This window comes from Streptomyces sp. NPDC000229, from assembly GCF_040300825.1.
GTDB lineage: Bacteria > Actinomycetota > Actinomycetes > Streptomycetales > Streptomycetaceae > Streptomyces.
In genome coordinates this window covers 1-52,729 of the sequence record NZ_JBEPEL010000050.1, presented here as the reverse complement: position 1 = coordinate 52,729, position 52,729 = coordinate 1, and the positions used below count along the sequence as shown (strand labels likewise).

50 protein-coding genes, 1 tRNA gene and 1 riboswitch are annotated in these 52,729 nt (G+C 72.0%); of the genes, 12 read left to right on the top strand and 39 right to left on the bottom strand.

Annotated features, from left to right (window positions below):
* The 5 genes from ABT360_RS22990 to ABT360_RS22970 all read right to left on the bottom strand — a co-directional run.
* Positions 1-1,463: ThuA domain-containing protein (locus ABT360_RS22990; protein ID WP_351819519.1), on the bottom strand; the 1,463-nt coding region annotated here is incomplete at its 3' end.
* A 21-nt stretch (positions 1,464-1,484) separates the two neighbouring features.
* A complete protein-coding gene (locus ABT360_RS22985; protein ID WP_444852310.1) occupies positions 1,485-4,331 on the bottom strand; it encodes a PQQ-dependent sugar dehydrogenase in 2,847 nt (948 codons plus the stop codon).
* 272 nt (positions 4,332-4,603) lie between these two features.
* Entirely contained in the window at positions 4,604-5,521 is a 918-nt protein-coding gene (locus tag ABT360_RS22980) for a S1 family peptidase (RefSeq protein WP_351819516.1), read from the bottom strand.
* Between the two features lie 730 nt (positions 5,522-6,251).
* Positions 6,252-6,698, bottom strand: coding sequence for a VOC family protein (locus ABT360_RS22975; protein WP_351819513.1), 447 nt, complete (start codon positions 6,696-6,698; stop codon positions 6,252-6,254).
* 52 nt (positions 6,699-6,750) lie between these two features.
* Entirely contained in the window at positions 6,751-7,143 is a 393-nt protein-coding gene (locus ABT360_RS22970; RefSeq protein ID WP_351819531.1) for a helix-turn-helix transcriptional regulator, read from the bottom strand.
* Between the two features lie 161 nt (positions 7,144-7,304).
* Between ABT360_RS22970 and ABT360_RS22965 the strand changes: the two genes are divergently transcribed.
* Positions 7,305-7,508, top strand: a complete 204-nt coding sequence (locus tag ABT360_RS22965) for a hypothetical protein (protein ID WP_351819511.1) — start codon at positions 7,305-7,307, stop codon at positions 7,506-7,508.
* Positions 7,509-7,653: 145 nt separating this feature from the next.
* Here ABT360_RS22965 and ABT360_RS22960 read toward each other — a convergent pair whose 3' ends face one another.
* The 4 genes from ABT360_RS22960 to ABT360_RS22945 form a co-directional block, all read right to left on the bottom strand.
* Positions 7,654-8,532: a class II glutamine amidotransferase gene (locus ABT360_RS22960; RefSeq protein WP_351819508.1), complete on the bottom strand. Its 879-nt coding sequence runs from the start codon at positions 8,530-8,532 to the stop codon at positions 7,654-7,656.
* A gap of 32 nt (positions 8,533-8,564) precedes the next feature.
* Positions 8,565-10,004 carry a glutamate decarboxylase gene (locus ABT360_RS22955; protein ID WP_351819505.1) on the bottom strand — a complete coding sequence of 480 codons (1,440 nt, stop codon included), beginning with the start codon at positions 10,002-10,004 and terminating at the stop codon, positions 8,565-8,567.
* Between the two features lie 323 nt (positions 10,005-10,327).
* A complete protein-coding gene (locus tag ABT360_RS22950) occupies positions 10,328-12,523 on the bottom strand; it encodes a heavy metal translocating P-type ATPase (RefSeq protein ID WP_351819503.1) in 2,196 nt (731 codons plus the stop codon).
* Between the two features lie 6 nt (positions 12,524-12,529).
* Complete coding sequence (locus ABT360_RS22945; protein ID WP_351819500.1) at positions 12,530-12,841, bottom strand: DUF1490 family protein; 312 nt, start codon at positions 12,839-12,841, stop codon at positions 12,530-12,532.
* A 301-nt stretch (positions 12,842-13,142) separates the two neighbouring features.
* Between ABT360_RS22945 and ABT360_RS22940 the strand changes: the two genes are divergently transcribed.
* Positions 13,143-13,682: a hypothetical protein gene (locus ABT360_RS22940; RefSeq protein ID WP_351819497.1), complete on the top strand. Its 540-nt coding sequence runs from the start codon at positions 13,143-13,145 to the stop codon at positions 13,680-13,682.
* Positions 13,683-13,689: 7 nt separating this feature from the next.
* On the opposite strand, the gene ABT360_RS22935 is transcribed toward ABT360_RS22940, so the two are convergent.
* From ABT360_RS22935 to ABT360_RS22895, 9 genes are all read right to left on the bottom strand, one after another.
* Positions 13,690-14,097 (bottom strand): PP2C family protein-serine/threonine phosphatase, encoded by a 408-nt coding sequence (locus tag ABT360_RS22935; RefSeq protein ID WP_444852312.1) that lies wholly within the window; start codon positions 14,095-14,097, stop codon positions 13,690-13,692.
* Between the two features lie 246 nt (positions 14,098-14,343).
* Positions 14,344-14,721: a hypothetical protein gene (locus ABT360_RS22930; RefSeq protein WP_351819494.1), complete on the bottom strand. Its 378-nt coding sequence runs from the start codon at positions 14,719-14,721 to the stop codon at positions 14,344-14,346.
* Between the two features lie 66 nt (positions 14,722-14,787).
* Complete coding sequence (gene crcB / locus ABT360_RS22925) at positions 14,788-15,162, bottom strand: fluoride efflux transporter CrcB (RefSeq protein ID WP_351819491.1); 375 nt, start codon at positions 15,160-15,162, stop codon at positions 14,788-14,790.
* On the bottom strand, positions 15,159-15,512 hold the full coding sequence (locus ABT360_RS22920; RefSeq protein WP_351819488.1) for a DUF190 domain-containing protein: 354 nt from the start codon (positions 15,510-15,512) through the stop codon (positions 15,159-15,161). The genes crcB and ABT360_RS22920 overlap by 4 nt, the downstream gene beginning before the upstream one ends.
* Positions 15,509-15,919 (bottom strand): fluoride efflux transporter FluC, encoded by a 411-nt coding sequence (locus tag ABT360_RS22915; protein WP_351819485.1) that lies wholly within the window; start codon positions 15,917-15,919, stop codon positions 15,509-15,511. The genes ABT360_RS22920 and ABT360_RS22915 overlap by 4 nt, the downstream gene beginning before the upstream one ends.
* Positions 15,920-15,983: 64 nt before the next feature.
* The gene (locus ABT360_RS22910) at positions 15,984-16,199 is read right to left on the bottom strand and encodes a hypothetical protein (protein ID WP_351819482.1); all 216 of its coding nucleotides are present in this window, start codon (positions 16,197-16,199) and stop codon (positions 15,984-15,986) included.
* A 138-nt stretch (positions 16,200-16,337) separates the two neighbouring features.
* Positions 16,338-17,630: a vanadium-dependent haloperoxidase gene (locus ABT360_RS22905; protein WP_351819479.1), complete on the bottom strand. Its 1,293-nt coding sequence runs from the start codon at positions 17,628-17,630 to the stop codon at positions 16,338-16,340.
* 127 nt (positions 17,631-17,757) lie between these two features.
* On the bottom strand, positions 17,758-19,074 hold the full coding sequence (locus ABT360_RS22900) for a phytase (protein WP_351819476.1): 1,317 nt from the start codon (positions 19,072-19,074) through the stop codon (positions 17,758-17,760).
* A 123-nt stretch (positions 19,075-19,197) separates the two neighbouring features.
* Positions 19,198-20,070, bottom strand: coding sequence for an MBL fold metallo-hydrolase (locus tag ABT360_RS22895; protein ID WP_351819473.1), 873 nt, complete (start codon positions 20,068-20,070; stop codon positions 19,198-19,200).
* Positions 20,071-20,323: 253 nt separating this feature from the next.
* Between ABT360_RS22895 and ABT360_RS22890 the strand changes: the two genes are divergently transcribed.
* Complete coding sequence (locus tag ABT360_RS22890; RefSeq protein ID WP_351819471.1) at positions 20,324-22,420, top strand: SpoIIE family protein phosphatase; 2,097 nt, start codon at positions 20,324-20,326, stop codon at positions 22,418-22,420.
* 92 nt (positions 22,421-22,512) lie between these two features.
* Positions 22,513-22,632 (top strand) — tRNA-OTHER (locus ABT360_RS22885).
* Between the two features lie 11 nt (positions 22,633-22,643).
* On the opposite strand, the gene ABT360_RS22880 is transcribed toward ABT360_RS22885, so the two are convergent.
* Positions 22,644-23,000: a hypothetical protein gene (locus tag ABT360_RS22880; protein ID WP_351819468.1), complete on the bottom strand. Its 357-nt coding sequence runs from the start codon at positions 22,998-23,000 to the stop codon at positions 22,644-22,646.
* A 243-nt stretch (positions 23,001-23,243) separates the two neighbouring features.
* Here ABT360_RS22880 and ABT360_RS22875 point away from each other — a divergent pair, with 243 nt between their 5' ends.
* The 3 genes from ABT360_RS22875 (at position 23,244) to ABT360_RS22865 (ending at position 25,708) form a co-directional block, all read left to right on the top strand.
* Entirely contained in the window at positions 23,244-23,975 is a 732-nt protein-coding gene (locus tag ABT360_RS22875) for a class I SAM-dependent methyltransferase (protein ID WP_351819525.1), read from the top strand.
* Positions 23,976-24,137: 162 nt separating this feature from the next.
* The gene (locus ABT360_RS22870; protein WP_351819465.1) at positions 24,138-25,391 is read left to right on the top strand and encodes an MFS transporter; all 1,254 of its coding nucleotides are present in this window, start codon (positions 24,138-24,140) and stop codon (positions 25,389-25,391) included.
* 26 nt (positions 25,392-25,417) lie between these two features.
* On the top strand, positions 25,418-25,708 hold the full coding sequence (locus ABT360_RS22865; RefSeq protein WP_351819462.1) for a hypothetical protein: 291 nt from the start codon (positions 25,418-25,420) through the stop codon (positions 25,706-25,708).
* Between the two features lie 25 nt (positions 25,709-25,733).
* Here ABT360_RS22865 and ABT360_RS22860 read toward each other — a convergent pair whose 3' ends face one another.
* Positions 25,734-26,354, bottom strand: coding sequence for an L-threonylcarbamoyladenylate synthase (locus tag ABT360_RS22860; RefSeq protein ID WP_351819459.1), 621 nt, complete (start codon positions 26,352-26,354; stop codon positions 25,734-25,736).
* A gap of 432 nt (positions 26,355-26,786) precedes the next feature.
* Here ABT360_RS22860 and ABT360_RS22855 point away from each other — a divergent pair, with 432 nt between their 5' ends.
* Entirely contained in the window at positions 26,787-27,311 is a 525-nt protein-coding gene (locus ABT360_RS22855; RefSeq protein WP_351819456.1) for a GNAT family N-acetyltransferase, read from the top strand.
* A gap of 7 nt (positions 27,312-27,318) precedes the next feature.
* Here ABT360_RS22855 and ABT360_RS22850 read toward each other — a convergent pair whose 3' ends face one another.
* Positions 27,319-28,107 (bottom strand): SGNH/GDSL hydrolase family protein, encoded by a 789-nt coding sequence (locus ABT360_RS22850; RefSeq protein WP_351819452.1) that lies wholly within the window; start codon positions 28,105-28,107, stop codon positions 27,319-27,321.
* The gene (locus ABT360_RS22845) at positions 28,094-28,666 is read right to left on the bottom strand and encodes a PadR family transcriptional regulator (RefSeq protein WP_351819449.1); all 573 of its coding nucleotides are present in this window, start codon (positions 28,664-28,666) and stop codon (positions 28,094-28,096) included. The genes ABT360_RS22850 and ABT360_RS22845 overlap by 14 nt, the downstream gene beginning before the upstream one ends.
* Positions 28,667-28,763: 97 nt before the next feature.
* On the opposite strand from ABT360_RS22845, the gene ABT360_RS22840 reads away from it, so the two are divergent.
* Entirely contained in the window at positions 28,764-29,192 is a 429-nt protein-coding gene (locus ABT360_RS22840) for a nuclear transport factor 2 family protein (protein ID WP_351819522.1), read from the top strand.
* A gap of 565 nt (positions 29,193-29,757) precedes the next feature.
* On the opposite strand, the gene ABT360_RS22835 is transcribed toward ABT360_RS22840, so the two are convergent.
* From ABT360_RS22835 to ABT360_RS22815, 5 genes are all read right to left on the bottom strand, one after another.
* Entirely contained in the window at positions 29,758-30,543 is a 786-nt protein-coding gene (locus ABT360_RS22835; RefSeq protein ID WP_351819447.1) for a hypothetical protein, read from the bottom strand.
* A gap of 191 nt (positions 30,544-30,734) precedes the next feature.
* Positions 30,735-31,535 carry an ABC transporter ATP-binding protein gene (locus ABT360_RS22830; RefSeq protein ID WP_351819445.1) on the bottom strand — a complete coding sequence of 267 codons (801 nt, stop codon included), beginning with the start codon at positions 31,533-31,535 and terminating at the stop codon, positions 30,735-30,737.
* The gene (locus tag ABT360_RS22825; RefSeq protein ID WP_351819442.1) at positions 31,532-32,629 is read right to left on the bottom strand and encodes a FecCD family ABC transporter permease; all 1,098 of its coding nucleotides are present in this window, start codon (positions 32,627-32,629) and stop codon (positions 31,532-31,534) included. Before ABT360_RS22825 ends, ABT360_RS22830 begins: the two co-directional genes overlap by 4 nt.
* Entirely contained in the window at positions 32,626-33,705 is a 1,080-nt protein-coding gene (locus tag ABT360_RS22820; protein WP_444852309.1) for an ABC transporter substrate-binding protein, read from the bottom strand. The genes ABT360_RS22825 and ABT360_RS22820 overlap by 4 nt, the downstream gene beginning before the upstream one ends.
* 30 nt (positions 33,706-33,735) lie before the next feature.
* Positions 33,736-33,918, bottom strand: a riboswitch (cobalamin riboswitch).
* On the bottom strand, positions 33,909-34,880 hold the full coding sequence (locus tag ABT360_RS22815) for a GlxA family transcriptional regulator (RefSeq protein WP_444852311.1): 972 nt from the start codon (positions 34,878-34,880) through the stop codon (positions 33,909-33,911). It overlaps the preceding riboswitch by 10 nt.
* A gap of 157 nt (positions 34,881-35,037) precedes the next feature.
* Here ABT360_RS22815 and ABT360_RS22810 point away from each other — a divergent pair, with 157 nt between their 5' ends.
* A complete protein-coding gene (locus ABT360_RS22810; protein ID WP_351819433.1) occupies positions 35,038-35,550 on the top strand; it encodes a hypothetical protein in 513 nt (170 codons plus the stop codon).
* Between the two features lie 72 nt (positions 35,551-35,622).
* Here the strand turns inward: ABT360_RS22810 and ABT360_RS22805 are convergent, their stop codons facing one another.
* From ABT360_RS22805 to ABT360_RS22770, 8 genes are all read right to left on the bottom strand, one after another.
* A complete protein-coding gene (locus ABT360_RS22805) occupies positions 35,623-37,026 on the bottom strand; it encodes an amidohydrolase family protein (RefSeq protein ID WP_351819430.1) in 1,404 nt (467 codons plus the stop codon).
* Between the two features lie 156 nt (positions 37,027-37,182).
* Positions 37,183-37,872 (bottom strand): hypothetical protein, encoded by a 690-nt coding sequence (locus tag ABT360_RS22800; RefSeq protein WP_351819427.1) that lies wholly within the window; start codon positions 37,870-37,872, stop codon positions 37,183-37,185.
* Between the two features lie 356 nt (positions 37,873-38,228).
* Positions 38,229-39,602 carry a diacylglycerol/lipid kinase family protein gene (locus ABT360_RS22795; protein WP_351819424.1) on the bottom strand — a complete coding sequence of 458 codons (1,374 nt, stop codon included), beginning with the start codon at positions 39,600-39,602 and terminating at the stop codon, positions 38,229-38,231.
* 71 nt (positions 39,603-39,673) lie between these two features.
* Positions 39,674-40,978, bottom strand: coding sequence for a hypothetical protein (locus ABT360_RS22790; RefSeq protein ID WP_351819421.1), 1,305 nt, complete (start codon positions 40,976-40,978; stop codon positions 39,674-39,676).
* Positions 40,975-43,059 (bottom strand): transglycosylase domain-containing protein, encoded by a 2,085-nt coding sequence (locus tag ABT360_RS22785; RefSeq protein ID WP_444852308.1) that lies wholly within the window; start codon positions 43,057-43,059, stop codon positions 40,975-40,977. The genes ABT360_RS22790 and ABT360_RS22785 overlap by 4 nt, the downstream gene beginning before the upstream one ends.
* A gap of 265 nt (positions 43,060-43,324) precedes the next feature.
* Entirely contained in the window at positions 43,325-44,590 is a 1,266-nt protein-coding gene (locus tag ABT360_RS22780; RefSeq protein ID WP_351819416.1) for a DUF2993 domain-containing protein, read from the bottom strand.
* Positions 44,591-44,912: 322 nt separating this feature from the next.
* The gene (locus ABT360_RS22775; protein WP_351819413.1) at positions 44,913-45,899 is read right to left on the bottom strand and encodes an NAD-dependent epimerase/dehydratase family protein; all 987 of its coding nucleotides are present in this window, start codon (positions 45,897-45,899) and stop codon (positions 44,913-44,915) included.
* A 41-nt stretch (positions 45,900-45,940) separates the two neighbouring features.
* Complete coding sequence (locus ABT360_RS22770) at positions 45,941-46,429, bottom strand: GNAT family N-acetyltransferase (RefSeq protein WP_351819411.1); 489 nt, start codon at positions 46,427-46,429, stop codon at positions 45,941-45,943.
* A 145-nt stretch (positions 46,430-46,574) separates the two neighbouring features.
* On the opposite strand from ABT360_RS22770, the gene ABT360_RS22765 reads away from it, so the two are divergent.
* Positions 46,575-47,270 (top strand): SDR family NAD(P)-dependent oxidoreductase, encoded by a 696-nt coding sequence (locus ABT360_RS22765; RefSeq protein WP_351819409.1) that lies wholly within the window; start codon positions 46,575-46,577, stop codon positions 47,268-47,270.
* Positions 47,271-47,279: 9 nt separating this feature from the next.
* On the opposite strand, the gene ABT360_RS22760 is transcribed toward ABT360_RS22765, so the two are convergent.
* The 3 genes from ABT360_RS22760 to ABT360_RS22750 form a co-directional block, all read right to left on the bottom strand.
* Entirely contained in the window at positions 47,280-47,540 is a 261-nt protein-coding gene (locus ABT360_RS22760; protein ID WP_444852307.1) for a hypothetical protein, read from the bottom strand.
* Between the two features lie 45 nt (positions 47,541-47,585).
* Positions 47,586-47,939 carry a hypothetical protein gene (locus ABT360_RS22755; RefSeq protein WP_351819407.1) on the bottom strand — a complete coding sequence of 118 codons (354 nt, stop codon included), beginning with the start codon at positions 47,937-47,939 and terminating at the stop codon, positions 47,586-47,588.
* A gap of 959 nt (positions 47,940-48,898) precedes the next feature.
* Entirely contained in the window at positions 48,899-49,735 is an 837-nt protein-coding gene (locus ABT360_RS22750) for a hypothetical protein (protein WP_351819404.1), read from the bottom strand.
* A gap of 557 nt (positions 49,736-50,292) precedes the next feature.
* Here ABT360_RS22750 and ABT360_RS22745 point away from each other — a divergent pair.
* Positions 50,293-51,828 carry an FAD-dependent monooxygenase gene (locus tag ABT360_RS22745; RefSeq protein WP_351819401.1) on the top strand — a complete coding sequence of 512 codons (1,536 nt, stop codon included), beginning with the start codon at positions 50,293-50,295 and terminating at the stop codon, positions 51,826-51,828.
* On the opposite strand, the gene ABT360_RS22740 is transcribed toward ABT360_RS22745, so the two are convergent.
* Complete coding sequence (locus ABT360_RS22740) at positions 51,813-52,499, bottom strand: ScbR family autoregulator-binding transcription factor (RefSeq protein ID WP_351819398.1); 687 nt, start codon at positions 52,497-52,499, stop codon at positions 51,813-51,815. The two genes, ABT360_RS22745 and ABT360_RS22740, sit on opposite strands and share 16 nt — an antisense overlap.
* Positions 52,500-52,729: the final 230 nt, after the last annotated feature.

Here is a 52,729-nt window from a genome sequence, read left to right as displayed (position 1 = left end):
TTGCAGGTCCACAGCTGGATCGGGGTGCCGTCGGTGCTCGCGCCGCCCGCGACGTCCGCGCACCTGCCGTTCACGCCCTTCACCGCACCCGTCCGGGGGCCCGGCTGCGGGGTGCCCCCGGACGTCTTGACGCGGACGTTGCGGAACGACACCTGATCGCCGTCACCATGGTTCTGGAGGCCGATGTGCCCCTGCGCGAGACTCCGGGCCGGGTCGGTGTTGGTGAAGTCGTTGATCTTGCGTCCGTTGAGGAAGACCTCCAGACGCTCACCCGTGACCCGGATCTCGTACGTGTTCCACTCGCCGGGCGGGTTGAGCGCGGCGTCACGGGCGGCGACGTCCGCCGACTGGAAGCCGTACACCGCGCCCGTCGTCCGGTCCGCGCTGTCGGTCGCGTCGATCTGGATCTCGTACCCGTTGTTCACCGCGGACCAGGGATCGTCGGAGGCCGGGAAGCCCACGAAGACCCCCGAATTGTCGTCCCCGTCCATCCGCCAGTCCAGCTTCAGCGAGTAGTCGCCGGTGAACTCCCGGGCGGAATACCACAGCATTCCCAGACCGCCCTGGGACGTGAGCGTGCCGTCGCTCAGGGTGAACGCCCCCGGCCCAGCCTGCTTCCAGCCGGCCGTGCCGGAACCGTCGAACAAGGGTACGTACCCCGTCTCCGGACGGCAGTCGGCCTCGGTCATCCCGGCCGCCCAGCGGATGCCGCCGAGCAGATGCCGCCGGAAGGCGGCCTCCGTGTACGACTCGTCCGTGTGGCCGCCACCCGTGTAGAAGGCACGGCCGCCCCGGTAGTCCTTGCACCAGGAGATCGGGTGGTCGCCGGACATGTTCCCGCCGGAGTAGCTGGACTCGTCGAGCGACGCGAGGACGTGTGCGGTGGTACGCGGGTTGGAGCGGTAGTTGTACCACTCGTCGAACCGCTGCCAGGTGGTGCCCAGGTGCGCCGTGGCGTCATGGGCGCGGTCCTCGACCTTCACCGTCGCCGTCTGGTTGTGCGGGTGGGAGTGGAACAGCGCACCGGCGAGGCCGGCGTAGAAGGGCCAGTCGTACTCCGTGTCGGCGGCCGCGTGGACGCCGACGTAACCGCCACCGCCCTGGATGTACTGCTCGAACGCGGTCTGCTGCGCCGCGTTCAGCACGTCCCCGGTGGTGGAGAGGAAGACGACGGCCTTGTACTGCGCCAGGTTCCCGGAGGTGAAGGCCTGGGCGTCCTCCGTCGCGTCGACGGTGAAGTTGTTGCCGCCGCCGAGTGCGCGCAGCGCCGCCAGCCCGTCGTCGATGGACGAGTGGCGGAAGCCCGCCGTCTTGGAGAAGGCGAGGATCTTGTACGCCGGGTCCGCGGCAGCCCGCGTACCGAGAGTCGGTCCCTGCTCGTTGAGGGCCGCCCCCGGGGCGGCGGACACGCACAGCAGCGCGCCCGCGAGCCAGCAACCGGCTCTGGTGAGAGTGGAACGCATAGCGGTTACGCCTCCTTCCTGCTACGGCAGGGTCCATTTCTGGTTGGGTCCGGTGTGGCAGGTCCACAGGTGCAGTCGGGTGCCGTCGTTCCAGGTGGAGCCTTCGGCGTCGAGGCATTTGCCGGACTGCGGGTTGTGCACGGTGCCGTCGGTCCGGGGCGTCCACTGCTGGGCTCCGGTGCCGTTGCAGGTCCACAGTTGGATCTTCGTGCCGTTGGCGGTGCCGCCGCCGCTGACGTCCAGGCATTTGCCCAGGGCCCTGAGGGTGCTGTCGCCGGGGAGGGTCCATTGCTGGGCCGTGGTGCTGTTGCAGGTCCACAGCTGGATCGGGGTGCCGTCGGTGCTCGCGCCGCCCGCGACGTCCGCGCACCTGCCGTTCACGCCCTTCACCGCACCCGTCCGCGGACCCGCGCTCCCCGTGCCGAAGTGGAAGTCGTCCACGTCGAACAGCGCGCCCGGGCCGCCCTTGAAGACGAGGTACAGCGTCGTCGTCCCGGCGGGCCGGTTCGAGAGCGTGGTGGAGACGTCCTGGAAGGTCTCCCAGCCGCCCGTCACCGGCACCGTCGCCGTGCCGAGCAGGGTGCCGGTTGGTGAGCCGGCCCGTACCTCCAGGGTGCCGCCGATACCGCCGGAGGCGACTCGGGCCGTGAACCGGGTGGCGTCGTCCAGCGCGTACGGCGTGAAGGAGATCCAGTCGCCGTTGTCGATGTGCCCGACCGTCCTGCCGCCGTGGGCGGGGGCGTGGGAGACGACCTGGACGCCCGATGAGCCGCCGTAGTGCTCGGCCTGCCGGTGGCTGGGCTGGCTGATGTTCTGGTCGTGCGTGGTCAGCGGCGGCTGGCCGTTCGCGCCCTTGTCGGTGTACTCCGCGTCCCAGACGCCGAAGATGTTCGCGTTCGGGTCGTGCTCGCCGTCCGCGATGGTCTGCACCGTGCCGGAGCAGCCGGTGGCGGAGGTCTGCGGATGGCCGTGGCTGTCGTGCCCGATGATGAAGGTGACCTTCACCTTCGCGCAGTCGACGGTCCCGTCCTCCGGATCGGTGACGGTGACCTTGAACGGCACGGCCGCGCCCGGGTCGATGATCCGGCCGTCGACGGGCAGTTCCAGCTTCACCGTCGGTGCCGTGTTGCCGACGGTCACCTGGACGGAGGCGGTGGCGCTGAGGCCGGTCGTGTCCGAGACGGTGACGGTGGCGGTGTACTGGCCGTTGGCCGTGTACGTGTGGGACGGGTTCGCCGCGGTGGAGGTCGCTCCGTCGCCGAACTTCCACGCGTACGTCAGCGGGTCGCCGTCCGGGTCGGAGCTGCCCGCCGAGGAGAACGCCACGGTCAGCGGCGCCTGTCCCGAGGTGCGGTCGGCCTTGGCCTGGGCCACCGGGGAGCGGCCCGCGGTGACGTGCTCGATGCGGTACAGGGCCGAGTTGGCGTCCCCGTTGAAGTAGCCGGTGCCGTAGTCCAGTACGTACAGGGCTCCGTCCGGGCCGAAGGCCATGTCCATCACCTGGGTGCCGGTCCAGGGGAAGGGGTTGATGGACTGGACGGTGCCGTCGGCGCCCTGCGCGATGCGCTTGATCCACTTGCGGCCGAACTCGCCGGCGAAAAAGTTCCCGTCGTAGCTCTGCGGGAACTTGACGGTCGACGTGGAGGCGGCGTCGTAGCGGTAGACCGGTCCGCCCATGGGGGACTCCGACCCGCTGCCGAACTCCGGTACGGAACCGCCGTCGTACGGGATCCAGGCGGGCTGTGCCGGCGGCAGGTCGGTCAGGCCGGTGTTGCGCGGTGAGGCGTTCTTCGGGGCCGCGCAGTCGAACTTCGCGCCGGTCGCGCCGCCGGCGAAGTCATGGTCGACGTACGCGTCGTTCCTGCCCGTGCAGTACGGCCAGCCGAAATTGCCGGCCTTCGTTATGCGGTTGAACTCGACCTGGCCGGCCGGGCCCCGGGTCGGGCTCGCGGTGCCGGCGTCGGGGCCGTAGTCCCCGACGTACACGGTGCCCGTGGGCTTGTCGACGCTCATCCGGAACGGGTTGCGGAAGCCCATGGCATAGATCTCGGGACGGGTCTTCGCGGTGCCGGGCGCGAAGAGATTGCCGGAGGGGATGGAGTACGAGCCGTCCGCGCCGACCTTGATCCGCAGTATCTTGCCGCGCAGGTCGTTGGTGTTGCCCGACGAACGCTGGGCGTCGTAAGCCGGGTTGCGGGACGGGCGCTCGTCGATCGGCGTGTAGCCGTCGGAGGCGAAGGGGTTGGAGTCGTCGCCGGTCGAGAGGTACAGATTGCCCTGGGCGTCGAAGTCGATGTCGCCGCCCACATGGCAGCAGATCCCGCGCGAGGCCGGTACGTCGAGGATCTTCTTCTCGGTGGCGGGGTCGAGGGTGCCGTCGGCGCGGAGGACGAAGCGCGACAGGCGGTTCACCCCGTCGAAGGGGGCGAAGTCGGCGGCCGTACCGTCACCGGGGGCGTCACCGCCCGGGGTGGAGAGCTTGGGCGCGTAGTACAGGTAGATGTGGCGGTTGGCGGTGAAGCCGGGGTCCACGCCGACGCCTTGCAGCCCTTCCTCGTCATGGGAATAGACGTCGAGCTTGCCCGACACCTTGGTCGTGCCGGCGGCGTCGGTGAGCCGCAGGGTGCCGTCGCGCGAGGTGTGCAGGACGGAGCGGTCGGGGAGTACCGCCATGGTCATCGGCTCGCCGGTCTCCGCCACGCCCTTGGCGAGGGTGACCTGTTGGAACTCCTCCGCCGCGGGGGCGGGGGCGGGGGCGGCGGCAGCGGTGGTGGCGATGGCGGTGGCGGGCGTCAGGAAGCCGGCGGCGAGTACCGCGGTGAGGAGGAAGGCCGGCCCCCGGCGGGGTCGTATCGGTCTTGTGCGCACAGGAGTCTCCCTGGGGGTGGGGGAAGCCCAGCGGCCCGGGGTGTGGGGCCGCAGGGGGAACACAAGGGGGAGCACAGGCGCGCGCCGTCGCGCCGAAGGTCGCCGGTCACGGCTCATGACCGGTTCGTTTCAAGGAAGTTAGCGGGCTTGGTCCGGCCGCGTAACCCCTTTCGCGGCGGCATTCGCAACTTCTTCCTGGGGCAGGACAAAGGACCGGCGGCCCGCCTGGAGAGACGGACCGCCGGTGGAACCCGTGTGGTGGAGCGTGGGCGTCAGAACACGCTCACGCCGTACGCGCTCAGCGCCTCGGTGACGGGCTGGAAGAACGTGGTGCCCCCGCTGGAGCAGTTGCCGCTGCCGCCGGAGGTCAGACCGAGCGCGGTGCTCCCCGAGAACAGCGCGCCGCCGCTGTCGCCGGGCTCGGCGCAGACGTTGGTCTGGATCATGCCGTAGACGACGTCGCCGTTGCCGTAGTTGACGGTTGCGTTGAGTCCGGTGACCGTGCCGCCGCGCAGCCCGGTGGTGCTTCCGCTGCGCTGCACGGACTGGCCGACGTACGCGTTGCCCGCGGCCGTGATGTCGCGGTAGCTGCCGTTGTACAGGTACACCCGGCCGTCCGCCGCCGAGGCGTTGGAGTGGCGGATGATGCCGTAGTCGTTGTTCGGGAAGCTGGAGCCGGTACGGGTGCCGAGCACCGCGGTGTTGGACGAGTTGGTGTACCAGGTGCTGCCGATGTTGGTGCAGTGACCGGCCGTCAGGGCGTAGTACGTGCTGCCGCTGCGGACGTTGAACCCGAGCGAGCAGCGTCCGCCGCCTGCGTAGATGGCCTGACCGCCCGCGATGAGCTTGTTGAACGTGCCCGGGGTGCGCTTGATCTCGAGGGCGCCGGCGCGGCTGCCCGCGGCCTCCTTGATCGTGGCGAGTTCGGCGGCCGAGACGGTCGAGTCGGCCGTGACGACGAGCTTGCCGGTCTTGGCGTCCGTGTACCAGGCGGTGCCCGGTACGTCCGCGCTCAGGACGGCGTCGCTCGCCTGGGCCAGCTGGGCGGCGGTGGCACGGCCGCCGTCGAGCGGGGCGGCGCCGGCGCTCGGGGCGGCAAGCGCGGAGGCGGCCAGGAGAGCGGCTGTGACGGCGGTCAGCCGTGCGCCTCTCGCGATGCCGCCGAGGGGGGTGAAGCGCTTGAAGTTCACTGCATCCTCCGGTGGGGGATCCGTGGCCCGCTGGGTGGGCGGGCCCGACAGGGCGCCGGCGAGGCGGTACGTGACGGGTGGGTGACCGTCATGTGCCTGACAAGCGGCGCGCTAGGAATCCTGGGCTCCGGTCGGGTGCGTGGGCAAGATCGCCTTTTGGCCGCGCTCGGCGCGCCCGTATGCCGGGTGGGCCGGGCGGGCCGCCTATGGGGTGGCGCGTGAGGGATGTGGTGCTTCTGGCGGCGCCCGGTCGGCGGGGCGGGAGGGGTGAGCAGCAAAGGCGGGGAACGTTTGCTGATTGGACGTCAGCTCGTCCGGAGGGCCGGGCCCCGTCCGGTGAGCCGGTGGGGGAGAGGGCCGTCGCGGTCGGCTGTCGAATACACCGTTCGATGCTGTTCAGCGTTCAACGGAAGGCGGGGGGCGAGGTGCTGCGGCCGGACCGGCTTCATCCGCTTCGCCGGGCGGCGGCGCGGGCCGACGGATGCCGGCGTTGCAGTGGCGCCCGCAATCAGGACGCCACGGAGTGAGCGAGAGCCCCCGGGTGCGGTGGCGCGACACACTGCCATGCCCCGGGGGCCCGAAGTCGTCCGGTTACTGACTCGGCCACCGCACGCGTCACTTCCTTATGCGTCAATCACTCCCGTTCGCCCAGCGCGCCGTCGTGTCCGAATCCAGCCCCTGGGGCCGGCGTGGTCGCTACGGTCGTCGAGATCGCGGCCGCGCGCCGGCGTCAGCAGGCCCACTCCTTGTCGGGGTCGAGTCCGCCCTCGAGCGGCTGGGTGAAGGAGAACCAGTTCCCCGAGTCGTCGCGGAAGATCGCCTCCGTACCGTAGGGCCGCTCCTGGGGCGGCTGGAGGAACTGCACACCCCGCGCCTTGAGCTTCTCGTAGTCCCCGTGGATGTCATCGGTGGCCAGCACACCCGCACCGAGGACGCCCTTGGACACCAGCTTCCTCATCGCCTCGGCGGACTCCGGATCCATGGCCGGTGCGCTCGGCACCATGAGCGTCAGCTCGACGTCGGGCTGGTCCTTGGCCCCGACGGTCAGCCAGCGCATACCGCCCTCGCCCATCGTCATGTCCGTACGGACCTCCAGCCCCAGCTTCTCGGTGTAGAACTCCTTGGCCCGGTCCTGGTCCAGGACCCAGACGGTGGAAATGGCGAGACCCTTGATCATGTCGTGCTCCTCAGCGGTCGGGCTTGCCCCGCCACCGTAGGCAGCGGACGCCTCAGCCCGCTTCTTCGGAATTGCGGTGCTCGGACGCCGGCAGCGCGTTCGGGAACCCGCCGGCCCACAGCATCGCGTAGCACCCGGGTATGAGCGCGGCCCCGCGGCCGACATGCTTGGCGCGGTACTCGGTGGGGGAGAGGCCGGTCTCCTTCTTGAAGCGGGCCGAGAACGTACCGAGGCTGGTGAAGCCGACCAGCGTGCAGATCTCGGTGACCGAGAGATTCGCGGTGCGGAGCATCTCCTCCGCCCGCTCGATGCGCCGCCTCGACAGGTACTGGCCGGGCGTCTCCCCGTACACCGCCTTGAACGCCCGGACGAAGTGATAGCGCGAATACCCCGCGTGCGCCGCAACCGCGTCCAGGTCGAGCGGCTCGGCCCAGTCGCGGTCCATCGCGTCCTTGGCGAGCCGCAGCTGCTTCAGGTGGCCCAGGTGCGTCGTCACGTTCCCATGCTGGCATGCGGCACCGACAACGCCCGGGGTGTAAAGAGCCGGGCTGCGAGGAAGTCGGGAGACACCAGGGAAGCCGGGTGAAGGAGAGGACGGGAGAGGACATGAAGGACCGCGATCACAACGACCACGAGCCCAAGACCGCCGCCGAAGAGGTCCTGGACGAGTTCGAGGAGGCCGAGCTGCGCCTCGACGACGGGGGCCCGGACGAGCACGACGGGGAAGCGGCGGACACCCTCACGCCCAGCCGGACCGGCCAGGAGTCGGTGCAGAACGACAAGCACCGCCGGGGCGGACGCTCCTCCTGACCGCGCCGGGCACGGCGGGAACGGCCAGCAACGGGGACGGGCCGCCATGGGAACGGGCCGTCGTGGGGACGGCCGCCACGGGGACGGGCCGTCGCGGGGACGGCAGGTCCGGGGTGTGTCCGGCGGCCACGCCGCATGGCATCCGTCAAGGCGGAGGGGAGGCCGTCTGCGACGCCGCGGCCTCGGGGCGCAGATCCGCCAGGTGCAGTGGACGCGCCGGGCGGTCCGGTACCGCGATACGGCTGCTGACGCCGAGGTCAGGGCCCACGTGGAGCAGCTCGCCCGGCTCCATGAGCCGCCAGTGCGGGTTGTCGTCCATGCGCTCGCTGGCGACGACGACCGCCGGGGCGCCGGTCAGGTCGGAGGAGTGGACGCGCATCCGGCCCTCCGCACCGCTGTGGTCGAGGTGCCGGTCGCCGTGGTGGCCGCCGGGCGGGCGGTGCAGGACGTACAGGCGGTGGGTGTCGGGGTAGCGCAGGGCCCACAGCTCGTCGCGGGTGACGAGGATCAGGTTCAGGGCGTAGAGGGGCAGGCGGCCGGCGACCCAGCGGGCGGCGTCCTCGATCCCCGCGGTGACATCGCCGCCATGGGCCCGGATGCGCCGGGTGATCAGCGCGAAGAAGCGCTCCGAGTCGGTGTCCCTCGCCACCAGCGCCCGGTCCTCCGCCAGCTCGGCATCGAGCGCCTCCGGTTCCTCGATCACCCCGTTGTGGGCGAAGAGCCGCCCCTCCTGGAGGAACGGGTGGGTGTTGCGGGCCGCCAGACCACCCGTGGACGCGTAGCGGACATGGGCGAGGAACGTGGCGGAACGGACCCGCCGGGCCTCCTCGGCGAAGGCGCGGTCCCGGTAGGCGGCGATGGGCGCCTTGTCGACCCGGGGGGTGCCGTCGTCCTCGAAGTGACCGAGGCCCGTGCCGTCCGGGTCGCGCCGGCTCTGGTCCCGCAGGCTGTCGGGGGCGTCCAGCAGCCAGAACGTGGCACGCGTACGCCGTGGGGCGCTGCTCATCCCGAACAGCCGGCACATGGGGGCTCCTCTCCGCCGATCCTTGATCGCGCTCAGTGTCTTCCGGGCCGCCTGGGATCCTTGGTCTCGGCACCGTGGGCGAAGCCGCCGGCGTCGTCGGCGTCGCGCTGCGGACCGGGCTGGCGCTCCAGCCGCGCCAGCACCCGGCGCAGGTCGTCCAGGAGCAGGTCGGCCAGGTCGTGTCCGAAGCCGTTGCGTACGACGACGCGCAGCACCGCGAGATCGTCGCGGTTCTTCGGGAAGGTGTAGGCGGGCACCAGCCAGCCACGCTCTCGCAGCGCCGCGGACACGTCGTACACGCTGTACGCCTCGACGCCCTCCCTGATCCGGAAGGCGAACACCGGCGCCTGCCCGCCGTCCGTGACGAGCTCGAACGGCCCCAGTCCGGCGATGCGCCCCGCCAGCCGCATCGCGACGTCCCGGCAGGTCTGCTGCACCCGGCGGTAGCCGTCGAAACCCAGCCGCAAGAAGGTGTAGTACTGCGCGATCACCTGGGCGCCGGGCCGGGAGAAGTTCAGCGCGAAGGTCGGCATGTCCCCGCCCAGGTAGTTGACGTGGAAGACGAGGTCGTCGGGGAGCGCGTCGGCGTCCCTCCACAGCGCCCAGCCCACCCCCGGCATCACCAGCCCGTACTTGTGCCCGGACGTGTTGATGGACGCCACCCGCCGTAGCCGGAAGTCCCACTCCAGGCCGGGATCGATGAACGGCGCGATCATGGCCCCGGACGCGCCGTCCACATGGATCGGCACGTCCAGGCCCGTGCGCGCCTCCAGATCGTCCAGGGCTGCCGCGATGTCCGCGACGGGCTCGTAGCTGCCGTCGAACGTCGAGCCCAGTACGGCGACGACCCCGATCGTGTTCTCGTCGCACAGCTCGACCGCGGTTTCCGGTGTCAGGTGGTACCGGTCACCCTCCATGGGGACGTAGCGGGGCTCGACCTCGAAGTAGTCGGCGAACTTCTCCCAGCAGATCTGCACGTTGATGCCCATCACCAGGTTGGGCCGGTCCGCGGGCTCGCCCGCCGCCCGGCGCCGGTGCTGCCAGCGCCGCTTGAGCGCCAGCCCGGCCAGCATCGCCGCCTCGCTCGACCCGGTGGTGGAACAGCCGACCACCTGGTGGGGGCCCTCGGCGTGCCAGAGGCGGGCCAGCATCTGCACGCACCGCGTCTCCAGCTCGGCGGTCTGCGGGTACTCGTCCTTGTCGATCATGTTCTTGTCGGCGCACTCGGCCATCAGGCGCTGGGCCTGAGGCTCCGCCCACGTACTGACGAACGTCGCCAGGTTCAGCCGGGCGTTGCCGTCCAGCATCAGCTCGTCGTGCACCAGCTGGTAGGCGGTGTCGGGGTCCATCGCCTCGTCCGGCAGGGCATGGCGCGGAACGGTGACGGGCTCACGGCTGAAGAGCGGGTTGAGCTGGAGGTCGCGGCTGCGCCGCACGTCGTGCCGGGAACGGCTCGCTCGGTTCAGGGGCATCGCTCGGCGTCCTTCCGCACGGATCGGCCCGTGCCTTCATGCGCCCTTCCCGCCCTTCGAGGCCCCGCCCCGCCCGCCGCCGCCATTCCCCCCGGAATGGCCCAACACCCGGCCACGCGCCGACACGATGGCCGCCTGCCCCCCACCTGGGAGGCGGCGTGGCCGTACGCGCGGTCCGCAGCGCCGTCGCGCGGTCGGTGACGTGTCGGCCTGAGCAGCACCACCCGGGTGCCCAGCCCTTCGAGCGGTGCAAGAGCATGTCCGCCCGCTCCGGGACCTCCGCCCGGACGCCGACGCGGAGGGGAGGTCCACCACGGGTGAGGTCAGCGGACGCGCTTCTCCGCCAGCGGCGCGACGCCCAGCCGCGGAGGTGCCCCGTCGGGCAGGTGCGGTGTATGGCTCACCAGACGGGCGGAGTTGGCGACGACCGCGATGCTGCTGGTGTTGTGCAGCAGCGCCGCCAGCACCGGGTTGATCGAACCGCCCGCCCCGGCGACGAGCCCGAGGAGGTTGACGCCGATGGACAGCCCGTAGTTCTGGCGCACGACCCGCAGGGTGTGGCGGCTCAGCTCCACGACCGCGACGACCTGACGCAGGTCGTTGCCGGCGAGCGCGATGTCGGCCGTCTCCAGCGCCACGTGCGAGGAGTGGGCGCCCATCACGATCCCCACGTCCGCGAGGGCGAGCGCGGGCGCGTCATTGGTGCCGTCGCCGACCATGGCGACGGTGTGCCCCTCGTCGCGCAGGTCGCGGATGAGCTGGAGCTTCGCCTCCGGCAGCGCGTGCGCGTGAACCTCCGCGATGCCCAGCGCGTCCGCCACCGCCTGCGCCGTCTCCGGAGCGTCACCGGTGAGCAGGGCGATCCGCGACACCCCCAGCTCGGTCAGCTGACGGATCACGGTGTCGGCCCCGCCGCGTACCGCGTCGGACAGGCCCAGCATGCCGATCAGCCGGTCGTCGTGCGCCAGGCAGATCACCGTCTCACCCGCCGCCCGCAGCCTCCCGGTCCACTCCCGGGCCACCTCCGGCAGCGCCAGACCGTGCCGCCGCAGCAGCGCCGGGCTGCCCACCAGCAGCCGGCTGCCGTCCAGTTCGGCCCGCACCCCCATACCGAGGACCACCTCGCACGCCTGGTGGATGGGGATGTGCAGATGCTGCTCCTCGGTACGGCGGACGATCGCCTCCGCCAACGGGTGGCGCGCGTGCAGCTCACCGGAGGCCGCCAGGCTCAGCACCTGGTCGGCGGTGAACGCCTCGTCCAGCGTGACGACGCTGGTCACCAGCGGCCGTCCCAGCGTCAGCGTGCCCGTTTTGTCGAACACCACGGCGGTCACCCGGCCGATCCCCTCCAGGTGGGTGCCGCCCTTGATGAGCGTGCCGTGCCGGGCACCGTTGCCGATGGCGGCGCTGATCGCCGTGGGCGTCGCCAGCCCCACCGCGCACGGGCACGCCACCAGCAGCATGGTCATGGCGCGCCGCGCGTCGCGGGTGAGCGCGAAGGTGACGGCGGCCAGCGCGAAGGAGACCGGCACGAACCGGCGGGTGAACCCCGTGGCGACCGTCTGGATCGGCGCCCGGTCCGCCTGCGCCTCCTCCACCCGGCCGATGATCCGGCCGACGGTGGTGTCACGCCCCACCGAGGTGGCGCGGACGGTCAGCGACCCGTTGGTGATGATGGTGCCCGCGTACACCTCGGCGCCGGGCTGTACGTACACGGGCAGCGCCTCGCCCGTGATGGCGGCCTGGTCGACCAGCGCCTCACCGGAGTCCACCGTCCCGTCCACGGGGATGCGGTGGTGCTCGTACACCGCGACCAGGTCACCCGCCTCGACCTCGTCGAGACCCACCTCCACCTCGACGCCCTCGCGAACCAGCCAGACCCGCTCGTCACCGATGGTCAGCAACTCCTCGATGGCCCGCCGCGTCCTCCGCAGCGTCAACGCCTGCAGGAACTCACCGATGTTGAGCAGCCACAGCACCATCAGCGCCACCACGTTCTCCCGCAGCACCAGCGAGATCACCGTCGCCGCCGTGACCAGCAGATCCGTGCCCGCGTGCCGTTTCCCGCCGAGCGACCGCACGGCGCCCCTGAAGAACGGCAGCCCGGTGAACACGGTCACCACACCGAGCAGGCCCGACGCCCGGGTCGGTCCCCAGGGCGGCCGGCCCAGCAGCCGCCGCGCGCCCACCAGCACCAGCACCGCCCCGCCCACCACCAGTCGGGCGACCTCCCCCGTCGAGGAGTCCGGCACCGAGCGGCTCGCCCTGTCCGGCGCCCCGGGAGGCGGCCTCTCCGACAGGGCGGCCACCAGCCGGTCGACGTCCAGCAGGTCCGGCTCCACCCAGATCAGTACGCAACCGGTGCGCGGGAACACGCGCAGCGCCCGGAAGCCCCGCACATCCGCCAGCCGTTCGTCCACGACCCCCGCACAGCCGGGGCGCCGCTGGAGCCACGGCACGGTCAGCCGTACCCGGCCGGCCGCGGCGGAACGGACGACGACCGATCCCTCGCCGGACATGGCCGGTCAGTGCTCGTGATCGTGGTCGTGGCCCTCGACGCCCACCGCCGACGGCGGCGGCGCCTCCTCGCCCAACTGCTGCCGGGCCTCCGCCAGCAGGTCACCGGCCTTCAACCGCGCCTCCTCGGCGGCGGCTCCCAGCCGGCGCCCCGCCACGATGCCACCCGCCATGCCGTTCACCAGTGCCCTGCGGGCGGCGGGCTTCGCCGTGGGCGCCGCCTTGACGGCCGCTCGGATGACCAGCCCCCCGACGACTCCGGACACGGCATGGTGGGCCAGCCGGCCGACGGCCGCGCCGGCGACTGCTGCGGGATGCATCTGAGGCCTCCTTGCGTTCGTGGACGCGGTACGCGGTACGCGGAGGCGGGACCGGGAGGCGGAACGCGGAAGGGAAAGGAACGTATACGCGCTCGGGGAACGAGGGTGCGAAACCGGTCGACCGCCTCCCCTCCAGTGTGGCACCGCCCTGCCGCACGTGCCCCGGACGAAGCGGCGACCGTAGTGCTCCGTACCTGGTCGGACACCCAACGCAACGGGAACGGCCGGTACGAGCCACCGCATGTAACGGGTTTCGCCGGGACCGGTGCGCCGCCCCCTGGCGTGCCGATACGGTCCGCCCATGGACGACTTCGAGTTGACCAAGGGCATCGACCCGTGCACGCGGCCCGACCAGTTCGTGCAACTCCGGCTGGCGGCCTACGACGCGGCCGCGGACGCCGGCATCTCCTGGGCCCTCAAGGCCCAGCAGCCGCGCCGGGCCGAAATACGGATCGCGCGGGAGCTGCACCAGGACATCCAGGCGGCACGGGCCGCCTGGGGCGCCCCCGACACCCCCGACGACCACTGGCCACAGCTTGTCCGCAGGCTCCACAGCCTGCTCCACATCAGCAACCTCATACCCGCCCTCCTGGAGACCAGCGGCGGACAGGACCTCGACGAGGACCTGGTCCAGGCACTGCGGACGGCCGCCGTGATGTGCGGCGGATTCGACGGGCCGCTCACCGAGCTCGAGGAGTGCCTCCGCGACACCTCCCGCCACCACCGCCACACCGTCGACCTGGATCTCCTGGCGGCGGCGTCCCGGCACGCCCTCACCGCCCTGCTCCTCCTGGACAAAAAACTGTTGTCGAAGATCGCCGCCCGGGGGAGCACTCTGTAGAGCCTCCTCATACCGCCGGTCCCGCCAGGTGCCGCCCGGGACGGTGGCGGATGCGTGCGGCCAGCACCGCCACGTCGTCCTCCGCCCCGTGCGCCTCCAGCCGGGCGAGCACCTGGTCGAGCAGCTCCCTGCGTCCCGGCCCGGGCGGCAGACGCAGCGCGGCCGGCCGTGCCGGCGACACGTCGATGTCCTCGCCGCGCCGCTCCACGAGGCCGTCCGTGCACAACACCAGCGTCTCCGACGGGTCGAGATCGCGGACGCTCAGCTCATAACCCCCCACGCCCGTCCCCAGCGCCGGCCCGGCCGGCACGTGCAGCAGCTCCCCGGTGCCGCCCACGGCGAACACGGCAGGCGGGAGGTGCCCGGCACTGGCGAACGCCGCCTTGCCGCGCGCCGGATCGACCCGGACGAGCAGGCAGGTGGCCGCTCCGCGCAGGTGGTCCGCTCGTCCAGACTGGTCCCGATGGATTCGACGGCCTGCTCCTCCACCCCCAGCCGGGCCACGACAGGGGCGGCGCGGCCACGCGTCAGGTCCGCGGAGTCACTGCCCTCGGTCAACGACAGCACCTCCGTGCCTGGAGCCGGCCCCATCCCAACGGAACGGCGCCGGACCGCGCCCGGGTGACCGCACGCCTCGGTCACCGCTCCCCGGCTTGCCCGGTCACCGCCGCCCGAGCCGCCGCAAGGACCGGCGCAGGAACCGCCGCAGCCGCCGCACCGGCCGGTACGGCCCGCGGCGCGCCGGTCGCTCCCCGGCACCGCCCAGCGGGATCTGCGGCATCAGATAGCGCATACCGCCGCTCTCGAGCACGCAGAAGGGCACCCCGCCCATTTCGCGGGGGTGGCTGACCGTGATGGCGAACGGTCGCGGCGGATCACCGGGCAGTTCCGCCGTCACCGTGCCGCCCTTGCGACGGCCCGGCCCGTACGCGACGACCTTGCCGTCCACGAGCACCTCGAACCCACCCGCGCCACCGACGAACTGGACGGTGACGGAGTGCCCGTCCTGATCGACATGGAAACGGTGACCGAGAGCCATGACGCGCCTCCCGGGCCGGTACGAATCGCCGTAAACCCAGCGTACGTACCGCGACCCCACCGCGTCTCACCCCCAGAGCGCCTCCGCCACCGATACGCCCGCGAAGACCGCGCCCAGGCCGGCGGCCACACTGCCGACCACGTTCAGGGCCGCGTAGAGCACGGCCCCGCCCTCCACCAGGCGCAGCGACTCGTAGGAGAACGTCGAGTAGGTGGTGAGCGCCCCGCACAGTCCCGTGCCCAGCAGCAGCCGCAGCCCCGACGAAGCCGCCCCCGCCGTGACCGCCCCTGTCACCACACCCAGCACCAGGCAGCCCACCACATTGACCGTGAACGTCCCCCAGGGGAAGACCGAGTCGTGCCTGGCCTGCACCGCCCGGTCGGTCAGGTACCGCAGCGGAGCCCCGACCGCCGCGCCCGTGATCACCCACACCCAGTTCACGTCGCCCTCTCCCCGTCGGCGTACCGGACGACCTCGCAGGCGTCGAGCACCACCAGCCCGTCCCCGAGCAGGCCGTCCAAGTGCGGCAGGAAGGCCCGCACGCGCTCCTCGGCGTCCACGATCACGATCGCGACCGGCAGGTCCTCGCTCAGCGACAGCAGCCGTGCGGTGTGGACCAGGGACGACGCCCCGAAGCCCTCGAAGCCGCGGAAGACCGAGGCCCCGGCCAACCCCGCCTCATGCGCCCGGTGGACGATCTCGCTGTACACGGGCCGGTGACGCCAGACGTCGTTCTCCCCCACGAAGATCGTCGCCCGCAGTGCCCGCTCGCCCACCGCCGGTCCGGTCATACCCGCCTCCACGCGATCACGCGGCGCGTCAGCCACGCCGCCGTCCCCACCGCCGCCAGCGCCGCCAGTGGCGTCAGCCCCAGATACACCAGCCCGGTCCCGGCCCGGCCGCCCTCCACCAGCTGCTGGACGTCCACCGCGTACGTCGAGAACGTGGTGAACCCGCCGAGGACTCCGGTACCGAAGAAGGGCCGCACCAGCCGGTGGGCGGCCCAGACCTCGCTGATCACCACCATGAACACACCGATCAGCGCGCAGCCCACGGCGTTGACGCCCAGCGTGGTCCACGGAAAGCCGCTCACGGGGGTCGGCCACAGCAGCGAAGCGCCGTAGCGCGCCGAGGCGCCCATGGCCCCGCCCAGCGCCACGACGGCCACCACCGGCGCCTGGGCGCGCCACGCTGTCATCAACGTCCATTTCCACCGGCCGGGGCGGCCCCCCGGGTCGACCGCGGCCGTCAGAGTAACGCGCCTACCGCCGCAGGCCGTCCAGGGGCTTCAGGTCGGTGTCGTTCAGAGCGCGCCCGGCGCTCTGCGGCCCGGGGCTGCCGGTGTTGCCGTACGCCTGGGTCGAGAAGTTGCCGTTCTGCGTGTGCACCCCGCGGTCGCCCACCGCGGAGGCCATGGGGGCGGAGGCACCGAGAACGGCCGCGGCGACGCCGGCGGTGGCCAGAACCTTCTTGATCATGGGATCGTCCTTGTCGTCGGAGGTCGTCGGAGGTCGTCGAAGAGCGTCGAAGCGACCGGGAGTTCGGTCTGCGTAACGGTCCCGCGCCGACGGACGTATGCCGTATTCACCCGTTTGCCGGGGTGACCGGGCCGGTGGTCAGCGGCGCACCGGCCGGAAGTACCGCTCCAGGGCCCACGCCGACAGCCGCTCGCCGACGGCGTTGCCCACGGTGTCGGCGAACCGGGTGTGGATGCCTCCCCAGACGCGGGCGTTCACCACGTCCCGGTTGTAGTCGCGGGCGTAGCGGTAGTGCCGGGTCGTCCCGGTGCCCCGGGACGGGATGAAGAGGTCGACGCGGGAGGTCCCGAAGAGCCCGGTGAGGGTGCGCATCAGGGCGCCGCCGGACGCCGCGTGCCCACTGAGGTAGTCCGGGTGCGGAGGGGTGTTCAGCAGCGGTTCCCAGCGGGGGTCGGCCCGGGTGGCCGGATTGCCGTCCCGGTCGGCCTCCCGGATGGCGGTGACGGGCCGCCAGGTGCCGTAGTGCAGCTTGGAGTCCCAGGCGGTCACGGCCGCGTCCAGCTGGGTGGTGTTGGCGGCCGCGTACAGCCGGGCCGTGTCCGCGATGTCGAAACGGTGCCGCTCCGCGTGGTCGCCCAGCGCCTTCTGGACGTCCAGGTTCGTGAAGTACACCGCCGTCTCGGTCTGCCAGGGCGTCCGCGCCGATCCCGTCCTGGCGCCGAACGCCCGCACTTCGGCCAGGTCCCTGGTGTACCGGACGGAGGTGAGCCGCGGCGGGGGAGGGGGCCGGAACCGGTCGGGCGAGTCGATGAGCATCGGGCGCAGCCGGCCCAGCCAGGCGCTCGCGAACGGCTGGTGACCCGGCGGCGTGGGCCGCCAGACACCGGGTGCGGGGTACGCGGTGAACGGCACCGACGCGCCACGGCCGTCTCCGGCGCGCAGCGCCAGGACGTGGTCGGCGGCGCGCTCGCCGAAGGCGACGCCCTCCCGCTCGGCCCGGCCGTCCGGTACCCGCGCGAGACTCGCGGCGTAGAGCTTCCGCAGCCGGGACCCGGCCGCCGGGAAGGAGACCCGCAGCAGCCGGTACGCCGCTGCCGCCGCCGCGGCCTCCGAGGACGCCGTACGCGGGCCCCGCGCATGCCAGCGGTACGGTTCGTACCGTCCTTCGATGCCGACCACCGCGTTGTACACGGCCGTGGCGACGAACGCGTGCCAGATCAGTTCCTCCGGGGCGGTCAGCCCGCCGTGCGGGTCGACCGTGTTTGTCACGGCGCCCAGCCACTCGCCGACCACCGCGCCCGACGGCCGGGCGGGGACGTGGTCGCGCGCCGCTCCCGCCGAGGCGTGCGGAACGGCCGCCGCCAGCGCCGCCAGTCCGGTCGCGGCGGCGACCGCCACGGCCGCACGGCGTCCCACTCCCTTGCGTCGCACAGCGAAACTCCTCGCGCAGGTGAACCGTCCCGTACAGGTGTTGACCCCGGGGCGGGCGGCCAACCGCTCCGCCTCCGGGGCCTGCGCTGTCCGGGGCAGTCACGCCACCCGGACGGAGTCAGCCGCGTCAGCCGTCGACGCGCTCCAGGACCTCGCCGAGGTCGACGAACGCGAAGTTCGTGGCGTCACGGCCCCCGTCCACCGGCGTGTCGTGGCCGTCCTGCACGACGAGCAGGCCGCGCGGATACCTCGTACCGAGGGGGGCGTTGAGCGCGGCGGCGCCGTCGCACTCCTCCGACCCGTCGACCGCGCCGTCGGCCGTGGCGGTGACGCGGAACCCGCCCTCGTACTCGCCTGCGTCCTCCAACTCGCGGTCGTACAGGGCGAAGGTGTCGTCGCCCTGGCTGGAGGCCAGCAGGTAGCCGTCACCGTCGGCCTCGGTGAGCAGGGTCAGGCCCTCGACGTCGGCCGCCAGGCGGGTGCCGCCGAAGCCCGGGTCGGCACCGGCGGCGCACTCCTCGCTCTGCTCGTCGTACACCGCAGGTACGCCGTACTCGCGAACGCGGTCGACGAGCTTCGGTGCGGCGCCCGTCAGGTCCGCGCGCATGCGCCAGATGCCGACGTCCTCCTGACCGGCGTACAGCATGCCGTTGGCCGGGTCCACGACCATGCCCTCGATCTGGGGCAGCTCGCCCGGCTCCCCGCACGGCGTCCAGGACGTGCCGTTGGGCAGCCGGAAGGAGGACGGCAGATCCAGGCTGCGGATCTTCCCGTAGGTCACCGTGCCGCGGGGAGTGGGGGTGAGCTCCAGGAGGGCCACGGTGGTGCGGTTGCGGCGGCTGACGAGCGCGTACGAGCGGCCGGTGGCGGCATCGGTCCAGGTGGCGAGCCCGTAGGCGGTGTCCTGGTCGTTGATCTCGGCCTGGTCCGCGGAGAACACCGGCGGGGCGGCGGAGTCGGTGATGTCGACGAGCGGGCCGCCGGGCCGGCCGGGCGCGATGCGGTGGATACGGAGACGGTCGTGGCCGCGGTCGGTCGTCACGGCGACGTCGGCGCGGCCGGACGGCAGCCGCAGGCCGTGGACGAGGTCGACGTTGTTGAAACGGCCGGGGGCGTCGCCCGGCCCGGCGGCCGGGGGAGCGGGGACCGACTGCACCTGGCGGGCGTCGAGGTCGTACACCCGCAGGCCGCCCTCCTTGGCGGTGGCGATGACCAGGCTGCGGTCGGGGTGGGCGGCGTTGCGCCAGATCGCCGGGTCGTCGGCGTCGGCGTTGCCGCCCGCCTCGTCGTCGTACAGCGGGGCGGTCTCGGCGCGGGGCGCGACGCCGGGCAGCGGCCTGGTGCTGCCGGCCGGGTGCGCGCCGGCGGGAACCGTGGCGGTGAGCGCCGCCAGCGCCGTACCCAGGACGAGGGCGGCCGACCGGACGGGACGGTGCCTGAACACGAGAGGAACCCCTTGCTGTCGGGAGCATGGCAAACCGGTGCCGATCCTGGGGCCACTCGGTGACCGGCTCGGCTACGCCGGATGTGCCTCTCGTGAACTCACCGCGTCATGCGGGCCTTTCGCTCAGGTGGGCGCGCCCGGTGCCGCCGCCTCGGCGGGTGCCTCCTCCGGGGCCCGCACCGGCCCCGGCGCCTGCCCGCCGGGCTCGAAGCCGGCCAGCATCCGTTCCAGTTCTTGCTGGTCCGGCCCGATGAAGGGGTCCGACCCGGGCGCGGCGCTGATGGAGTCGACCATCCGGGACGTGAGGCCGGTGGCCGCCGGCAGGTGCGTGCTCAGGACGATCTCGGGGTCCATCTCCCGCAGCGGCCGCACGGTCGCGAGGTACTTGTCGGCATCGACGGTGTGCACCCATGGGCTGTCGACGGTGGCCCACAGCAACTGCGCGGCCCGCAACTGCTCCGGGACGAGCGCGCCCGCGTCGTCGCCCTCGGCCAGGTCCGCACTCGGCATGGGCGCCCCGAAACAGTCGGAACTGAAGCAGGCACGCGACCGGTCGTCGTAGAAGCCCACCGTCGCCGGATTGTCGAACAGCGGCGGCCGGAACGCGCTGAGCGTGCGGTCGCCGACGTCCAGGGACTGCCCCGGGTTCAGCAGGAACACCCGCTCCAGCGGCAGCGGCCGCTCGGTGGACATGATCCCGGCACCGATGTAGGTGGTGATGATCCGCGCCTGCGGGGCCGCCTCCAGCAGCGCGAACAGGCCGCCCGTGTGGTCCCGGTCGGGGTGGGTCAGCCAGATCCACCGCACATCGGCGGGGTCGATCGTCGAGCCGACCGCCTCCAGGAAGTCCCGGTCGGGCAGACCGACACCGGTGTCCACGACAACCGGTTCCTCGGCGTGCAGGACGAAGGCGTTCACGGGCAGGAAACCGATCCCGGGTACCTCGAGGGAGTCCGCGAGGACGGTGATGTCGCGCCCGACTCTGTGCATGGTCATGGTGGAGCTCCGATGCCCCCCAGCGCTGGAGAAGGCTCGCGGCCGCCGAGGGGGAGCGGGCCGTTTGCGCCCGTCCCCTGCTCCCCGTCTTCCATGGTGGTCCCGGCCCCGCCCGGCCGCACTCCGGCGCCCGGTCGCCGCGGCGGCGTTCGGAGGCGGGAGCCGGTGGTACTCGGCGTACCAGCCGCTTTCGGCCACCGGCGTGCGTGCGCGCCGGTATGGAGGCACGGTGGCAGGACGGAGAGGAGCGGTCATGGGCGGCGCAGAGGGGACCCCGGCCGACCGTGGCACGGCGGGCGGCCCGGGGGCGGAGGCCGCGGTGACCGAGCCGTCGTCGGCGGAAGGGCTGCTCGACGTCCTCGGAGTGGCCGCCCTGGTGCTGGACGCGGACGGGCGCATCGTGCTGTGGAGCCCACAGGCCGAGGAACTGCTGGGCTACACGGCCGAGGAGGCGCTGGGCCGGTACGCCGCGCGTCTCATGGTCGACGAGGAGCATTTCGAACGGGTCCTCCACCTGTTCGAGCGGGTGATGAGCAGCGGGGACGCGTGGTCGGGGGAATTCCCCGTACGGCACAAGGACGGCACCGGACGGGTGCTGGAGTTCCGCAACATGCGGCTCCTGGACGACCGGGGCGACTACTACGCCCTGGGCCTGGCCACCGACCAGGCGGTGCTGCGCAAGGTGGAACGGGACCTGGCACTGTCGGTCCGGCTGGTGGACCAGTCGCCGATCGGCCTCGCCGTCCTGGGCCCCGATCTGCGGTACGTGGGTGTCAACGCCGCCCTGGAGCGGATCGACGGGCTGAGCGCCGACCAGCACAAGGGCCGGGGCGTCGCGGAGGTCCTCCCGTTCGTGGACGCCGAAGCGGTCGACGAGGCGATGCGGGGCGTCCTGGACACCGGCGTACCGGTGCTCGACCGCCAGATGGTGGGCCGTACCGCGGCGGACCCCGACACCGATCACGCCTGGTCGGTGTCGCTGTACCGGCTGGAGGACGTCGCGGGCCGGGTGCTGGGACTGGCCGTCTCCGTGGTCGACGTGACCGACCGCTACCGCGCGGCCACGGAGGCCGAGCGGGCGCGCCACCGCCTGGCGCTGGTCGCCGACGCCTCGGTACGGATCGGCACCACGCTCGACCTGGAGCAGACCGCCCGTGAGCTGGCCGGCATCGCCGTCCCCGAGCTCGCCGACGTCGCCGCCGTCGACCTCCTGGACACCGTGCTGGAAGGGCGCCCCGGCCCTGTCGCCGCCGACGGGCCCGCCGTCATCCGGGCCCTGGCCGTCGCCGCCGCCTACCCGACCGTCGCCGTCCAGGCCGCCGACCCTCCGGGCGAACCGGCCCACTACGGCGCCGACCGGCTCGTCACCCGCTGCGTACGCACCGCCCGGCCGGTCATGGTGGCCGCGGTCGACGACGAGGCCCTGTCCTGCATCGCCCGGGACCGTCACGCCGCGGAGCTCCTCGCCCGGGCCGGCGTCCACTCGTACCTGGCCGTGCCGCTGATCGCCCGCGGCGAAGTGCTGGGCGCCCTCGACCTCAAACGCGCCCGCAACCCGCTCCCCTTCACCGAGGACGACGTCCTGCTCGCGAGCGAGCTGGCCGCCCGGGCGGCGGTCTGCATCGACAACGCCCGCCTCTTCCGCAGGCAGCGGGAGACCGCGCTGACCCTGCAACGCAGCCTGCTCCCCCGGACGCCCCGCCACCTCGTGGGGCTCGAAGTGGCCTCCCGCTACCAGCCGGCCGGGGCGGGCAGCGAGGTGGGGGGCGACTGGTTCGACATCATCCCCATGGACGACGGACGCACCGCCCTCGTGGTGGGCGACGTGATGGGCAGCGGCATCAACTCCGCCACCACCATGGGCCGTCTGCGCACCGCCACCCAGACCCTGTCGCGGCTCTCCCTCGAACCCGCCGAGGTCCTCCGGCACCTCGACGAGATCATCGTCGATCTGGAACCGTCCCTCGCCACGTGCGTGTACGCGGTCTACGACCCCCACCGCGCCCAATGCTGCCTCGGTACCGCCGGTCACCCCCCGCCCGTCCTCATCCGCGCCGGTGACGGCCCCCGGCTGCTCGATCTGCCCTCCGGCGCTCCGCTGGGCGTGGGCGGCGTCCCCTTCCACGACGTCACGGCCGCACTCGCCCCGGGCGACCGGCTGGTGTTCTACACCGACGGCCTGGTGGAAACACGCGACCAGGACATCGACACCCGTCTGGACCGGCTGCTCGACCTCCTCCGCACGCCCGACCCGTCCCTGGAGCACACCTGCGACCGCCTCCTGCGCGAACTGCGGCACGGCGGCAACCACGACGACGTCGCCCTCCTCGTCGCCCGCGTCCCCGACTGACCCTGGTCCGCCGCCCGGAAAAACGATCGATCCGTCAGCACACCGGCCCCTACGCTGTGGTGAGCGGGACCGCGCGCGGTCCCGCAGGTTGCGGAGCCGTGGCAGAGCGGCCCATTGCGATCGCCGTGAGGGAGGTCCCCCTCACGGCGACTGAGGGGTTCCCGGGCGGACCTGCCTGTGCCCTTCCGCGGGTTCGAATCCCGTCGGCTCCGCAACCGACCGTTCACGGCGCGGGTTTGCGCGCCGGCAGGCAGGCGTGCGGCCGCTTCGCCGGTGCGACGGGTTCCTGCTCCAACCGTGCGGAGACGACCGGACCGGCCTGCTCCAGGAGTCCGGGGAGACGTCCCAGGGGCAGGAGTGGGACTCGTACGAGACGGGGTGGCCGTACGCCTGTGCAGCAGGTGTCCCCCGGCACAGGCGTACCCGCCCAGCAGCAGGTGCCCCCGGGCGCCGTCACCCGGCCGGGCCCGCACTCCACTGGGTCCCTCTCGGCCGGCGGCTTGACGAGCCTGACGTAGTCGTCGGCGACGGTGTCGTACGACTCACGGACGGCGGCCGGGCAGGGAGGCTGTTCGGTCACGCGGTCAGCCAAGGACCGGGCCGGCTCGTCCTCCGAGAAACCGGCCCGGGCGCCGCCCGGGAAGCCCCCGTGGCGGCCCTTCGGCCGGGGTGTGGGCCATCGTGCGGGCACCACCGGGGGCAGGACCTTCCCCAGCCTCCGCGGAGGGCTCCCGGGTGCGTCAACGCCCTTGCGGAACACCGTCCGAGCTGGGCTTTCGCACCGTCAGGCCCTACCGTTCCGGGCATGGGGAAAGGGGACCCGATGGACCGCGCCATACGCACGGTGGACGATGTGTTGCAGCTTCTGGACGGCTTGTTCGCACGGGAGGCCGACCGCTGGACCGCCGACGGGGCCGACTGGTGGGACGGCTTCTACACCGACCGCGCGAAGCCGGTCCCGTTCTTCGTGGACAAGCCGGACGAGAACCTGGTCTCGTACCTGGCCCGAGGCCTGATCACTCCGGGCCGGGCGCTCGACCTGGGGTGCGGTCCCGGCCGCAACGCCCTGCACCTCGCCTCGTTGGGCTTCGAGGTGGACGCCGTCGATCTCTCGCCGGTGGCCATCGCCTGGGCCGAGGAGCGCGCCCGCGAAGCCGGGGCCGCCGTCCGGTTCCACCGGGGAGACGCCTTCACCCTCGTCGGCACCGAGCTGACCGGCACCTACGACCTGATCTACGACTCGGGCTGCTTCCACCACCTGCCACCGCATCGCCGCGTCAGTTATCTCGCGCTCCTGGACCAGGCCCTCGCCCCCGGCGGCCACTTCGGCCTCACGTGCTTCGCCGCGGGCGGGATGGGTTCGGAGGAACCCGACGCCGCCTTCTACCTCCAGTCCACGCTCCACGGCGGGCTCGCCTACACGCCCGAGTCGTTGCGCTGGATCTTCTCGGACCTCGTGGAGGTGGAACTGCGCCGCATGCGCGACGAGCCGCCCGAGTCCGCGCACTTCGGTGAGCCCTTCCTCTGGACGGCCCTGTTCACCGCCTCACGGTAGCGATAATTCGACGTGCGTCTATGTTGACATGCGTCGAAGCAGGGGGACCCTGGCCATGCAAGTCATCGACGTCCGTCGAAGCCGGAAGGGAGTCGCCATGGGCGCGCCCGCCACTTCCGTGGACGCGGCTCCCAGGGCTTCGTCCAGGAGCCGTCGCGGCCCGTGACCGACGTCCACCCCACCCGTAAGGCCGCGACCGGCACGGGGGACCGGTCGCGGCCCCGTGCCGTGCTCCCGGCCCTCTGCGCCACTCAGATCACCGGCTGGGGCGTCCTCTACTACGCGTTCGCCGTGCTGAACCCGGCGATCACCGCGGACACCGGCTGGCCCGCGGGCGCGACCACCGCCGCCTTCTCCGCCGCCCTGCTCGTCTCGGCGCTCGCCGGAATCCGCATCGGCCGGATACTCGACCAGCGGGGCCCGCGCGCGGTCATGGCCACCGGATCGGTCGTCGGCACGGCCGCTCTGGCCGTCGTGGCGACCGCCACCGACCTCGCGGTCTTCTTCGCCGGCTGGCTGCTCACGGGCCTCGCGATGGCGTCCACCTTCTACCAGCCCGCCTTCGCCGCCCTCACCCGCTGGTGGGCGCCCGACCACATCCGTGCCCTGACCGTCGTCACCCTGGCCGGCGGCCTGGCCTCCACCGTCTTCGCGCCCCTCACCGCGCTCCTCGCCGGCCACCTGTCCTGGCGCGCGACCTACCTGGTACTCGCCGCGATCCTGGCCGCCGTCACCGTTCCCGCCCACACGCTCGCCCTCGCGGCACCCTGGCCCCCCGCCCCGCACCCGCCCGCCCACTCGGCCGCAGCCGCGGGAACGGTGGCGCGGGGGCGCCCCTTCCTGCTGCTCGCCGTCGCGCTCACCCTCTCGTCGTTCGCCATGCACGCCGTCGTCGTCGCCCTCGTACCGCTCCTCCTCGAACGCGGCCTCTCCATGGCACAGGCCGCCTGGGCCCTCGGCCTCGGCGGCATCGGCCAGACTCTCGGCCGCGCCCTGTACGCCCCGCTCGCCCGCCGCACCTCGGTCACCGCCCGTACGACCGCCCTGGTCGCGCTCGGCGGTGTCACCACGGCCGCCCTGGCGTTCGTCCCGGGCCCCTACGCGCTCGTGGCCGCCCTGTCGGTCGTCGCGGGGACGGTCCGCGGCAACCTCACCCTGCTCCAGGCCACCGCCGTCACCGACCGATGGGGAACCAGCCATTACGGCCGGCTGTCGGGCCTCCTCGCCGCCCCGGCCACCACCGCCTCCGCCCTGGCGCCGTTCGCCGGCGCCGCCCTGGCCGCGCCGCTCGGCGGATACCCGCCCCTGTTCGGCGCACTCGCGGGCGTCTCGGCCCTCGCCGCGCTGGCCGCGTTCCGCGGGAGAACCCCTAGCTCTGTCGATATGACCGACCCCAGGGGCATAAGCCGTGACTGATGGCTGGTTGGGGCGTTGGTCTGGCTATGACCACGTCTCAGCGTATTCTCGCCGCCCTCGCCATGGCCGCCGGCGCTTCCGTCCTGGCGGCCCCCACCGCGGCAGCGGCCATCGTGCCCGCACCGGGCCCCCAGGGGCCGTCCCTCCTCAACCGGGTCGACAACCTCGCGTCGATCGCCGTCGCCCCCGAGCACCGCGACCAGGTGCCCACGGTGACCGAGCAGTTCGGCGGGCTCGACGGGCTCCAGCGCCTCGGCGAGGCGCGGCAGCTCATCGCGCCGGTGGCCCCGGTGCTGGGGCTGCTCCCCGTCGGCTGAGCCCGCCGAGGCCGAGTGGGCGCGGCTACTCGAACCGTGACGTGTCGCCCGCCCCCCGGCGTACGATCTCGGCCTCGCCGCCCGAGAAGTCGATGACCGTGGTCGGTTCGGTGCCGCAGTCACCCGAGTCGACCACGGCGTCGACCACGTGGTCGAGCCGCTCCTTGATCTCCCAGCCCTGAGTCAGGGGCTCCTCCTCGTCCGGCAGGAGGAGGGTGCTGGAGAGCAGCGGCTCACCGAGTTCGGCGAGCAGGGCCTGCGTGACCCCGTGGTCCGGGATCCGGACTCCGACGGTCTTCTTCTTCGGGTGCAGGAGCTGGCGGGGCACCTCCTTCGTCGCGGGGAGGATGAAGGTGTAACTGCCGGGCGTCGCCGCCTTGATCGCGCGGAACACGTCATTGTCGACGTGTACGAACTGACCCAACTGCGCGAAGTTCTCACACACCAGGGTGAAGTGGTGACGGTCGTCCAGGTTGCGGATCGACCTGATCCGGCCCAGGCCGTCACGGTTCCCGAGCTGGCAGCCCAGGGCGAAACAGGAATCCGTCGGGTACGCGACAAGCGCGCCGGAGCGGATGAGGTCGGCCACACTGCTGATGGTTCGCCGCTGGGGGTTCTCGGGGTGCACGTCGAAATACTTCGCCATCCGCCGAGCCTACGCGATCAGGCCACCCGCGCCCATTGCGACCGGGACGCCACCGCGTGCCCGCCAGGCGTTCAACGCCACCACCATTGTGCTGCGCGTCGCGGGCGGACCGTCCGCCCGATCGCTTCGGCCGTGCGTTCCCGCTGCCCCCAGACGTTGCAGGCGACCGCGAGGGCGACGAGCCCCGCCGCGACGACGAGCCGGCAGCCCACGCGGCGGGTGCCTCCGCCCGCAACGCGGCGGCCGACGCGCCCGACGGCAGTGTCCCTGCGCGCAGGCGGCCACTGGCCTCCCCGATCGGCACGCCGGCAGCACCGCGATCCCACCGACCGCTGTCCCCGGCAGCCGGGTGATCTTCCGGCGCCGGCCCGCGCACGGCACACTCGGGGACAGGGCGGCTCGCCACGGGCGTCGACGGCAGGGGAGGGAAGCATGACCGACCGGTGGGTGAGGCTCCAACTCGCCGTGGACGCCTTCGACGAGGAACGCTTCGACGCCTACGTACGGAAGTGCCGGGCCGAGGGCATCACTCTGACCACGCTCGCCGCGGTGGGGGACACCCCCGGACACCGGCGCGCGCTGTACGAGCTGAACAAGGAGTGCGCGGCCGACATACCGGAGCGGGGCGAGTTCTTCCCGTTCGACGAGTACGTCGAGCGCCGCTTCGGGACCCCTTCCTACGATCCACGGGGCATCGTGATCGCACAGGACGGTGACACGTGGATCGGGATGGCCGCGACGTCCCGCCACGACGGGTTCGCCTTCAACGAGATGACCGGGGTGCGGGCCGGCTACCGGGGCCGTGGCATCTCCGTCGCCATGAAGACCTTCGGCATGGGTTTCGTCAGGCTGTGCGGCGTCCCCGAGGTCCGTACCCTCCACCACCCGGCGAACGTGAGCGCCATCGCCATGAACCGGGCGATGGGTTACGTCGACGCCACGTGGACCGACCTCTGACAGGCCCTCACCGACGGAACGCCGGCCCCACGGGCAGGAGCTCGGGCCGTTTGGCGGTGCGGCCGTCGCCGGAGGACCGGCCGCGCAGCCGGCGCCCGAGCCAGGGGCCCAGGAACCCTGCCGCCCACCGCAGTTCGGCTCCTGCGGCACGCCACGCCGTGGGGGCCGCCCGCGGCGGCAGGGGGTGCGCCCAGGCGTCGTCGCTGCCGGGCAGGCGGATGGCCTGGGCGACGGCCGCGGCGATCCGCTCGTGGCCGAGGGGGCCGGCATGGAGACGGTCCGCGGCCCACAACCGGGGGTCGGCGGAGACCTCCTGCGCGCCCGTGTCGGCGACCGTGACGTCGTGGCGGGCCGCCGCGGCGCGGATACGGGCGTTGATGTCGGACACCCGGGACCTGAGCGGTCGGGCGAGCGGCGCGATGCGCCCCACGTCCGGGAAGGTCAGGGTCACCACGTGGGCCCCGGCGGCCGAGAGCGCGGCGAACATCTCCTCCAGGTGTCCGGCCACCTCCCCGGCGTCGAAGCGGGGACGCAGCAGGTCGTTGACCCCGGCGACGACGGTGACCAGGTCGGGGCGGAGGGCCAGGGCGGGCGCGAGCTGTTCGGCACGGACCTGGCCCGCCAGGCGCCCTCGTACACCCAGATTGGCGTACCGGAGGCGGGGGTCGACCACCGTGAGATGCTCGGCGAGCCGGTCCGCCCAGCCGCGCAGGCCGACGGTGTCGTCCCCGTCGCCGACTCCTTCGGTCATGCTGTCGCCCAGGGCGACGTAACGCAGATACTCACCGCCGGGCATGGTCGGCCCTCTCCCTCTCCCGCAGGACGGCTGCGATCCGCAGACACCAGTCGCGGTGCTCCCGCTCGAAGGACAGGCCGCGCAGACAGGTCAGATACGGACCGATCCGCTCGCCCCGGAGCAGGAACTCCTCCTCGTCCACGCCGCCGCGCAACTGCCGCAGCAAGGTGCTCAGGAGCTCGATCTTGGCTTCGGCCGCGGACGCCCGCTCCCGGAGCTGCTCGATCACGGGGGCGGTGCCGATACGGTCGGCGGCCTGGACCTTGACGAGCAGATCGTCGCGGATGAACGAGGGCTTCGACGCCGCCGCGGCGAACGTCTCCAACTCGGCGCGACCTGCCTCGGTGACCCGGAACAGGCGCTTGTTGGGCCGGGACTCCTGGACCACTTGCCGGCCCGCGACGAGCCCTTCCTTCTCCAGCTTGGTGAGCTCGGCGTACAGCTGCTGCGGCAGCGCGTGCCAGAAGTTGGCGACGCCGATGTCGAACGCCTTCGCCAACTGGTACCCGCTGTACTCGCCGTCCAGCAGCGCCGCCAGCACGGCATGCCGCAAGGCCATCGAGGCGACCCCCTTTCCTTTCCTCGCCCTTCGCCGGCATCATACTCAAAAAAATGACTAGTCATGTTCTTGAGTAGCAGGAGGGGTCGTGGAGGCCTTGGACAAGACCGCCGATGATTTCCGCGCGGCGGTGGAGAAGCGGGATCTCGCTGCACTGGACGACCTGTTCACCGAGGACATCCGCCTCTACAGCCCGGTCAAGTTCACCCCCTTCGAGGGCAAGCCGATGGTGCTGGGACTCTTCGGCGTCCTGATGCGCACCTTCGAGGACCTCCGCTACGTCGGACACTTCGAGGGCGCCGCCGAGACCACCGGCGACGGCCGGGAAGCCCCGGCGGCCGTCCTGCCCTTCCGTGCCACCGTGGGCGGCAAGCAGATCCACGGCACCGACCTTCTCCACTTCGACGGGACGGGCCGGATCAAGGAGTTCACCGTGATGGTCCGTCCTCAGTCCGCCGTGCAGGCCCTTGGGGAGGCGGTACTCGCCGGGCTGGTCGCCGACGGCCTCGTCCCGCCGACGGGCTGACCGGTTCCGCGCACGGCTCACCGGGATCAGCCGGGCGGTTGGAGGGGGTCCTGGCCGTAGCGTCCGCGGTTCGCCGGCGGACGCGGACCGCATCCGGCTGGGCGTATCGCGCGGAAACGCGTCATCGGGCGTGGGCGCCGGACTCCAACGCTGCAACAGGTACACCGGCACACCGTCGCCCGGACATGGGCGTCCGCGCCGACCATCCCCAACACCACCACCCCCGGTCCCGCCGCCGATGTCCCGTGCGCCCCCAGGCCTCCCCGCCAACGACGACCACCGCGCGGCCATTGCCGGGCGAGCGTACGCCCGTACCACTGCCGCGGGCGGGGGCGGGGGCGGGGGCGGGGGCGGTGAGGGAAACCGTTGTGCCGTCCTGTGTTCGGCCACGCGGACGCGGGGGGTGCGCAGCCCTTCGTCGACCCCGGGAACCGCATCTCGTACGCGTCGGTGTTTCAGCGAGCCGACGGCGTCCTCATACCTACCGTCGGCCCGGGCCACACCATGCAGGCGCCCCGGCGGCCCGGGCTGCCGGGACGGGCCGCATGGTGCCGGGTGCGGAGGTTCAGCTGGCCGGTGCCTGGTACAGGCCGCGGCCCGCACGGCGGGCGCGGGAGGTTGCCACGAGCCGGTCGAGGGTGCTGCGTACGGTGTTGATGGCACCGGTGGAGTCGTCGCGGCCGAGCTCCTTGGCGACGTCCCGGGCTCGCAGGGGCGTGTCGCCGTTGCGGGCGAGGACGGCGGCGACCTGATCGGTCAGGCCACTGGTGCTGTCGCCGGCGGGGGAGGAGTCCTTGGCCGCCGGCTTCTTGGCCGCCGGCTTCTTGGCGGTCTCGGCCTTCGCGGTCTTGCTGCTCTTCGTGCTCTTCGTCGCCTTGGCCGGGGTGGCCTTCTTGGCCGGTCGGGTCTTGGCCGCCGACTTGGCGGGCTTCTTGGCGGTGCTCTTCCGCCCAGCGGCAGTGGTGCGGGGTGCGCGCTGCGCGGGAACGTCCTCCGCTGCCTCCGGCTCCGGCTCCGGGTCCTGCGCCGGCTCCTGCTCGGTCTCCTGCGCCGGCTCCTGCCCGGGGGTTGCGGCCTCGGGCGCCTCTTCCGGCGCGGGCTCAGGAGCCGCGGCAGTGGTGGGCGGTACTTCCCCCGCCCCGGCCGGTGTTTCGGTGCGCGGTGCCGGGACCGCCGCGGTGGTGAGGGCCTGCAGCGCGGTCAGCGCGCCGCGGACGGACTCAAGACGTTCGGTGACGGCCGCGAGGTCCTTCTCCAGCGCCTGCTGGTGTTGTTCGAGTTGGGGGAGCTCTTCCCTCAGCAGTGCGGTGGTCGCTTCGATGTTGTCTGCTGCGGTGGCCGGGATGGGCACGTGTCCTCCTACGGGGTTTGTGGCGTTGTGAAGGATGGGACTGTGTTGCAGAGTACGGCTGTGGCGTTGTGTCAAGCAAACAGGCGGTGTCCGTCGCTTTGCGTCCCAACGCGACGGACACGACCCGTTATTGTTCCCTTCCCTGCCAACTGTTGTGCCACGTACGGTCGTTGTGACCGGCGCCCCTGCGATCAGGCGCCGCCCGCCACCATCGGGACGTCACCAGGGAGGAAGGTGACGTGCGGCGCTCCGGTGCGGGGATGGACGATGACCTCCCCCGCCACGCCGTACACCTCCGAGAGCAGTCGCTCGGTGAGCACCTCGTGCGGCGGGCCCGAGGCCGCGACCTCGCCGTCACGCAGGACGTAGAGGCGGTCGCAGTAGTAAGCGGCCAGGTTGAGGTCGTGCAGCGCGACCAGGACCGTGGCGGGCAGGCGGCGCAGCACGCCGAGTACATCCAGCTGGTGGCGTACGTCGAGATGATTGGTCGGCTCGTCCAGTACCAGCAGTGACGGCTGTTGGGCGAGGGCCCGGGCGATCAGTACGCGCTGCCGCTCACCGCCGGAGAGCCGGTCGAAGGGACGGTCCGCCAGCTCCGCCGCGTCGACCGACGCCAGGGACGACTCGATGAGCCGTGCGTCCTCGGCGTTGTCGCCGTCGAGCAGCCGCTTGTGCGGTGTGCGACCCATGGCCACCACTTCCCGCACGGTGAGGTCGAAGTCGGCGCCCGGTTCCTGCACGACGACCGCCATGGTCCGGGCCAGTCGGCGCACGGGCAGCGACCAGACGTCGTCGCCGTCGACACGTACGCTCCCCGCGTCGGGGCGCAGGACCCGGTACACGGCCCGCAGGAGGCTGGACTTGCCGCTCCCGTTGGGACCCACGAGCCCGATCACCTCGCCGGACTCGGCGGTCAGGGAGACCTCGCGTACCAGATGACGGGCCCCGGCGGTCAGCCCGAGACCCTCGACGGAGAGGTGATGTGCGGTCATGCCACTCCTCGGTCGGTGGTCCGCCGGGCGTCCCGGCGCATCAGCCACAGGAAGAACGGGCCGCCGCACAACGCGGTCAGGACGCCGACGGGAATCTCCAACGGCGCCGCGATCGTACGGGCGGCGATATCGGCCCAGATGAGGAAGACCGCTCCGGCCAGGGCAGCTGTCGGCAGCACCCGGCGATGGTCGCCTCCGACGAAGAGGCGGACGATGTGCGGCAGCATCAGCCCGACGAACCCGATCGGTCCGGTCGCCGCGACGAGGACACCGGTGACGAGGGACAGCACGACGAACATCCGGGCCCGGAAGCGGGCCACGTCCAGTCCCATGGTCGTGGCGGCCTCCTCGCCCGCCAACAGCAGGTTCAACGACCGCGCCTGCACCAGCAGCACACCGATGCCCACCAGCAGTGCGGCCGCCGGCAACCACAGCGTGGCCCACCGCACGCCGCCGAGGCCGCCGAGGGTCCAGGCGAGCACCTCGCGCGCCTGGTTGCCCCGGTCGGCGGTCAGCAACAACAGGTCCGTCGCCGCGGTGAGCACCGCGGCGACCGCCACCCCCGCCAGCACCAGCCGGACAGAGGTGATCCGCCCACCGGCCCGGGCCGTGGTGTAGACGAGCAGCAGCGTCAGCAGGGCCCCGGCGAACGCGGCCACCGACAGGGTCACGGCACCGAAGAGGCCGACGCCCCCGACGATCACGGCGACGGCGCCCAGTGACGCGCCCGAGGACACACCGAGCAGATACGGCTCCGCGAGCGGATTGCGCACCAGGGCCTGCATGGCCGTGCCCACGACGGCGAGACCCGCTCCGGTCACCGCTCCGAGCAGCACGCGCGGTGCACGTACGTCGAGGATGATCGTCTCGCGTGCGCGGGACCAGGCCGGCTCCGGCCAGTCGGCTCCCAGCCCGTGCGACACGATGCCCCACACCTGACCGGGCGGCACGTGCACCGAGCCGATGGCCAGCCCGGCCGTGACGGACACCAGGAGAAGCGCGCCGAGCAGGACCAGCGTCAGTTGGTATGTCCGTCCGTGCGGCGGCCGGACTGTGCGGTTCGAAGTGCTGCTGTGAGGACCGAGGTCCTTCACCGGAAGCGCTCCGGGTGCAGCCCGCGGGCGAGGTCCTCGACCGCGTACGGCGCCCGTACGCCGACCAGCGTCGCGGTGAGCGGCAGCACGACGAACCGCTTGTTCCTGATGGCGGGCACATCGGCCAGGGCGGGCTGGGAGAGCAGGAACTTCTTCTTCTGCTCCACGCTCCCGGCACCGCGGTAGTCATAGATCGCGATCACCTCGGGCCGGCGGGCGACCACCTGCTCCCACGACACGTCGCCGAAGACGTCGTCCAGGTCCGAGAAGACGTTGCGGCCGCCGGCCAGCCTGATGACCTCCGTACCCAGACTCTTCCCACCCGCGGTGAACGCGGACTTGTCACCGCTGTCGTACACGAACACCGGCACCGGCGCTGCGCCCCTGACCGCCTCGCCGGCCCTGCGGACGCGGTCCCGAAGACCGGCCACCACCGTGTCGGCCCGCTCCGGCACGCCGAAGATCCTGCCGATGGTGCGGATCTCGTCGTAGGTGTCCGTCATGGACACCTGCTTCTTGCCGCAGTACTCGCGGTTGAGATAGGTGTCGATGCCCGCGTCGGCGAACGCCTTGCGGGACCGCCCCTCGTTCTCGGCGAACGCGCTTCCGTAGCCGCCGTACACGAGGTCGGGCTCGGCCTCCAGGACGGTCTCGAAGGACGGCTCCTTGTCGGCCAGCTCCGGGACGGCCGCGAAGTCCTTCTGGTACGCGGGCAGGACGGCCGAGTCGGGGAAGGCGGTGCCGACCATCCTGTTCCGCAGCCCGAGAGCGAGCATCAGTTCGGCGGGGTGCTGGTGGATGGTGACCACGCGGGAGGGCGGTTCGTCGTACGTCGTACGGGTGCCGCAGTTGTCGATCGTGACCGGGAAGCCCTTCGCGGACGTGGCCGCGGGCCCTCGGCCGTCGTCGGGTTCGTCCTTGGTGCCGCAGCCGCTCAGCAGGGCGGCCGTCAGAGCCGCGGACAGGGCCACGGTGAGTGTCCGCCGCGGCAGGACGTGGCGCCGGGCGGCATGGCGCCGAGTGCCGGGCGGCCGGGACGGGAGGGGAGAAAAGGGACGGTGGATGCCGTCGTACACGTAAAGCCTCCTGGGGAGTCCGCGCTCCTCGGAACGGGCCCGCGACAGGCCAGTGTCCTGACTCCCGGATCGACGTTCCCCCTGGCCTTCCCACGCTGCGCGCGGTGGCGTCCTCGAAGGTTCCACTCCCCGGTCACAGTGGCGGGACCGTGCCGGAATCGCACCGGCTTCCTGTCTCCCGTCGCGGTGATGACCAGCTGATACTACGTCTCCTGGGTCCCGGGCGGTCGCCGGGTCTGGGCGGCCCGGTAGCGGGACGGCGAAATCCCGTACCGGCCGGTGAACGCCTGCCGCAGTGACTCCGCGGTGCCGAATCCGCAGCGGGCGGCCACGCTCGCCATCGGCAGGGTCGTCGACGCGAGGAGTTGGGCGGCGGCCTCGGTGCGGGCCAGGCGGACGAACCGGCCCGGTGCCTGCCCGAGGTGTTCGGTGAACAGCCGCGTGAGGTGACGCGTGGTCACCCCCGCCCGTTCGGCCAGCGCCGCGGCGCCGAGATCGTGGTCCGGGTGGGCGGTGATGTATTCGACGAGCGTGCGGACCAACGGGTCGCGGGGCGGCGGAGCGGCGGTGAACAGGCTCATCTGCGCCTGGTTGCCGGGTCGTTGCAGGTACACCACGAGGTCCCGGGCCACCTGGCGGGCCAGTTCGGGGCCGTGGTCCTCCTCGATGAACGCGAGGGTGAGATCCAGTGCGCTGGTGATGCCCGCCGCCGTGTACACGTTGCCGTCGCGTACGAAGATGGGCGTGGGGTCCAGGATGACCTCCGGGTGACGGGCGGCGAGCAGTGGTGCGAATCGCCAGTGCGTCGTGGCGCGCCGTCCGTCGAGCAGCCCGGCGGCGGCCAGAACGCCCGCTCCCGTGCATACGGAGGCCACGCGCCGGCTCTCCTTGGCCAGCCGCCGTACGTGTCCCACGAGCCGGGCGTCGCAGGCTGCGCGCTCGAATCCGGCACCGCCCGAGACGATCAACGTGTCGAGCGGTCCGACGAGCCGTTCCAGGGACTGCTGAGTCCCCAGGCTCAGCCCCGAGTCGCAGACGATCGCGCCGCCGCCCGGGCCCACCACGCTCACCCGGTACGGAAGGGCCGGCGCACCGACCCGGTTGGCCATGGCCAGGCTCGTGGTCACACACGCGATGTCCAGCAGCTCGGCCGACTCGTAACCGACCACCACCATGAGCCGTTCCGACGTGAGCCGATCCCCCATGGGGCGACCCTATGCCGGAAGGACCGGTACCCCAAGGTCGCGGACATCGTTTGCGCCGCCCCGTACGCCCGGCAGCGACCTGCCGGACAGTGGAGCCGGGACCGCCCCTTCACCCTCGGGAGACGCCATGACGATCGACTCCACGCGCGACGACCGCGACGACCGCGACGACGGCACGCGCACGACGCCCACGCCCCCGGACACCCCGCGGAGCACGGCAGGGGCCGTGCGTGTCCGGGGCGTCCTGGGCGTCCTGGGGCACCGGTGGCCCACCCTGCTGGCCCTCGCCCTGGCGGTCGCGACCTTCGTCGACGGCCTGCCGCCCCTGGAGCTCCTGGCCGGGCTCCTCATCGTCATGCCGCTGTGCTACCTGCTCTTCGGATCGCTGCGCGGAGAACTGCGCCGACCCGGCATCCTCCTCGTGCAGATCGTGGGGCTCGTCGGCTTCGGAGTCGTGGCACTGACAGCGGTGGCCGTCGACGACACGCTCGGCCGCTATCTCCTGGCCGCGGGCTGGCTGGGCCACGCCGTCTGGGACTTCGTCCACCACCGGACCGGCAGGGTGGTCCCCCGGGCGTGGTCCGAGTGGTGCTGTGTCGTCGACGCATCCGGCGCCCTGGCGATGGTCCTGCTGGCCTGACGCCCCCCGGTCAGGGACCTGAGCCGACGGCCTGAGCCCGCCCCCGCGAACGCACCGGGTTCGCCGGACCGTTCAGGCGGTGTCACGGACGTGGGCGGCCGCGATTTCCGCTTCGCGGACGACGGTGTCCGTGTCCACGTCCAGGAGCGTGCCGTGTGCCTTGCGCATCCGGCCGTCCACGAAGACGTGACTGACGTTGGGCGGCTGACCGTTGAGCACGATCTGACCGATCCAGTCGAATCGTGGCGCGAAGTTGAGGGTGCCCGGGTCCAGGACGACCACGTCCGCACACTTGCCGGGGGTGAGGGAGCCTATGCGGTCCGCCATGCCGACGCACTCGGCGCCACCGAGGGTCGCCATCCGCAGCACGGCGGGGATCGTGGGATGCACCTCGGGATCCTGATGCACTGCCCGCTGGAGCCCCACGGCCGCCTTCATGACGCTGAACATGTCGGACGTGTCATTGGTTCCCCCGTCATGGCCGAGCCCCACCTTCACGCCGTGCGCGTGCAGAGCGGGCAGCCGGATGACGCCCGAGGCCAGCCGCATGTTGCTCAGCGGGCAGTGGGCCACGCGGACCTGATGTTCGGCGGCCAGCGCGATCTCGTCGTCCGTCAGGTGGATCGCGTGGTTCATCAGCAGGTCCGGTCCGAGGGCTCCAGCCAGGCGCAGCGCTCCAATCGGGTCGTCCCCGCGGTCGGTGCGGTGCTCCAGGACATGGGAGTTGAGCATCACCCCGAGGTCACGGGCGAGCTCACCGAACCGGCGCAGCCGGTCCACGGTCGCCATCCCGGCGTGGGTCGAGACCTGGGCCGACGCCAGCGGCAGCGGGTCCAGCAACTCCTTCTTCACCCGTGGGACGAGGTCGGCGTTCGCGGTGGTCTGCATCATCGCGTACACGAATCTCAGCCCGGAGTCGTCCAGCGCCCTGATGTAGTGCTCACTGGTCTCGTACGGGATGGGGTGCACCCAGTCCACGACGGTCGTGACGCCCGCCTGGAGCGCGTCCAGGGCGGCGAGGCGGACGAAGCGGTACATGTCCTGGGCGTCGATCCGGGCGAGTGTCGCGCTGTTGCAGGAGGCCAGCCAGCCGTACAGGTCCTGACCGCCGCATCCGCCCCGGATGCTGGACTGCCACAGGTGGTTGTGGATGTCCACGAACCCCGGCAGGACGATCCGGCCGCTCACGTCCACCACCCGTTCCCCCGGCCGTGCCCGCAGCCGCCTCCCCACGGCGGCGATTCTGCCGCGCCGCATCAGCACGTCGGCGTGGCGCAGGATGCCCAACGGCCCCTCGCCCACCTGCGGGTCCATGGTGAGGAGCAGTTCGGCCCCGCGGAGCAGGGTGGGTCTCGACCGTTCCGGTCCGTCGTCAGGTCGGGATCTGTCGCCGGGCGGCGGAGCGCCCATGGCGAGGGGGATGCTGCTCAGGCCGGCGAGCACGCGGCGCCGGCTCGGTTCGGGCGACTCCGTCATGAGGTGTGTATCCCGCGGGACTCACCCGCAGGCAAGCTGCAATTCCGGCCAACGATATGGAAATTCCATTCCACGTGCCCTTGGTCGCCGCCCAGGAGTCTCGAACCTTCTTCGCACGCCCTGTCGCTTCGGTCAGCGGGGTACGGCGGGGCCGCGTCACTTCATGGTGTTGAGGTGCAGCCATGCGCTGAGCGCTGCGTGCAGTTCCACGACGTCCCGGTGCCGCAGGCTCTCCCCGGCACGGCCCACATGGAGGCGTACGTCGTCGGCGGTGACCGTGTAACCGACGGCCATACGGGGCGGGGAACTGACGGCCGAGCCGTCGGCCAGGACGCGCCGCAACGCGGCCACCCGTCGCGGGAGCCGGGTCGTGGGCTGACTACTGACCAGCCGGTTGAGACGCCGGGGCAGGAACGGTGCGCCGATCGACGTGTAGAAACCGTTGATCGCCTCTTCGAGACTGTCATGCGACTGGGCGGGCGCGACCTCGCCGAACGCCCGGAAGAGCACCGGCCAGCGGTGCTCGATGTCGTAGGACTTGCCAGGGACGGGCTCCGGTGCCGGCTCCTCCAGATCCAGCTGGACGCACGCCCCCGGAATCAACTCGTCCGAGTAACCCTTGGCCAGGTAGCGGGAGTAGAGGCCCCGCAAGTGCACCACCTGCCGGTGAACGGGGTTCTCACGGACCGGCCTGTCGGGCCGGGAGGCCCGGCCCACGGCGCCGTACGCGCCGTGGGCGAGGTGAAGCCGCCCGGAATCCGTGACCACCGCTGTCACGTGCCGACTGCCGTTCCCCAGCCGGAATCCCACCACCGTGAGCATCGCCGCCCCTTCTCGCTTCAGCACGCGACCGACGCTACCCGCAGCCCCGCCCCGGCGGGGGCCGATACGACCGAACCACCCCCGTCGGCACAAGGCGTACCGATTCGCCTGCGCGGCACAGCGCGGACAACGGCGACAGCGCAGACGACGGGGACGACGGGGACGGCGGGGACGGCGGGGACGGCGGGGACGGCGGGGACGGCGGGGACTACGGGCACAGCGGTGACAGCGGGGGACAGAGCGAATCGCTGACCGCTGACCGCTGACCGCTGACCACCTGACCGCTGAGCGGTGACCGCCGGCCGCGCGCAGCGGCCTTCCGGCCCGCACCCTGCCGGCGCCGGGCGGGCACCACCCGGCAGGCGGGCACGTGCCGCCGGTTACCAGGGCCGGCCGGATCCGCCGGCCGGGCGGCGGGTGACCGCCGTGCGGCCCACCGCGGCGGCGAGCTTGCGCAGACGGCGCCAGTCGAGGGGAGGCTGGACCTGGGGGACTCCCGGCCGCAGCCGGGGCACCCGGACGCGCAGCGCCCGTGGCGCGATGTGGCAGCGGACGGGCGCGGGCAGGACGAAGGCCTCACCGTCGATGCCGACGTCGATGGCCGGACGGTCGGCCTCCACGACCACCTCGCGGGCCGTCAGCACCGTCAATGCGCCGGCCTCCGGGTCCAGCAGGAGCCCGGCGGCCTCCGCCGCGCTGTCCACCCGGATGCCCAGGACGCCGAGCACACCGGAGTCCAGGCGCTCACGGCGGCCCAACCCGGCCGGATCGTCCCTGCGGTAGGGGTTGTTGCTCACCAGCACCGCCTGAGGGTCGGTGAGCGTCGTGCCCTCGGCGCGAGCGGTGAGCCGCGGCCCGCTCTGCCGGGTGAGCAGGTCGGGGAGCAGGTCCAGCGCCGTGCCCACCTTGTCGTCCCGGTAGGCGGGGCTCTGCACGACCGTCCCGTAGACGCCGAAGGAGACGTTGTTGACGAAGGGCCGCCCTCCGGCGAAGCCGAGGTCCACATGGAGCTCGACTCCGTCGCTGAGCGCGTCCAGGCAGGCGGCCGGGTCCTCGCGGTCGAGTCCCAGGTCCATCGCGAAGTGGTTGCGGGTGCCTGCGGAGACGACCAGGAACGGCAGGCCGTGCTCGGCGGCGACCGCGGCCACCAGCGCCTGCGTGCCGTCACCACCCGCGACGCCCAGCAGGTCGGCGCCGTCCGCCACCGCCCGCCGGGCCAGCTCGCTGACGTCCTGTGGCCGCTCCGGGTCGAGCAGCACCACGCGCGCCCCTAGCCGTTCGGCCTTCTCCTTCAGGCCGAACCGCTCCACCTTGGCGCCGCCCGAGTGCGGGTTCATCACGAGGAAGGGCCGCCGTGGTGGCGGCGTGCGGTACTCCTTCACCCTGACGGGCCGCAGGCCGGTGCTGCGCAGCGCGTACCGCCCGGTCCAGACGGCCAGGAGCCAGAGCCCGAGGGAGAGCATGACCACCCACAGCAGGTTGGCGGCCGCGAACATCCCGACGACGGCGACGGGCGCCGCCACCGCGAGCACCGCGGCGGCCACGCGGGCCATCCCGCGCCGCGTCAGGGCCCACCACAGGCCGGAAGCCGTGACGGCCATGCCCGCCGCACCGACCAGGAGCAGCAGTACGCCGCCGACACCTCCGTACAGCAGCGGCAGCAGCGCGGCGAGCGTCACCGATGCCAGGGACGCCCTCGCCGACCACCGCTGTTCCCGATGGGCCCGCTCGTTCGCGTGCCACCCGACCCCCATGGGTCCTCCCCTCGTCCGCGGACATCGTAGGAGCCCGGGCGGCACCGGCCCATCGGCGACGGGCGGGCGGGTCACCTGGCCGGCGACGACCAGCCGGCGGGCTGAGCGGGATCGAGCGTGCGCCACTGGGCGAGGACCTTGGGGTCCTGGGCGTCGAGCCAGTCGGTCAGTTCACGGAAGGAGACGCAGCGGACCTCCTTGCGCGGGCAGACCTTCCGCATCACGTCCTCCACCGCGTCCATGTATATGCCCCCGTTCCACTCCTCGAAGTGGTTGCCCACGAACATGGGGGCTCGGCTGCCGTGGAAGACGCGCTCGAAGCCGGCGAGGTAGGAGTCGAGGGTCTGCTTGCGCCAGGTGGCGTGCATCGCCGGATCGCCGTCCGTGCGTCCTTTGGACTGGTTGTAGAGGTAGTTGAAGTCCATGGACAGCACCTGGAAGTCCTTGCCGGGGAACGGCAGCATCTGCAGCGGGAGGTCCCACACACCGTTCTTCTTCGAAGGCCAGATCTGGAAGTCGCCCGACGAACTCGCGTCATAGCGCCATCCGAAGGGCTTGGACGCCGGTATGAGCGTCTTCTGCCCTTCGAGGCAGGGCGCGCGGCCGCCGACGACCTCACGGGTGGGATCGAAGGGCAGCGGGTCGAGGCCGGTGAAACCCGTGTTGGTCTTCCAGTTCTGCACGAAGGAGTAGAACTGGTCGATCTCGCTGGTCCACTCCGTCTCGCTCCAGTCCCCGCCGCCCTTGGCCCCGCAGAAGTGGCCGTTGAAGTGGGATCCGATCTCATGGCCCTCCTTCCACGCCTTGCCGAGCTGGTCCAGGGTGGTGCGGATGTGTTCGCGGGTGGGGTACGAGATCGCCGCCGCGCCCGGGGCGTGCTGAGGCGGCCGGTAGAGATTCTTCTTCTCCTGCGGCAACAGGTAGATGCCCGTGAGGAAGAAGGTCATATGGGCGCCGCTCTCCTTCGCGACACGGCGGAAGCGGGAGAAGAGCCGCTCGTCGCCCTCCAGGGCGCCGTCCCAGGAGAAGACGACGAACTGAGGAGGGCGCTGACCCGGTTTGAGCCGCTGGGCCTTCAGCTGCCCGGGCTGCGGGCCGGTGTAGGAGGTGGATCCGTCCCCCAGGATCCTCACCCGGCCGTCCCAGTCCTCGTCGTCGCCCTTCTTGCTGCCGCCCTTCTGCCCCGCCGGGGTCCTTGGTGCAGGTGCCGACGTACGGTCGGCCGATGCCGCCGGGTCGTCGTCCTGTCCGCCTCCCATTACCAGCGGGACCAGGCTCGCGCCGGTCGCCAGGAGGACGGCGGCGACACCGAGAGCGACGCCGCGGGTGGTCGTGCGCTCCCGCAGGCGCCGTACGGCCGGGTTCTTCCGGATCATCGTGTGTTCCCCCGATCGGTCGCGGCACGGCGCGATGCGTTCTCCACCGCGTCCGTGTAGTGGTTCCAGATTCCGGCCGGGCGGTCGGCCCCGGCCGTGGCATCGCCGCCGAGGCCCTTGAGGGGCAGTGGCGCGAGACTCTTGGCGAGATCCATGCGGTAGACGACGACGGCCGTGGCCTCGGTCGCCGTGTAACCGGCGTACCAACGCGCCGTGTCGTCCCGGGTCCCTCCGGCCTTCCCTGCCGCTTCAGCCTTCACCTCGCTGCCGGATGCGCCGCCGCCGTCCGCCTCACGGGAGAGGGCATCGGTGACCTGGTCGGCCACCGTGGGGCTCACGGCACGCTGCTTGCGTGGTGCGGTCAGGGGCACGGGCTCGCCCTCGTGGGTGACGCGCAGCACCGAGTAGGGCTCGGTGTGCGTGCCGTGGGCCGGGAACGTGCTGTACGCGCTCGCCATGCGTATGGCGCTCGGTGTGGAGTTGCCGAGGGCGAACTCGGGCACCGGGGGACCGAGGCTGGAGCCGAGCAGCCCGGCCGCCTGCGCGGTGCGGCGCACCTGCTCCAGCCCGACGTCCATGCCGAGTTGGAGGAAGGGCGCGTCGGCCGACTCGGCCAAGGCGCGGCGAAGGGTGATGCGGCCATGGGACCGGCCGTCGAGGTTGGTGCCCTTGACCATCTTGCCGGCGCGGTCCCAGTAGGGCCCTTCCGGGGTCATCAGGGGTACGCCGTCGTTCCCGTCGTAGACGGTCGAGGGCGCGACGGGGGTGCGAGGGCCGCCGCGTTCGCGCTGGACGCCGTGTTCGAGCGCGGCGGCGTAGACGAAGGGTGTGAAGACCGTACCGGCCGGGACGGTGGCGGCGTTGGACTCGTTGAAGGCCTGCTTCTGGTAGTCCGGCCCGCCGTGCACGGCCAGGATGCGGCCGTCGGGGGCGACCGAGGCGGCTCCGAACCGGGCGTACCGGTCCGCCGCGCGGTTCTTGGGGTCGAGGGTGGCGCGCGCGTCGTCGACGGCCTTGGTGAGGGCGGTCGTGCGGGGTTTGTCGAAGGTCGTGTAGACCTGGTAGCCCCCGAGGTCGAAGCGTGCGTCGGTGATGCGTCCGGCGCGTTTGGCGTAGGTCTCGGCCAGCTCGACGAGGTAGCCGTTCTGGCCGCCGGCGGCGCTGGGCGTGGTCGGGGCCCGGGGTTCGGGGAACCTGGTGTACCGGGCGCGTTCCTCGGGGGAGAGCCTGCCGATCTCGACCATGCGGTCCAGCGTCCAGGACCACCGCTCGACGGCGCGTTCACGGTTGGCGGGGGAGATGGCGGGGTCGTAGAGCGATGCGCCTTTGAGGAGGGCGGCGAGGAAGGCGCCCTCGCTGGCGTTGAGCTGTGTGACGTCCTTGCCGTAGTACGCCTGGGAGGCACGCTGCAGCCCATACGTACCCCGCCCGAACCAGCTGGTGTTGAGGTAGCCCTCCAGGATCTGGTCCTTGCTGTGGTGCCGGTCCAGTTTGACGGCGAGGAGCACCTCGGTGAACTTGCGGGAGAACGACTGGTCCTGGCTGAGGTAGACGTTCTTCACGTACTGCTGGGTGATGGTGGATCCGCCCTGGGTGTCGCCGTCGCCGATCGTCCGCCACAGGGCCCGGGTCACGCCGCTCGCGGAGACGCCGGGGTCGGAGTAGAAGCCGGCGTTCTCCGCGGCGAGCACCGCCCATCTGACCTGCTCGGGGATCTTGTCCAGGGGCATCTCCTGGCGCCTGACCCAGCCCGTGCGGGCCATGGGCGAGCCGTCGGCCCAGTAGTAGACGTTGTCCTGCTGGGTGGCGAAACCGTTCAGGTCGTCCGGGATCTCGGTGCGTACGTAGGCGATGGTCACGATTCCACAGAGCGTTGCCACGCCCATCAGGAACGAGGCCAGGGCCTGCCGCCAGGACGGGACCCACCGGCGCCAGCCGCTTCTGCCGGATCGCGGGTAGTCGGGCCGGCGAAGGCCGCGGGACGGGCGGGACTTGCCGCGCCTGCCTCGGGTCCTGGTCAGGGGCCTTGCCGCGGTACGCAGGGTATCCGCGACTCTTCTGTAGTCGATGTGCTTGGTCATCCCCGTCCAGCCATGACTCGTGGCCGGGCCGGGCCCGCGGACAGTCGCGGGTATCCGGTCCGACATCGTTTACCGGCGCGATGAAGCAACACGGAGGCGCACCCCACGGCCTGACTGAGAGTGACGCTCGCGATGTTACGTAAAGATAACAGGCCGGTACGACAGTCCCGTCTGGACGGCGCCTTCGGGCGCCGGGTGCCGGGTGCCCGGCATCGGGAACGGCTGCCGAGGCCCGAGGCGGACCACGCCGTCCGCCCTCGGTGACTCAGGACGTTGCGGGGGAGGTGCCCGGGCCGGTGCCCGGGGAGGCGGCGGCCCTGGCCTTGCCGAAGGAGAGGCCGCTGCCCGTGAGGCCGACGCGGATGCCCGAGCCGTCCACGCCGACATGGCGAAGACGAATGTCCCCGGCGGACTCGGGCAGTTCGAAGGAGAGGGAGAAGCGGTCGGCGAGCTGCGGGGGCCGGAGCTTCAGCAGGGCGCCGATCAGACCGGGATCGATGCCGGCCTTCTCCAGGAGCCAGGGGTGATCGGCCACCAGATCGACCAGATTGACCTGCGTCAACTGCCGGAGGAACAAAGGCGAGCCGGTGAGTCGGCTCAGCTCCTCCTCGCCGCGCAAGGCACGGTCGATCTGCGAGCGGGAAAGCCCCAGGCGCTCGGCGATGGCGGGCACGGCCAGCAACGCCTTGAGGTCGGCCGCCTCGCGGCTGATCCGCCGGGCGGCGTCCGGATGCAGACGCAGACCGGACGTTGCGGGATCTTCGCCCGGCCGGTAGGTGAAGAGGCCGGGGACGTCCAGGCGAATGTTCTCGACGGTCGTGGACACGGCCCGGTCCCCGTTCCGCCCGACATGTGCTTCGGCGCGGAGGCTCACCTTCCGGCTCGCGACCGGAAGGGTTCCGAGGATGTGGATGCCGTCATGTCCCGCTTTGCTGAACCTGACGTGCGATGCGCCCAGTTCGCGGTTCAGGTCGTCGAAGGCGAGCAGTACGTCGCCGTCCATCCGGTCCACGACGGCGCCCTCGACCGAGGAGGGGAGGTCACCCACGATGCGGATGTCGGTGGCCGTCGCGTGCACTTCGGCCAGGGACACCTTGTCCGCGGCGACGTCGGGGACGGTGACGTCCACCGTCCGGATCCGCTTGTCCAGAACCTGGGTGAGGAAGGGAAACCCGGCTATGTCGACCTGTGGTCTGGCGGCGAGACCCAGGGACTGCTGGATCCGGTCCTCCGCCTTCTCCTCGGCGTACGCCACGGCCAGCCGGTCACCGGTGACGAAGAGTACGGCGCCGACGGCCACGGTGACGGCGAGCTTCACCACGACGGGAACGGCTGCGAACCGGCTCCTGCCACGGTGGTTGGGCGGCGACCAGTCGTCCTCCTCGTCGTCGTCCGAACGGATGCCGAGGCTCGTCGACGTCTTACGCGCATACGTCGTCGGCTGCTCGAAGTCGGGTTCCGGGTCGGCGAGTTGAGCCAGCTCTTCGTAGGGATTGTGAGGATGCGTCGCTATGCGTGTGGGGGGTCGCATCAGCTCATCCCATCACGGCCCCCACCCGTGCACGCAAGTCCGGCGGGCTGCCGTACGACGAGACATACGACACGCCGTGCGACATGCCGTGCGCCATGCCACGCGCGCGCCCGGGCCCGCGTCCGGTCCTGCGGCGATCCCCGGCCCCCGGCCCCCGGCCCCACGCGGGGCCATGCGGAGGCTCGTGGCGGCGCGCTTCCCTCCGTCGGCTGGAGTCGGTTCCGGGTTTCCCTCCGTCGGCTGGAGTCGGTATCGAGCTTCCCTCCGACGGACGTCAGCCGGGACCGGACTCCGCTCGGCCGTGCTGAAGTCCGCCCAGCCGTCAGCCGAGGGCGTCCAGCAACTCGCGTTCGCGCCGGGCGCTGAGGCCGGCACGGCGCGTCCGGTCCAGGCCCTGCTCGCGCTCCCAGAGCAGCGTGTCGGCCAGCAGCTCCGCCCGAGGCCGGTGCCGGAGCCCCGCTGCGCGCGCCGCGGCTCCGCTCCGGGCCGACCAGCCCTCCCAGCCCGGTTCGACCACCCACATGGGCAGCGACTCGGCACCCATGTACTCGGCCACGCCGTTCGAGCGCAGCCAGGCCGAGTCCGCGGCGACCACCGGACCGGTGTGGCCGCCGAGGGCGCGGGACAGCTCGATCCACTCCTTGAACGGAACGACCGGGCCGACGGCGTCGTATGTGCCGGTGAGCCCCGCCTCCCCGGAGTCGAGCAGCCAGGAGGTGAGGTCCCGCACGTCGACCGCCTGTGTCGGCATGGCGGGTGCGTCGGGAACCAGCAGGGGCCCCAGCGGGTCGCGTGCGGCACGGGCCACCCAGTAACCGGATCGTCCGCTGTGGTCGCCCGGGCCGCCGATGAGACCGGCGCGTGCGATCAGGAGCCGGTCGCCCACCGCACGGGTCGACGCCTCCTCGCAGGCGGCTTTCGCCTCCCCGTACAGCGTGCGGTCGGTCTCGTCGCGGTCGGTCGGAGCCACGAGAGCCGCGGACTCGTCGGCGTCCGGCGTGGCGTGGGAGGCGTAGACGCTGATGGAGGAGACATAGGTCCAGTGCCTGGCACGACCCCCGAGCGCACGCAGCGCACCGCGGACGAACCCCGGCTGCCACGACACCTCGACGACCGCGTCCCATTGCCGATCGAGCAGCGGTTCGTACGCCGAAGGGTCGCGCCGGTCGGCGGCCACCAGCCTCGCCCCGTCGGCGACTTCTCCGCTTTCGCCGCGGGCCAGGCACGTCACCCGATGGCCGCGCTCCATCGCCTGCCGCGACAACTCCCGGCCCAACCACGCTGTTCCACCCAGAACCAAGGTCTCCATCCGGACAGCCAACCACCGCACCGACCCGGCACCCAGGGGTATTAGCTGTCAGCAGACGTGGAGGTCCGCAACGCGGCGACGATCTCGTCGTCCTCGTGTTCCCCGGTCGGTACAAAACCGAGCCGTGCGTAGAGGCGGGCGGCCACGCCGTTGTCCGGGTGGTATGTCAGGCATATCCGCGTGCAGTCGGGGCGGCGCGCCAGCATCCGGATCAGCGCGCGGACGGCCGGCCCGCCCACGCCGCGGCCCTGTTCGTCCGCGTCGACGACCATGCCGCCGATCCAGTACGCTCCGCCCTCGTCGTCGTACGCCCACATGACGTGGCCGACGACCCGGTCGTCCGCCGTGATGCCCAGCGACGTCCACACACCACCGCGCATCGAGAGCAGCAGGTAGCGCGCGGCGAGTGCGGCGACGAAGCCGCGTTGATCGTCGCGGGGTGCCACGTCGGCCACCGCGCGCCAGTTGTCGTCGTCCACCGGCACCAGGCGGATGGCCCGGCCGGCCCGGTCGTGGGTCTCCTCGTTCACCGGGCCACCTTCGCGGACGGCGGCCGAGCGCCGCAACGCGATTTGCCGGCACCACCGGGCACCCGCGCGGTGCCGTGAGGCATGCGCGACCCGTCAGCCGGCCGGGCGCAGCCGTCCGCGTCGACCCGTCGGACAGGTGGTGGTGTTGACACCAGGCGTCGCGGGCGCCTCCGTCCGCACGTACCTCGCCGATCTGGCCGACCTCGACCAGGTGCACGCCACGGCCGCCCGGGTCCGCGCGGCCGAGCCCCGGCTCGACGCACTGGTCAACAACGCCGTCGCCGACGGCGGTGCCGAGCCGCTCCGACGGGAGCTCAGCACACAGGGACACGAGCTGCGGTTCGCCGTGAACCACCTGGCCCCCTATGCCCTCGTACGCGATCTACTGCCCCTGCTCACCGCCTCCGCGCCCGCCCGCGTGGTCAACGTCGCCTCGATCGGCCAGGAGGCCATCGACTTCGACAACGTCATGCTGGAGCGCGACTACGAGGGCCTGCGCGCCTACTGCCGCAGCAAACTCGCGATGATCACGGCGGCCTTCGAACTGGCCGCAGAACTCCAGGACAGCGGCGTCACGGTGAACACCCTCCATCCGGCGCACCTGATGGACACCGACGGGGTGCGTGCGTACGGCCTCACCCCGGTCACCAGCGTCGAGGAGGGCGTACGGCCCACCGTACGGCTGCTGCTCGACCCGGACCTCGAAGCCACGACGGGTCGCTATTTCGACCAGTTCACCGAAGCGCGCACCCATGACCAGGCGTACGACACCGGCGCCCGGAAGCGGCTGATGGAGCTGACCCACCGCCTCCTGGGCCAGGACGTGTCCGGCTCGACATGATGCCTGGCATCAGGCGGCGGAACCGGTCCGTGCCGCGGTGACCACCATGGTCGCGTAACGCATCGTGAAGGTGCCGCCCATCGCGTCGATGGCGGCCCGACGCCGGTCAGGACCTGCTCCAGCCTGTCCGGCGGGAGTCGGGTGAAGGCACCGGGTGGGCATCTGGTCCAGCCACGCGTCCCGGGTGTACGACCACTCCCAGTCGAACCGCCACTGCTCCGGGCTGCCGAAACCGCCCGCCTCGACCCCCAGCACCCCGCAGCCGGCCACCCGGAACTGTGCGGCGGCGATTTCCCTCCGGCCGACCTCCGCTGCTCAGCGGAACTCGTGGACCAGTTGGATCCTGCCGACGATATGGGCGTTGAACTCGTCAAGCTCCTCAGCCGGTACCCACAGCTCCAGGATCGTCCGGCCGCCCGCCTGCTGGACGGGATACCGGCGCAGGAACTCCGACTCGACCTCGAAACGGGTGACGAAGCCGGCGCCGGAGTGCTTGACGTTCCAGTCCCTCGCGATCCTCACCGCGTAATCCTCGTTGAGGACCGGGTAGAAGATCGGCTGCTCGGGCAGCCGAGGCGGCCAGGCCCGCCACTGCGACGCGCGGACCAGGTCCAGCTCCTCGGGGCCAGTGGGGCGCCACAGAGTGGTCGTTGCGTGCCGGCTGGTCATGGGAATCGCTCTCCTCGTCGGTGGGGACCAGACGGTACGACAAGGCAGGTGTTGGAGGCCATGTGGTTTCCCCACCGGCCATGGCCCTTCGCCCCACTCCATCCGAGGAGGCAGCCCTGACAACCCTGTTCAGCCGTACGCCTGATGGCAGAGGCTGACGATGGAAGGGTCCGCCACTCCCTGGGACGCCCGGCACAGGTCCCGCATGCTGAGGGACTTGCGGGGCAGGGGCCTCTTCGGAGTGGGCTTCGTACGAGTCTCTCGCGGCGCCTCGACGGGGTGTTCGGGTCGCTCGCGCGTGCGGTGCTGTCGTGGCGGGAGCCGGCGGGGCTGCTCGACGGCGCCCCGATCCACGGCCCGTTGGCGCGACGGCTGCCTGTGGCGCGGTGGCTCGCCCGCCGCCCTGCCCGCTGCCCTGCCCCCGGGTGGCGCGGGAGAGGGGCCGGTACTGGCGAGTTCCTCGCGGGCCGGTGCGGGGCGCGGCGTGGGAACCTCCGGGACGGGGGCGGGCAACCGGTCGCCCGCGGGCGCGAGACTCGGACGCGGGGCCGACGGCACGCTCGGGACGGTGGTGCATCCGGACAGGGCCAGGAGGGCGGCGAGGACGGGCGGGGTGATCCGGCGAAGGCGCATCCCCTCACGGTGCCCCGAGCCGTTGCCCCGCGTCCGGTACGCGCGGGGCAACCACCGTGACGGGTGACGGTATGGGGAGGCGGGCCCGGTCGCGGTGCTGACCGTATCCTCGTCCGCGGGCCCGTTTCGGTTTCACCGCCGCGCCCGGCACCGCTGACGACGCGACTGCGCCACCTCCTTCAAGCACCGCGGCCGCCGCGCGACGGGCCCGCTGGCGGACTTCACCGACATCGACGACGTCGACTTCGAGCTCTGGGGCGTGTGCGCCTGCCGCACCGCCCCGGCGCGGGCGTTCGGTCGCCGCGGGCGGCTTGGGCCGCGACGGCTCAGGTGCGGGGCACGGTGTCCAGGAACCGGTGGAGAGAGGCCGTCATGTTCGTGACGAAGGAGTCGCGGCTCCGGTCGGGGAGCAGGCCGAGGGACAGGTAGGGGTTGAGGTCCTCCAGCTCGACCAGGAGGAGGCCACCCTCCCGGGTGCGGCAGGCGTCCACCCGCTGGATCCCGTGATCGAGGGTGTTCCAGTCGATGAAGCGCCGGGCGAAGACCAGGTCGGCTTCCGTCGGGTCGTAGGGTTCGAGCTCCCAGCGCCGGGCGGGGTCGGGGGCGTGGAGGGCGTACTGGAAGGCGTCGTCGATGTAGTAGAACGACACCTCGTAGCGGAATTCGATGCGCGGCTGGACCAGGATGTCGCCGTGGACGAGGCCCTCCAACCGGTCCCGGGACACGAAGCCGAGCCCGATGGAATCCGCCCCGGCCTTCGGCTTGACCACGTACTGGTCGGTCTCGGGCAGACGGTCCAGATCCTGGAGCCGGTCGATGGTGGGAATGACCGGGTATCCGGCTTCGGTGAGGTCCAGCAAGTACCGTTTGCCGGCCATGTCGGCCCGGCCCGTCAGCGGGTTGTAGACCCGGGTGCCCTGCGCCACGGCCTGGTCGCGGAAGATGTCGTACTCCGCCTGGTAATGCAGCACGGGACCGCTGTTGCGGACCACGACGGCATCGAAACGGTCCATCAGAGCCACGGCGTCGAGCGGGTGGCACAGAGCGATGTCGAAGTCCGCACGCAGCTGGGAGGACAGGAAGATGTCCTCGTCGCAGTAGCGCCGCCCCTGGGCCTGGTAGGCCAGATCGGTCACATACAGAAGGCGGGGGCGGGTGGGCATGCTTCATCTCCTCGTCGCCGGCCGGCGGGCCTGCCGGCAGATCCGAACCGGCGACACAGTTTCGCACCTCCGAGTGAGGGAAGTGCGATCGGCGTTCACGCGAGCGGAGAGGATGCCGCCAAGGACGCCGACGTACAGGCCCGGGAGGACATGCGGTTCTCTCTCGACGCCCCCGGCGAGCGGGACTGGTGGTGGCTCGCGTACCCGAGGGCGCTCTCGTCCGGCCCCGCCATCCCGTCCAGCACCGGCGGCGACAACCGCAACGTCGGATACCTCGGCGTCGTCCCTGAACTCCGCGCGCGGGCTGATCGACGAGATCCTCGCCCACATCACCCACTTCCAGGCCGCCTCCGGCGCCGACCGGATCACGGCCACCACGGATACCGTGAACCTCCCGATGGCAGCCGCCTTCGACCGCGCCGGATACGAGGTCACGGAGATCCGCCTGGTCATGGAACAGCCGCCCACACCCTGACACCCGGCCGCACCTCCCCAGCCGCCGCGTACGTACCATCCGGTCAGAGACGTTCGCGGTGGAGGAGGGGGAGAGTTCCACGATGGCTCATCCGGCAGAGGCGCAGGTACTGGTGGTCGGGGGCGGACCGGTCGGCATGCTGGTCGCCGCCGAACTCGCCGGCCTGGGAACCGGCGTCGTCCTCCTCGAACACCGCACCACGACGTCCGAGCGGCCGAAGGCGACGACGCTCCACGCCCGTACCGTCCAGTGCCTGGCCCGCCGGGGACATCTGCCGGGACCCGTCGGGCACACGGGCGACGACGAGAACGCCATGCCCTTCCACTTCGCGGGCATACCCGGCCTGACGGTCAGCGCCCCGCCCACCGAACCCGCCCCCATCCTCAAGATGCCCCAGGCCGACCTGGAGCGCTTCTTCGAGGCACGGGCGCGGGCCGCCGGAGCCCGCATCCTGCGCGGCCACGAAGTGGTGGACCTCGCCCAGAGCCCGGAGGGTGTGCGGATCGAGGCCCGGGGACCGCAGGGAACCGTCGTGCTCCACGGGCGGTACGCGGTCGGCGCGGACGGCGCGCGCAGCACCGTGCGGCGGCTGGCGGGATTCGAGGCCGACACCTGGCCGGCGACCGTGACCGCGCTGATGGGGCAGGTCCGCCTGCGCGAGGCACACGTGCTCTCCCCGGGCTGGCACCGCACGCCGCGCGGCTGGCTCGTCGTCAAGGGCGCCCCCGACGGCACCACACATCTGCGCACGCTCAACTGCAGTGGCCCCCCGGCCGAGCGTGGACTGCCGCCCACACTGGAGGAGTTGAGCCGGGAGGCCTCGCACATAGCCGGTCGCGAGATCGCCATGACCGACGGCCGATGGCTGAGCACCTTCAGCGACTTCTCCCGCCTGGCCCGCAGTTACCGGTCCGGATCGGTCTTCCTCGCCGGTGACGCGGCGCATGTGCACTTCCCCGTGGGCGGCCAAGGACTGAGCACCGGGCTGCTGGACGCCGTCACCCTGGGGTGGAAACTCGCCCTCGCGGCGGCCGGCGACGCCGGGGACGCCCTGCTCGACACCTACGACGCGGAACGCCGTCCCGCGGCCCGGCGCGTCATCGACAACACCAGGGCCCAGGTGGCCCTCATGCGCCCCGACCCGGCCCTCGACCCGGTCAGGGACCTGGTCGCCGGCATGTTCGCGTCGGGCACGGGCGACGACTGCTTCGGCTTGATGATCAGCGCCCAGGACACCGTACTCCCGGCACGCTCGGCGTCCTGCTGGGAAGGGAAATTCCTGGGGAACACCGGCCTGGACACGGCGGACGGCCCGACGGACGTGATCCGTCTGCTGAGGGAGGGCAGGCCGTTGCTGCTGCTCTTCGGCGAGGACGGCGCACAACACCTCGACGCGGCGCGGCCCTGGGCGGACCGCCTCCGGGTGGTTCACTGTGCGCCGGTGCCGGACCTGCCGTGCGCGGCGCTGCTCGTACGCCCCGACGGGTACATCGGGTGGGCCCCGGACGGGGGCGGGCTCGGCGAGGTGCTCGACCGGTACTTCGGCCAGGGCGGGGGACGGCGCGTTCCGGCACGCGCCGCAGCACCCGGAACCGGAACCCGTCAGCCGACGGGTTGACGCTCCAGCAGGCCGGAGGGCGGGGGAGCCTCGGAGGAGGCGTCCAGCTCGGCCAGGACGACGGCTCCCCTCGTACGGGAGAGATCGGTCGAGGCGAGGACGGAGGAGAGCACCACGGTGGGCAGCAGGTGGCGCAGCAGCGCGCACACCCGCTCGGGCAGGTCCTGGTAGTCGCTGATCGCCTGCGACATCGCCTGGATCCCGGCGAAGCTGCCCACCAGTACCTCGGCGGTCTCGGTCGGGATGACGTGGGGGAGCAGCTCGCCCTGTCCCTGTGCGTCGTGCAGCAGGTGGTCCATGACCTGCACCCAGCGCAGGAACGGCCCCGAGCGGTCGAGTTCGTGCGCCTGCTGGTCCAGCGACAGCCGGACCCCGGCACGCACCATGGGGTCGTTCTGGAGGCGGTGGGCGTGCAGCATGACCACGTCCACCAGTTCCTGCGTCCGGCAGGCGCGGCGGGGGACCACCATCCGCTGGTCCTGCTCGGCGAGCACACCCTGCGCGAGGTCGTCCTTGGACTCGAAGTGGAAGTACAGGGCGCCCTTGGTGACACCGGCCGTGGCGAGGATCTCCGAGATCGTGGCCGCTTGATACCCACGCTGCTCGAACACCTTGGCCGCCGCGGACAGAATCGTCTGACGCGTACGGATGGCGCGGTCCTGCTTCGCCACTCTCGCCTCCTCCACCTGCTCCTCGGATCGGGGCCTCTCCCCGAGGGGCTTCTCCCCAATAACAAACCGTTGGGTCTGTATATTACAGGGCTCCCTGATGCACGAGGTGACAGCAGTCTCCCACCAGCGGCGTAAGTGGCTTGAAACGGGCCCTGCCGGGGGAGAGGGCCCGCTCGGCGCCGTCCGCGTCGACGCCCTCGTACAGCTCCAGGCCGACGAAGGAGGCGGCG

What these genes read in the sequence shown, in the direction of transcription:
- ABT360_RS22975 (WP_351819513.1), bottom strand. Translation starts at nt 6,698, where the DNA reads ATGATCAAGGGTCTCGCCATTTCCACCGTCTGGGTCCTGGACCAGGAC.
- ABT360_RS22970 (WP_351819531.1), bottom strand. Translation starts at nt 7,143, where the DNA reads ATGGACCGCGACTGGGCCGAGCCGCTCGACCTGGACGCGGTTGCGGCG.
- ABT360_RS22965 (WP_351819511.1), top strand. Translation starts at nt 7,305, where the DNA reads ATGAAGGACCGCGATCACAACGACCACGAGCCCAAGACCGCCGCCGAA.
- ABT360_RS22960 (WP_351819508.1), bottom strand. Translation starts at nt 8,532, where the DNA reads ATGTGCCGGCTGTTCGGGATGAGCAGCGCCCCACGGCGTACGCGTGCC.
- ABT360_RS22955 (WP_351819505.1), bottom strand. Translation starts at nt 10,004, where the DNA reads ATGCCCCTGAACCGAGCGAGCCGTTCCCGGCACGACGTGCGGCGCAGC.
- ABT360_RS22950 (WP_351819503.1), bottom strand. Translation starts at nt 12,523, where the DNA reads ATGTCCGGCGAGGGATCGGTCGTCGTCCGTTCCGCCGCGGCCGGCCGG.
- ABT360_RS22945 (WP_351819500.1), bottom strand. Translation starts at nt 12,841, where the DNA reads ATGCATCCCGCAGCAGTCGCCGGCGCGGCCGTCGGCCGGCTGGCCCAC.
- ABT360_RS22940 (WP_351819497.1), top strand. Translation starts at nt 13,143, where the DNA reads ATGGACGACTTCGAGTTGACCAAGGGCATCGACCCGTGCACGCGGCCC.
- ABT360_RS22930 (WP_351819494.1), bottom strand. Translation starts at nt 14,721, where the DNA reads ATGGCTCTCGGTCACCGTTTCCATGTCGATCAGGACGGGCACTCCGTC.
- ABT360_RS22920 (WP_351819488.1), bottom strand. Translation starts at nt 15,512, where the DNA reads ATGACCGGACCGGCGGTGGGCGAGCGGGCACTGCGGGCGACGATCTTC.
- ABT360_RS22915 (WP_351819485.1), bottom strand. Translation starts at nt 15,919, where the DNA reads ATGACAGCGTGGCGCGCCCAGGCGCCGGTGGTGGCCGTCGTGGCGCTG.
- ABT360_RS22910 (WP_351819482.1), bottom strand. Translation starts at nt 16,199, where the DNA reads ATGATCAAGAAGGTTCTGGCCACCGCCGGCGTCGCCGCGGCCGTTCTC.
- ABT360_RS22895 (WP_351819473.1), bottom strand. Translation starts at nt 20,070, where the DNA reads ATGACCATGCACAGAGTCGGGCGCGACATCACCGTCCTCGCGGACTCC.
- ABT360_RS22890 (WP_351819471.1), top strand. Translation starts at nt 20,324, where the DNA reads ATGGGCGGCGCAGAGGGGACCCCGGCCGACCGTGGCACGGCGGGCGGC.
- ABT360_RS22875 (WP_351819525.1), top strand. Translation starts at nt 23,244, where the DNA reads ATGGACCGCGCCATACGCACGGTGGACGATGTGTTGCAGCTTCTGGAC.
- ABT360_RS22865 (WP_351819462.1), top strand. Translation starts at nt 25,418, where the DNA reads ATGACCACGTCTCAGCGTATTCTCGCCGCCCTCGCCATGGCCGCCGGC.
- ABT360_RS22860 (WP_351819459.1), bottom strand. Translation starts at nt 26,354, where the DNA reads ATGGCGAAGTATTTCGACGTGCACCCCGAGAACCCCCAGCGGCGAACC.
- ABT360_RS22855 (WP_351819456.1), top strand. Translation starts at nt 26,787, where the DNA reads ATGACCGACCGGTGGGTGAGGCTCCAACTCGCCGTGGACGCCTTCGAC.
- ABT360_RS22850 (WP_351819452.1), bottom strand. Translation starts at nt 28,107, where the DNA reads ATGCCCGGCGGTGAGTATCTGCGTTACGTCGCCCTGGGCGACAGCATG.
- ABT360_RS22845 (WP_351819449.1), bottom strand. Translation starts at nt 28,666, where the DNA reads ATGGCCTTGCGGCATGCCGTGCTGGCGGCGCTGCTGGACGGCGAGTAC.
- ABT360_RS22830 (WP_351819445.1), bottom strand. Translation starts at nt 31,535, where the DNA reads ATGACCGCACATCACCTCTCCGTCGAGGGTCTCGGGCTGACCGCCGGG.
- ABT360_RS22815 (WP_444852311.1), bottom strand. Translation starts at nt 34,880, where the DNA reads ATGGTGGTGGTCGGTTACGAGTCGGCCGAGCTGCTGGACATCGCGTGT.
- ABT360_RS22810 (WP_351819433.1), top strand. Translation starts at nt 35,038, where the DNA reads ATGACGATCGACTCCACGCGCGACGACCGCGACGACCGCGACGACGGC.
- ABT360_RS22805 (WP_351819430.1), bottom strand. Translation starts at nt 37,026, where the DNA reads ATGACGGAGTCGCCCGAACCGAGCCGGCGCCGCGTGCTCGCCGGCCTG.
- ABT360_RS22795 (WP_351819424.1), bottom strand. Translation starts at nt 39,602, where the DNA reads ATGGGGGTCGGGTGGCACGCGAACGAGCGGGCCCATCGGGAACAGCGG.
- ABT360_RS22790 (WP_351819421.1), bottom strand. Translation starts at nt 40,978, where the DNA reads ATGATCCGGAAGAACCCGGCCGTACGGCGCCTGCGGGAGCGCACGACC.
- ABT360_RS22785 (WP_444852308.1), bottom strand. Translation starts at nt 43,059, where the DNA reads ATGACCAAGCACATCGACTACAGAAGAGTCGCGGATACCCTGCGTACC.
- ABT360_RS22780 (WP_351819416.1), bottom strand. Translation starts at nt 44,590, where the DNA reads ATGCGACCCCCCACACGCATAGCGACGCATCCTCACAATCCCTACGAA.
- ABT360_RS22775 (WP_351819413.1), bottom strand. Translation starts at nt 45,899, where the DNA reads ATGGAGACCTTGGTTCTGGGTGGAACAGCGTGGTTGGGCCGGGAGTTG.
- ABT360_RS22755 (WP_351819407.1), bottom strand. Translation starts at nt 47,939, where the DNA reads ATGACCAGCCGGCACGCAACGACCACTCTGTGGCGCCCCACTGGCCCC.
- ABT360_RS22750 (WP_351819404.1), bottom strand. Translation starts at nt 49,735, where the DNA reads ATGCCCACCCGCCCCCGCCTTCTGTATGTGACCGATCTGGCCTACCAG.
- ABT360_RS22745 (WP_351819401.1), top strand. Translation starts at nt 50,293, where the DNA reads ATGGCTCATCCGGCAGAGGCGCAGGTACTGGTGGTCGGGGGCGGACCG.